We start from the raw sequence: 57,671 nt of genomic DNA, 5'->3' as shown, positions 1-57,671 counted from the left end.
CTCAACCTCTCTGAGAGGGCTACCCACCTGCCTTCTGAAATGTCGGGAGGAGAACAGCAACGGGTGGCTGTGGCCAGGGCCCTGATCAATTCACCCAGGTACGTTTTTGCGGATGAGCCCAGCGGCAACCTGGATTCCAAAAATGCTGATGAACTTCACCGTTTGTTCTTTGACTTACGTGACAGGTTTAATTGTTCTTTTGTGATTGTAACTCACAACCCTGATCTGGCGGGAATGTCAGACAGAACTATTAAATTAGAGGATGGAAAAATAATCTAAACATATGAGCCTGACTAAAAAACAAACCCTTTACCTAATCCTTTGCGGAATTTTCCTGACCAGTGCCATCATTGCCGAAATCATCGGGGCAAAAATTTTTTCAGCTGAAGCGACATTCGGATTCAAACCGGCCCAGCTGAATATTTTCGGGTACATGCTCGATTTTAACATGACGGCAGGTGTACTTAACTGGCCGGTCGTTTTTGTTACTTCTGATATCATCAATGAGTACTTCGGCACCAAGGGGGTCAAAAGAATTTCATACCTCACTGCAGCTCTCATCGCTTACAGCTTTATCCTGATTTACGTCGCTACGTCTCTTGTGCCGGCGGCGTTCTGGCTGGATGTCAACAGTGTAGACTCCAACGGAAAAGCACTGGACATCAACGAAGCTTTCAAAATGATTTTCAGACAAGGGCTCGGCATCATCACCGGTAGTTTAACTGCCTTCCTGATCGGGCAGGTACTGGACGCGTACATTTTTCACAGGTTGAGAAACATCACCAAAAATAAATACATCTGGTTAAGGGCAACTGGCTCGACCCTGGTCTCCCAGATGATCGATAGCTTTGTCGTGATCTTCATTGCCTTCTTTGTATTCGGCAACTGGAAACTTGATCAGGTGTTTGCGGTGGGCACTGTCAACTACATTTACAAATTTTTCGTAGCCATTCTGATGACTCCGGTCATTTACCTGGCTCATTACCTGATCGACAAATATTTGGGCAAGGAGCATTCTCATAAAATGATTGAAGATGCCACATTTACGCCATTTTAAACCCATTTAAGGATTTTACGAATGTTTTATCATTTTTCAGGTAAAAAATATAAGAATTTCTATTTCGCCTGAGAATTGAATATTCTGCACCAATGTCAGGACGGGTTAAAAATATCGAATTCTCAGAGGCTTGGAATTCAGCCCGTTAGAGCTAAGATCGGGGTCAATAAAAAAGGCGGTTGAGAATTTCCCAACCGCCTTTTTAAATATATTTTTTTCTCAGATGACGAATCCGACGCCTACAGTGTTGTTCGAAAATTCATCAATGATGATGAACGCCCCGTTGGCAGGGTTTACTTCATATTTATCAGGATACACAAATCCTGCGAAACGGAAATCAACTATTCCGATCTGGTTCAATTTCAAATCCTGGCTGTCACTGCTCTCTTCCATGATCTCAACGTTCATAACCGCACCGATGCCCGATACCTTAGTCTTCTGCCTGTTGGTGCCATGCTGAATAAGATAGTTCTTTCCGGCCACTAACGGATTGCTGTCCATCCAGCAAACCTGTGCAGAAAACGACTTGACGATTTCAGGACCTTCACCTACTTTCACGATCATGTCACCGCGGCTGATATCAATATCATCTTCAAGCGTCAGAACTACAGATTCACCAGGGTTGGCAATTTCAAGGGAAGTTTCTGCTTTAAGAATACTCTTGATCTTGCTGATCTGTTTGCTTGGCAAAGCCTCAATCAGATCACCGGGTTTGATAAATCCTGAAGATACTTTTCCGGCATAACCTCTGAAGTCGTGGAACTCATCCGTTTTAGGACGGATTACAAACTGCACCGGGAATCTGAAGGCATGCGACTGTCCGTCAAGGGCCTCGATTTTAACCGTTTCAAGCAAAGTCAGCAAAGGTTCTCCTTTATACCAGTCCATTTTTTCTGACTTTGTAACGATATTTTCACCATAAAGCGAAGAAATCGGTATAAAGTTTACTTCCTGTCCTTCAAATCTCACTTTCTCTTCCAGTTCGAAAAAGTCCTTTCTGATTTCTTCAAAACGGCTTTCTTCATAATTGGCCAGGTCCATTTTGTTGACAGCCACAATCACATTTTTGATTCTCAGCAAAGAAGAAATATAAAAGTGTCTTTTGGTCTGCTCACTCACACCATGTCTGGCATCGATCAGGATAATAGAAACAGAAGCGTTGGAAGCTCCGGTAACCATGTTTCTGGTATATTCGAAGTGACCCGGAGTATCGGCAATGATATATTTGCGGTTCGGCGTGTTGAAATAGATGTGGGCAACATCAATGGTAATACCCTGCTCACGTTCTGCAATCAAACCGTCTGTCAGAAGAGATAAATCTACAAAATCAAGACCTTTTCTTTGCGAAGCGGTTTTAAGTGCTTCAATTTTATCTTTTGTAATTGAATTGGTTTCAAACAATAATCGTCCAATCAATGTACTTTTTCCATCATCTACAGACCCGGCTGTAGCAATTCTCAATATATCCATCTTTAAAAGTATCCTTGTTGTTTACGTTTTTCCATTGCGGCCTCTGATCTTTTGTCGTCAATTCTTGCCCCACGTTCAGAAATCTCAGCTCCAAGAATCTCCTCAATAATCTGGTCAATGGTGTTGGCATCAGAAGATACCGCAGCAGTACAGGTCATGTCGCCGACAGTTCTGAATCTGACGATTGATTTGTAAGGTATTTCATCCGCACTTTTGTTGATGAATTCCGAATCAGACCAGATCATACCGTCACGGTCAAAAACATCTCTTTCATGAGAATAGTAAATAGAAGGAATCTCAAGTTCCTCTTCTTTGATGTAATTCCAGACATCCAGCTCCGTCCAGTTCGAAATAGGGAAGACCCTTACGTTTTCGCCGATTTCGATCTTACCGTTAAGCATGTCAAAAATTTCAGGACGTTGTTTTTTGGAATCCCACTGGCCAAAGTCATTTCTCACCGAGAAAATCCTTTCTTTTGCCCTGGCTTTTTCCTCATCCCTTCTGGCTCCTCCGATACAGGCGTCAAATTTATGTTCTTCGATCGCATCCAGGAGCGTAACCGTCTGAAGGGCATTACGGCTGGCGTATTTACCGGTTTCTTCCTTTACTTTTCCCTGTTTGATCGAATCTTCAACGTTCCTTACGATCAGTTCAACACCCAGTTCTTTTACCAGTGCGTCTCTGAATTCAATGGTTTCAGGGAAGTTATGTCCCGTATCCACATGCAACAAAGGGAAAGGTATTTTACCAGGGTAAAACGCTTTCTGAGCCAATCTGACAATGGTAATTGAATCTTTTCCACCTGAAAAAAGGATGGCTGGTTTCTCAAACTGAGCGGCCACTTCTCTCAGGATATAAATCGCCTCATCTTCCAGTTGTCTGGGAAAACTCTTATTGGTCTTGAAATTTACTTTTTCTTTAGCTTCTGCCACCATTTAAAACATTTAAATAAAAAAATCCTTAAGCGTGTAATCCACACTCTTTTTTCGACTCTTCCCACCACCATCTCCCAGCTCGCGGATGTTCGCCCGGTTCGATAGCCCTTGTACAAGGCTGACAACCAATGCTTATAAATCCTTTGGCATGTAATCTGTTTTGGGGTACTCTATTTTCTTTAAGATATTCCAGGACCTCTTCGATGGTCCAATGAATGAGGGGGTTGAATTTGAAAACCTGGTTGCTTTCGTCCCATTCCCATATTTCCATCCCGCTTCTGTTATCCGATTGTTCTGCTCTTAAGCCGGTAATCCACACTTTTGCCCCCGCCAATGCCTTTTTCAAAGGCTGTATCTTCCTGATAGAACAGCATTCCTTGCGGTTCTCTACAGACTCATAAAAACTGTTGAATCCTTTTTCTTCAACCAGCTTTTCAACGGCTTCCTGATCAGGGAAATAGGTCTTGAATTTCTTTTTATACTTGGCTTTGGTGATGTCCATCAACTCATAAGTATCCTGAAACAACCTGCCGGTATCTAATGTGAAAATAGAAATGGCAAGATCGTTTTTCCATATAGCGTCACTAATCACCTGATCTTCCTGCCCGAATGAGGAAGAAAAAACCACCCCTCCGGGATAAGTTCCGGCAATCAGCCTCAATGAATCAACCAAATTTAAACCTTCTAACTGATCTTTCATTCTGCTCTCAGAATTTTAAAAATGTGTTTACTGATCTATTATCCAACCGCTGTAAAGTGCAAAATTAATTATTATTTTCTGACCAAACAGACTTTTATTTTATATTCTTAAAGACTTGTAAGACAGATAATTAAAAAAGTTTGGCATTTCGATACCGTTTAATAAATAGTTCTGTCATCCTTGGTTAATCCTTATTACATTTGTTCAGCTTAACCCACAATGAAAACCTTTACTAAATCTGCAACGCACCAAAGCCTTGTACTTCCATCAGTATGAGGCTATTTTTTTACTGCTCCAGCAACTCTTTAGAGAGTCTTCCCAGGTGTTTTTTATGAAAATTGACCACTTCTCCGATAATGATAACGGCGGGATTTGACAGCATATTTTCAGCGGCCATTTTAACCATATTTCCAATAGTTCCCACGCCGATTTTTTCTTCAGGGGTCGTGGCATTCTGAATGATAGCCACAGGAATTTCCATTTTGTTGTTCTCCTTATATATTTCAGCAATAACCGCCAGCTTTGACATGCCCATCAGCACCACTACGGTGGCGTTGGTCTGAGCGGCTATTCTTAAGTCTTCTGATAAAGATCCGTCTGATTTATGTCCTGTAATGACCCAGAAACCATCCGAAAACCGCCTGTCTGTCAACGGGATATTACTGAATCCCCCCGACATTACACTTGATATTCCCGGAATATAGTCTGTTTCTATCTCATTTTCAGCCGCATACTCCATCTCTTCGATGCCTCTTCCGAAAATGAAAGGATCACCACCTTTCAACCTCACCACATGTCCCGCAGAATGGGCTTTTTCGACAATCAGATGATTGATATCATCCTGCGTTATTCCTTTTTGGTGACCGATCTTTCCTACAAAAACCTTCTCACAAAACGGATGGCAGTAATCAAGTAAAACCGGGTTAGCCAGGGCATCATACAGCACCACATCAGCCTTTCTTAAAGCATTTACAGCTTTAAGGGTAATGAGTTCAGGGTCACCCGGACCCGCACCCACCACGGTAAGTCTCGGTCTTTTAGCTGTAAAAGCCTCCATGATCAGGCAAAAACTTCTTTTTGATTTCTTTCTCTTACCAGGCTCGCTTTTTTGTGGAAATCAATGGCCTGTGCAATAAATGCCTGAGCAAATTCCTGGGAAGGCTCATTTTTATTGATCTGAAGCACATCTTCACTGAATTTACCGTTAAAATCGTCCGCGTAGTTCTTATCAAATTCTGATATCACTTTCATCTGAGTGCTGCAATTCACATTCTTATCCAAAAGAAGTCCTTTGGCAGCGTTGATCTGAGCCGAATAGGCATGATAAATCGCATCTGCCCATTGTTGGTTATCAAAACACTCTTTTGCCAGGTCTATTTTTTCCTCGGCTTCAAACAGGAGCGTAGCCACAAGGTCAATCATCACCGCAGCACATTCACCCACTCCGATGGCGGTACTGAACAATTCTTCGTGTCCCCAGTCCACAAAATCATTTTCCTGCACTGTACCCAAATCAGCCAGCGGCTTCAGAAGGTCGTAGAAATATATCTTACCCTGACGGTCGAAATAATCATTGAAATATTCGCCTTCAAGTTTATTATCAGTATAATCTGCAAACAAATACCTTAAAACTTCAGGTCCTCTTTTGCTTGGTACTTTGATTATTTTTTCAGAAACCCTTCCCAGTCCGTCACCTAAGGTGCCGCCACCTAAAAGTACCTGCAAAGCTGGTAAAACCCTCTTATCAAGCGACTTAAGTGAGCTGCCATGGAACCCGATGTGGGCCATTCCGTGCTGACCGCAAGAGTTCATACAGCCGGATATCTTGATTTTGATATCGTTATTTTTGATCAGATCCGGAAACTCCTCATTGATCACTTTTTCAAACACTTTCGTGATAAATGTACTATCGGAAATCGCCAGGTTACAGGTATCGGTACCAGGACAAGCCGTAATGTTGGCCAGGCTGTTGGCACCTGCAGCTGCAACGTTTTCTTCAGTCAGTACATTAAATACATAAGGAAGGTTAGCAGCAGGGATGTTTTTCAAAAACAGCCCCTGGTTGATCGTCACACGGATGTCGTCACCAGTATAGCCTTCCAGTTTCGAGATCAGGTTTCTTGAGGCAGTACTGGAGATATCACCGAGGGTGATCCTTACAAAAACCCCGTAAAGTCCTTTTTGTTTTTGTTCAAAAACGTTGGTCGAATACCAGGTCTGATAAGCTTCTGTATCAGGAGCAGCAAGATCTGAGATTTTTTCAGGAACCTGAACCTCTTCTTCAGTGGCTTCTATCTCAAAAAACTTGTTTTTCAAGGCTTTGGCTTCTTCTTCAACCAACTGCATGAAGGCTTCAAACCCAATTTTCTGGATCAGGAATTTCATCCTGGCCTTGCTTCTTGAGTTTCTTTCGCCGTGTCTGTCGAATACCCTTAAAACCGACTCCACAAATGGGATAAGCTGGTCAGCAGCCAGGAATTCATAGGCTACATCTGCAAGACGGGGCTGTGAGCCCAATCCGCCACCTACTACCACTTTAAAGCCTCTCAAACCATCTTTGATGGCCGGTAAAAAGCCCATGTCATGGATATAAGCCAGGGCTGTATCTTCTGAAGTATTAGAAAAAGCTATTTTGATTTTACGACCCATTTCCTGGCATATAGGATTTCTCAGGAAATAGGAGAAGACCGCGTGAGCATAAGGAGTGACGTCGAAAAGTTCATTAGGATCAACACCGGCAGTAACAGATGCCGTTACATTTCTTACGGTATTGCCACAGGCTTCACGTAAAGTAACGCTGTCTTCCTCAAGTTTTGCCCACAATTCAGGCGTTCTGTCAAGACTCACAAAGTGAATCTGAATGTCCTGTCTGGTAGTTAAGTGCAGATTTCCGGTTGAATATTCATCCGAAATATCTGAAATTTTCTTCCATTGTTTAAAAGTCATTTTACCATACGGCAGCTTAATCCGTACCATCTGAACGCCCGACTGCCTCTGTCCGTAAACCCCTCTGGCCAATCTCAAACTTCTGAATTTGTCATCATGAATTGCACCTTCCCTGAATAATCTGATTTTTCTTTCCAAATCAATAATATCCTTCTCCACTAATGCATTCTCTAATTCTGTCCTGAAACTTTGCATATGATAATCTATTTTCTAAAATATTATTAAACAAAAGAGCCGTAAAGTTAATCTATATCCTACCAATCTCATAGGATTTATGGGTAAATTATCAAAAAAAATGTCAAACCTTCACCGTGAGACCCTCTTCTGCGAGTAAAGTTGCCTCAAAAATGCCTTTTGCCTCTGATAAATGCCCGTCCAATTCTTTATATCTTGATGAGTAATGTCCTATAACCAATTGTTTTACCTGTGCTTTTTTCGCGATCTGTGCCGCCTCACCTGCCGTCGAATGAAAAGTGCTTTTGGCCCTTTCTATGAGTTCATGGGTAAAAGTAGCCTCATGATAGAGCAGATCAGCCCCTTCAATAATCGGGATAATCTCTTCAAAATAAGCGGTGTCGGAACAATAAGCCACTTTTACTTCAGGATCACCTTCAGTGGTCAGCTCACTGTTTTTGTATGTTTTGCCGGAGAGTTCATCAAAAATATCCTCGCCGTCTTTAAGTTTCTTAAAATAGGGCAGGGGAAAGTCTTCCGGAATTCTCTCCTTAATAATCTTTCTCTCACTTCCTTTCCGGGTCACAAGGTAACCGTTGCAGGGAACGCGGTGAATCAGCGGAATGGTAGTCACAGAGAAGAGATCATTTTCATAAACAACTTCCGAAACAGTCGATTTGGTCTCAATAAAATCAACTTTAAAGCTCAGGATCGTTCCGGAGTATTTCAATTGGATACTGATGATTTCCAGCAAACCCGGAGGACCTATCAGGGTCAGCGGCTCAGTTCTTTTGTTAAGACTCCACGAAGAAATCAGGCCGATTAAACCAAAATAATGATCACCGTGAAGATGGCTGATCAAAATGGTCCTGATCCTTGTATGCTTAATCTTATACTTTAAGATCTGATGCTGGGTTCCCTCACCGCAATCAATCAAAATACATTCATTGTCAACAGAAAGAACAAATGCTGATGGAAAACGGGTCAACTGAAGCGTTGCGGAACCAGTACCTAATATTGTAAACTCCAATTTTTGTTATTTATTTCTCTAAACGTTCAATCCCTAAATCAGTAAAGTAACAGAATAAAAAAGGTTTTAGTTTAATAATCACTCTCATTATCAAAACCAAATTCGTCATCCTGTTCTTCTTTGAAGTCATTTTCAAGTTCATTCATGAAAATAGCATCAACACCCTCTTCATTCGTAGGCAAAACCAGGAGGCTTTCTTCGGTCTGGCTAAGGATATTATCAAGTAAATCGACACTTTTTGTAACAAGGACCAATAAACCGGATTCGTTTACACAGATCTTCTGAACTTTTGTAAACAAAAGGTGTCCTTTTTCAGAAATGTCTTTTACTTCGTCGAGGTTGATGATAAAGTTGATCTTACCTTCTCCTGAATACAAACCGGCTATATTTTTTTCAATCTGTGCCGCTAAATCCACATCTATGGCATTTTGCTTTACAGTCAGGAGGACGTATTGTTCACTTTTTTCAACGACTAAATTCATAATGAGTTAAATTGCTTTTTTTGAATAGTAAAATCAGTAGGAAACAAAGCCGACCATAGCGAGTCAACTTGTTTAAAATACTGCAAATTAAATAAAAAAGATTATTATTAACTAATTGAATATTTCAACAACATGCTCAAAACCACCGTGGGGGCCACAAACAGCCGGAAATTCAGATTTATTCCAAACAGGAGCGGGGGATTAATTAACGAAGACTTTTCTCCTGCATTTCGATTTTATCCATCACCGAAGGAACACTGCAGGCCCCGCCGCAATTTTTAGAACAGCCGGATTTAGCCTGAAACTGGGCATAAATTTTTCTGCCCAGGTAGAACGCCGCGGCCGCAAAAAGAAGAATGATGGCTATCGTTTCCATAATGTCAGTAATTCAGTGCCAGTTTAATGTGCTCCAGGTGGTGTTCGGAGTGCCATTGATATAACGGAATAACGGTCCTGAGCGTATAAGTAAAATCATATCCTGCATGAAAATAGCTTTTCTCCAGCAGGCTGTCGTCGTTGTTGTCCAGAAGTGCGGCCAGCCGCTGATGAATGCCGCTCAGCATCTTTAAAGAAGGGTCAATGGGCAATTTTGAATCCGGTAATTCAGCCCAATCACCTTCATTGTACCCTTTGATCGTCGGATTGTCTTCTGTCAGAGCACATTTGATCCTGATGTACATATTGGAATGAGAATCGGCCAGGTGATGTACCAGCTGACGGATATTCCAGCCACCTGGTCTGTAAATCTGTGCCAGAGCCTCATCACTGAGGTTTTTGACCGTGTCTTCCAGGATAGCAGGATAGTCCTTCAGATAGGAGATTCCATAAGTAATATCTGAGTCAGAATATGTCCTGGTCTTGTCAAATCTTCCGATAGGGTATTGTAAGTGCTCAATTTCCATTGATAAAGGGGTGTTTATTTCCAAAAACGCTGTATTTCGTCTAAAAGTTCTTGATGAACAGCCGATCCGGCTACAATATTACCTCCGAAGAGATAGTCCTGCCCGCCGTTAAAATCAGTCACTGTACCTCCGGCTTCCTGGATGAGCAAAACTCCTGCGGCCATGTCCCAGCTGTTAAGATTATATTCAAAAAAGCCGTCAAAATAGCCACAGGCTACATAGGCCAGATCAATGGCTGCTGAACCGAAACGCCTCAGACCGTGTGTTTTCTGCATCAGGGCCTCGAGAATCTGCAGGTATTTTTCCATGCTTTGAAACTTATAGTAAGGGAATCCTGTGGCAAAAAGGCTTTCTCCCAGTTTCTTTGCTTTCGAAACACTTATTTTTTCGCCGTTTCTGAACGCTCCCTGGCCTTTTACGGCATAAAATATGTCTTTGGTGCAAATGTGATAAACCACACCTACATAGACCTCTTTTCCTTTCGCCAGGGCAAGACTGACCGAATAATTGGGCAAACCATGGATAAAATTCGCTGTGCCGTCCAGAGGGTCAATGATCCAGTTATATCCTTCCATGTCCGAGGTATCGGCGGTACCTTCTTCTGTAATGAAGCCAGCCTCGGGAAGGACCAGTTTCAAGGCATCCACAATCAGTTTCTCGGCTTCTTTATCCACATAAGACACCACATTGTTGATGTCTTTGTATTCTACAGCATCGGTATTGAACTTCTTTGATTCCTGGTCTATAAAATTTCCGGCCAGGCGTGCTACGTCTGCGGTTTGCTCGCAAATATGCTTTAAATCCATTAATTTTTAAATTTGAATATTTTAGTGACGAAAATAACCCGGAGGATGATCGCCAGAATAAGAGGAATAAGGGGAGAAGGCAGCTCCTGCGGCCAGAATTTCCACCCGATAAGTAATATAGCCAGGGCAATGCCGTAAACCTTCATGAAGCCGGTTATCCAGTTCTTTTTTATAAAGAAGAAAAGCGGGAAAAGGAATGGAAAAGCCCATATTAAGTTAAAGTTCTGTCTTGTTACGCCATGATCGGTAAGAAACCACAGAAAGGCCAGAAACCAGCCAGACAGCCCGAGAACTGGGAATAACACTTTGTCAAACAGCATATTCTTGTTGCCGCTTCTGATCTGCCACCAGGTGAATCCGGCTACCAAAACAAGAAATAATGACAATACTACCATGGGCGACCAGAAAGACTGAGATATGGATGGTGCCCCCACCGAAGTATGTTGTATTTTCGTAAGCACAAACGGCTGTTTTACCTTATCATGATAGATTACAGCAGAATCAAACCCCATGGCGAGGTTGTCAGGAAGAAACATAGCCCCTGATTCTTTGGTCAGTTCATCCGACTGCAGTCCCAGCCCGAGCATCATCCCGAAATTGGTCCAGGGTTGTTTTTCCCTGGCATATTCGTCGATCCACTGCCTGTAAGAGGAGTCGGCATGTAAAGTCTGTGAAAACTGCAGGGAATCGCCACACACCTGCTGCAGAATGTCCCTGATCCTGCTGGCACAGTTGTAATAAAAGAAGCGGTATTTGTATTCCCTGTTTTCAGGCAGGTAATTTTTGATCAGAAACTGGTGCAGGTCTTCCTTCTGTTTCGGGGATAGATTAAGGATTTGCTCTGTTGCAGACCTGTTTTCCTTGTATTTATAGTGATCTATGAAGGTCCTGAAATCATAAACTGCCATTTTATAAGGCAAAGTACCCCTCATAAATTTGAGGATAAATCCCGGCTGGTCAAAAGTGAACGAGCCGTAATCATAACATTCGTTGATGCCGTTCACCGGGTCATTGAGATGCAGTACAGTATGGCCCCAGATCTGGTAAATGGCATCTTCGGAAGAACCTCTTGAAATCGTCACCAGCCCGAACTGAGCTTCTTTGGAAAGCTGCTGAGCCTGGCTGTTCAATGCCCCAAGGAGTAAAAAAGAGAATAGGTAGCGTAGTTTTTTCATAAAAAAAGCACGGGAATAGTCCCGTGCTTCAAATATCTAAAGAAAAAATTATTGTTCAATCGTTTCTTCGTTAGATTTCTTGTTAAAATTCAGATTTTCTCCTTCGCCTGAATAATCTACCAGGATGGTATCACCTTCAGTGAGGCCACCCTTGAGTATTTCTTCGGCAAGAGGATCCTCAACATACTTCTGGATGGCCCTGTTAAGAGGACGTGCCCCGTATTGCTGATCGTATCCTTTTTCTGATAAGAAATCTTTCGCTTTTTCTGTCAATTCAATTTTATATCCGATATTACTGATACGTTTGAATAATCTTCCTAGAGCAATATCAATAATGTTATGAATATCATTTCTATCCAGTGAATTGAAGATGATCACATCATCAAGACGGTTAAGGAATTCAGGAGAGAATGTTTTTCTCAAAGCGTTCTGAATGGTGGTTTTCACCATGTCATCCTGGGCTTCTACTCTTGACTTGGTCGCAAAACCAATTCCGGCTCCAAAATCTTTAAGGTCTCTGACACCGATGTTAGATGTCATGATGATAATGGTGTTTCTGAAATCGACTCTTCTTCCCAGACTGTCTGTCAGAATACCGTCATCCAGCACCTGCAGCAGGATATTGAATACATCCGGGTGAGCTTTTTCAATTTCATCCAGCAAGATCACTGAATAAGGCTTTCTTCTGACTTTTTCAGTCAACTGACCACCTTCTTCATAACCTACATAACCCGGAGGGGCTCCAACCAGACGCGAGATACTGAATTTCTCCATGTACTCACTCATATCTATCCTGATCAGGGCATCTTCTTTGTCAAACAGGTACTCAGTCAGTGTTTTTGCCAATTCGGTTTTTCCGACCCCGGTAGGACCAAGGAATATAAATGATCCGATCGGTTTTTTAGGGTCTTTCAAACCAACCCTGGTTCTCTGGATGGCTTTTACCAGTTTTTCAACGGCAGCATCCTGGCCAATGATACGTCCTCTGAGAGCATCACCCATTTTCAGGATTTTTTCTCCGTCGTTCATATTCACTTTTCTGACAGGAATACCGGTCATCATGGCGATTACTTCAGCTACGTTATCCTCAGTTACCGTGTGACGCAGTGATTTGCTTTCTTCTTCCCAGGTTTGTTTGGCTTTTTCAAGCTGATCTATCAGTTTCTTCTCACGATCTCTCAGTTGGGCCGCTTCTTCATATCTCTGACTCTTAACGACACGGTTTTTCTCCAGTTTGATCTCTTCAACAGCTTCTTCAAGGTCTAAGACATCCTGGGGAACGTTGATATTTTTGATGTGTACCCTGGCACCGACTTCGTCAATGACATCAATGGCTTTGTCCGGAAGATAACGGTCTGTAATGTATCTTTCAGAGTATTTTACCGCTGAAACGATCGCGTCTTCAGAATAAGTTACATTATGGTGATCTTCGTATTTTTCCTTGATGTTATTCAGGATTTCAATGGTTTCTTCCACAGAAGTGGCGTCTACCATCACCATCTGGAATCTTCTGGCCAATGCACCGTCTTTCTCAATATATTGTCTGTACTCATCCAGGGTAGTGGCACCAATACATTGGATATCGCCTCTGGCAAGGGCAGGTTTGAACATATTGGAGGCATCAAGCGAGCCACTGGCCCCACCCGCACCTACGATGGTATGGATCTCATCAATGAAAAGGATCACCTGCGGCGATTTTTCAAGCTCGGTCATCACAGCTTTCATTCTTTCTTCAAATTGTCCGCGGTATTTGGTACCGGCCACAAGAGAAGCGAGATCAAGGGTTACAACCCTTTTACCGAAAAGCACACGTGACACTTTTTTCTGAACGATTCTGAGGGCAAGACCTTCAGCGATGGCAGTTTTACCAACACCAGGCTCTCCGATCAGGATCGGGTTGTTTTTCTTACGACGGGAAAGGATCTGAGCCACACGCTCAATCTCTTTCTCACGGCCAATGATGGGGTCTAATTTACCTATTTCAGCCATTTTCGTTAAATCACGGCCAAAATTGTCCAAAACCGGGGTTTTAGATTTTTCGGTAGATTTCGGATCACGGGATTGACTTCCGTATGCACCGCTTCCGAACACTTTGTCATCCTCATCATCTGTATCAGGCCTTTCCATTGACGGCTCTTGTCCGTTCAGCTGATATTCTAGCATTTCCTTGATGAGTTTATAGTTGACTTTATATTTGTTCAATATCTGGCAACCGAGGTTGTCGTCGTCACGAAGTATAGCCAACAGAAGGTGCTCTGTTCCGATGATTTCAGATTTAAAAATTTTTGCTTCCAGGTGTGTTATTTTTAACACTTTTTCTGACTGACGGGTCAGCGGAATATTGGCGAGGTTTTTAATGGTATTGGTGGCAGTTCCTCTTGTCGAACTCTCAATGGTTTGTCTCAATTCATCAGGCCTGATGCCCGCTTTCTGAATCAATTCCAACCCCAGCCCATCTCCCTCTCGAATCATCCCCAAAATAAGGTGCTCGGTACCAATGTAATCATGCCCCAATCTAAGTGCCTCTTCTCTGGCAAGAGTGATCACTTCTTTTACTCTCTGTGAAAATTTGGGTTCCATTAATTCTCCTTTTTTGAGGTTAATAATTTTGAATAATAACGCAAAAAACAGCTATAGTGTTCAATTCCGTATGGAATTATTTAATATTTGAAGACTCTCGGGACCTTTGCAGAATATTAAATCTATAATGCTGAGGTTAGATACAAATCCGTTGCCAAAGTTTTGCAAATAAGGAACCGGTTCAAAGAAATCCGGATTTTCACCCCTTTTTTTTGCATTAAAGCTAAATATTTCGTTTTTATTTTCAAAATCAACTTTTTCTACAAGACAAATTGTCTTATTCACCTCCAGGCTTTTCAGACATTTTGACAGTGAGTCGTGGTTCAAATCGTACAAAAAGTCGTATTTCTTATGAAACAGGTCATAAAACAGATAATCGTAATGCTCAAAGAAAGGGCTTTTTTTATAAGCCGCCTCAATCGTTCTCCAGAATCTTCGCTGCCAAAGCTCGTGATTATCTATTTTAATGTCTTTTAATAAAGTTTTATTCGCAATTTTGTGGACCGGGATACTGAGTGTTTCCACTTTATTGGCTCCCAGCACATAAGCCCTGTTACGGTAGGTTTGTTTTTCATAATACTCATCATAAGTAACAGAGACGTCATCAAATTTTACAAAAGCACTCATGTAGGCAATACATGGCAAAAAATTTGAGGTGAATATCATAAAAATCCTTGTGGTTTGCTGATTAAATATATACGATAACCAATAATGACATTTGAAGGTCGTTTATTAATCAGACCCTTGAAATCTTTACAAAAATAACCCAAAAATTGGTTAAACAAGAACTATGTTATTCAAAAAATATAATATTTCTAAGTTCCTGCTTTTTTTCTCCCTCATCATTCTGACGGGCTTTTCCAGTTTTGCTGAAGACATTACAATTACGGTAAAGGTGGTTAACGAGCGGACTGGCACAGAAATGAGTGCTGTTCTTACTGCCGTTGATGTCAAAACAGGTAACCCGGTTAAAATCAAATCTTCTGCCAACGATTGGATTATGACGGCCGTGAAAGGGCAGAAGGTAAAAATCACCGCCAATGCCGAAGGCTTTTATCCTGAAGATAAAACCATCGATACCGAAGCTTTGGATGGCAATGAAGCCACTGTTGATATCAGGTTATCATCCCGCCCCATTGCTGTGCTGGTCCTAAAAACCCTCGATGATGAAAGCAAGAATCCTGTAGACGCGGAAATTGAGATCGTATTTAAAGGTAAAGTGGTAAAAACCACTTCTACCAGCAAAAAAGTAGCCGAATACAGGGTCCCATTTACAGAATCAGGGCAGTATAAGATTTCCGGAAAATCGGCCGGGTATGCAGACGAGGTTTCCGAAGTAGAATTCAATGTGACGGATCCTGCCAATATTTTCCTGATGAATGTGCTTTTCAAAAAAGCCAGCACGGTTTCGGAGATCAACTTTTATAATAAGAGCACCAACGAGAGGGTGAGTTCAGGAAACCTGATCATCAAACAGAAAAGTGACGGCAGACCTGTTTTCCAGGGAGATTTCAAGGACGGGAAACACAAGTTTGATGCTAAAAGAAATGAAATACTGATCGTTCAGACGAAGGCTAAAGGTTTTAACAACGGCGAATTTGAAGTAAAAAATACCGGAGCTCCTATTATTCTCAGCCTGGTTCCTGAAACGGTCATTGAAGTGGATGTTTTTGATAACCTGACAGACAAGAGACTTGCCGCTGAAGTTTCTGTGGAACTGCCGTCGAAGAAAGTTGTCAAATTCAAGGCTTCTGATAAGGAATCGGTCAGGTTTATGCCTACTGAAACAGGTACTTATCATTTTGAGGCTTCTTTTAAAGGTTACAATCACAAGCTGGGCACACTGGAAGTAAAAACCATCAGTGGAAACAATTCCCTGTTTGCGATGAGACTGGATAAGGTAGCGGAAGATTATGTGATCTCGGTTTTTGATGCTGCTACCAAAGTGCAGCTCAAAGCGGCTAAGATCAGGGTTTTTGATGAAAAACAGAACGAGGTCAATATGAACGAGAATTTCGGCAAGCCCATCATTGACCCGGACAAGAAATACTCATTTGAAGTGACAGCCGATGGATACGAAGATGTGAAGTCAGCCATCAGTGAGAACCGCAAGATTGAGGTGTATATGAAGAAGAAAGATCCTTTGGATTATAGTTTCATTGTGTACGACTCTCAGACCGGAAAACCGATGGAAGATTGCAGGTTCAGGATTTTTGATTCGAAGAATGTGCCTGTGCAATGTGCTTTTGACCCGGTTTCCAAAAAATATACAGCAAAAATCGGAACAGGCGGACCTTATTCTATGGAAGCTTCAGCCAAAGGTTACATGAATTTTAAGGGTTCACTGACCATAAACAGCAGCAGGCTTACTACTTTAACGCTGAGCCCTGTAGCTTCGGAGTCTTACACATTCCAGGTCTATGATGCCATCACGGGCCTGAACATTCCGGCCGACTTTAAACTGACTTCCAACGGTGTTAACGATAACCTGCTGAATACGTCGGGCATCAAATCGGTGACCGCCAAATTGTCACCGGTGAACAGTTACGAAATGGAAGCTTCGGCGAAGGGGTACGATCCGGTGAAAGTGAAGGTAGGTCCCCAAGGCGTTACCAATGGTATTTTCAGGATACTGGTAAAGAAGAGCTTTTATGAAGCGGGTATCCAGATTACCAATGAGCTTACTGCCGAACAACTGAAACAACTGGACGTAGCAGCTTCTTTGCCCAAAGTGATGAATGTACAGCTTACTTCAAAAGGCCAGGTTTATTACGGGCTTTTCAAACCGGATGTTATTTACAGCATTAAGGTAGCTCTGAAAGGTTTCAATACCGTTTCGGACAGTTTGCTTCTGGCTAAGCTGGGGCAGCAGAGTCCGGAAAGCCTTATTCTTCCCATTACACTGGTCTCTTCTAAAAAAGAAGTGAAAAAGGAACCTGAACCGGTTAAGGTAATGAGTAAAGAGATAGTTGACCTGCCTGATAATCTTAACTTTCTTGTCAGTGAATTTTCACGTCCTGAGGCGTTAGGTAAGACTTACAGGTTAAATAAAGTGAATTTTGAAAAGAGTAAACCGAAAATGCTGGACGGCTCCAATCTGCAGCTTGACCTGCTGGCTGCCGGATTAACACAGCATAAAAATTTCCAGATTGAGATTACCGGACATACCGACAGTGACGGTAACGATCAGCGTCTGAACCAGTATCTGTCAGAATTCAGGGCCAAGGTAATTGCCAATTATCTTTTCAATAAGGGGATCAACCATGAAAGAATCACCGTCAAAGGAAAGGGATCTTCGGAACCTTTGGTGCCGAATGATTCTGATGAAAATAAAGCCAAAAACCGTAGGGTGGAAGTGAGGATCATAGACCTTAATCCATAGCGGCGGCTCTTCTGAGGCGATCGTTGATGGCACGGCCCAGGTTTTCTTCAGGCACTAATTCTATCAGGATGGTATCAATATCCAGGCCATCCAGCCACCTGAGGCCATAAAAAAGCTTTCTGGCTGCTTCCGAATAATCTCCAGAAGCGGATAATATAAACTGGTTTTCAGCACGGACGCCGGCTATTGTTTCTTTAAAACCTAAAAAACCGGTCTTGGCTGAGTCTATCAACTCAAAGTGCATATTGGGAGAATACACCATCACTTTCTTATTGGGAGCATAATGGCTTTTGAGCATTCCGGGTGCCTCGGGATTGGAGGTGGAATGATCCAGCACATACACTTTTCCTATCTCTTTTTCTATCTGCTCAATCGAAAGCCCGCCCTTCCGGTAGATGACGGTTTTGTCGCCTTCAATACCAATAATAGTCGATTCAATGCCCACCTCTGAAGCCCCGCCATCAATGACATAGTCGAGCTGGTCACCCAACTGAGCCACCACGTGTTCAGGACGGGTAGGAGAGATGTAACCGAAGGGATTGGCACTCGGGGCAGCCAACGGGAAATCCAGTTGCCTGAGCAATTCCAGCGTCAAAGGATGATTGGGAATCCTGATGGCTACCCTTTCAAGGCCTGACGTGACGATATCAGGAATGATGTCTTTTTTGGGTAATAGCAAAGTCAATGGTCCCGGTCCTGTTTTTTCAGCCAGTTTCAGCAGATTGACCGGTATTTCCTTCACATAAAGCTGAAAATCTGCCAGTGATGCCACATGAATGATCAGAGGGTCAAAGCTCGGCCTGTTTTTGACTTTAAATATCCGGGTTACAGCTTTTTCATCCAGGGCATTGGCCGCGAGGCCGTAGACCGTTTCGGTGGGAATACCTACCAAACCGCCGTTTCTGAGCATCTCAGCTGCTTTTTCTATGTCTTTTCCTACCTGTGCGGTTTTCATAAGGCCAAACTAAAATAAAGAATGTCTTCTTCAGGGTTAAAATTATAAGGCTCTGTTTCGGTAAAGCCCAGGTTCCGGTACAGATTCACGGCCGGGCCCAGTCTTTCGAGAGTGTCCAGGTTCATTTGCCTGTAGCCTTTTTCCCTGGCTACTTCTATTAATTTCACTGTCAGTGCTTTTCCCAGGCCGTAACCCTTGAAGTTTTCACTGACAAAGAGCCTTTTCATTTCACAAATGCCTTCTCCGATTTTTTTCAGGGCCACTACCCCGGCAAAACCTTCTGCCGTCTGTGCTAGAAGAATTGTTCCCTCCGGATCGGCATATTTTCCGGGAAGGGTTTCCATTTCTTCTGTAAAGCCCTGGAAACAGAGGTCGACGCCCAGGTTTTCGGCATAGGTTTCAAACAACTGCCTGACCACAGGCATGTGGGCCTCTTCAGCAGTGATAACATCGTATTTCAGTACTTTTGGTATGTTCATGTCTTCAAAATAACCGGCCGGGTATTCTACTTCTTCGAGTGTAAGTCCTTCTGCAGGAGCACTTTTTCCGGCCTTTTGCCTGTTTTTTGATAAAATAATGTCCTCAAACTCCTTTATGCTCAATTTGCCTGATCCGACTTCCATCAGCGTCCCGACAATGGCCCTGACCATCCCCCTCAGAAAACGGTTGGATTTAATATGAAACATGATCAGGCCGTCTTTAGATTCCCACCAGGCGTACTGAATCGTACAAAGAAACGAGGTGACGTCGGTTTTTACCTTGCTGAAGCATTGGAAATCAGTATGTTTCAGTAATACCTCTGAAGCCTCGTTCATTTTATCAAGATCAAGCTTACCATAATACTCAGAAGATAAGCCACGGTTGAAAGGATCTTTCCGGGTCGAGATTCTGTAAGTATATTTCCTGGCGATGGCATCAAACCTGCTGTGGCTGTTGTAATGTACCGGGATGATTTTCCTGATGACCACGTCCTTGTCCAGTATCCCGTTTAGCCGGTAATACATACGCGGCTCAAAATCAATGCGGTGTGGTGTTTCAAAATGAGCATATTGTTGCGTAGCATGTACTCCGGTATCTGTTCTGCTGCTGCCGTTGATGGTGACGGGCATTCTTAAATACAAACTCAGGGCCCTTTCAATTTCCTGCTGAACAGTGGGGGCATTGGGTTGTCGCTGCCATCCGTTAAAGCAGGTGCCTTTGTAAGCCAGTTCAATAAAATATCTCATGCCGCAAAATTAATGATTTATATCCGAAAACCTGTTTGTTTAATCCTGTGAGTGGCAAAATGATCTCAAAATGAGCCCAAAACAGGATTTTTTAAAAATATTAATAAATCATTCCTATATTTGGTTTCTGAATATAACCAATTAAACAAATCATTCCTATATGAAATTAACCGTACGAATTCAGCTGATGTTTATGATGTTTCTCATGTTTGTGACCTGGGGTTCCTGGTACGGACAGATGAGTAAATACATGCTTAACCAATTAAATGCTACAGGAGACCAGGTTGGAAACGCCTATACTGCCTTTTCAATTGCCACTTTGATTGCCCCGTTTTTTGTGGGTATGATCGCCGACCGTTTTTTCTCTGCTCAGAAAGTAATGGGGATTATCAACCTTCTCGGAGCGGTTGTTCTTTATTTCCTGATCAAAATCACTGATCCTGCTGAATTCTTCTGGTATATCCTGGCTTATACCATCACTTTTACTCCTAACCTTGCTCTTTCGACATCCATCGCGATGAACCAGATGAAAGAACCGGGTAAAGAATTTCCTTTTATCCGTGTTTTCGGAACAATCGCCTGGATCGTGGTGACCAACATTGTAGGCTTTTTGGATATCGGAGGTTCTGTGGAGATTTTCCAGATCTCTATGTTCAGTTCACTTGCTTTGGGTATTTTCGCTTTCTTTTTGCCTGATACCCCGCCTAAAACTACTGAAAAACCTACTTTCGGCCAGATATTGGGTACAGACGCTTTCGTTTTGTTTAAAGACAGGTCATTCCTGATCTTCTTTATTTCTTCTATCCTGATCTGTATTCCGTTGTCATTCTACTATGCCCTGGCCAATCCTTCCCTGTCGGCTTCACACATGACCAACGTTGAAAATAAAATGTCTCTGGGACAGGTTTCTGAAGTGTTGTTCATGCTTTTGCTGCCGTTCGCTTTTGCCAAGTTCGGTGTGAAGAAAATCCTTATCATAGGACTTGTGGCGTGGATCGTAAGGTTTATCTGCTTCGGTTACGGTGACGGTATTTCTTCAGAGTGGATACTTTATATCGCCATTGTTTTACACGGGGTTTGTTATGACTTCTTCTTCGTTACAGGCCAGATCTACACTGACAACAAAGCCGGAGAAAAGATCAAGAGTTCGGCCCAGGGTCTGATCACGCTTGCTACTTATGGTATCGGGATGGGTATCGGTTCCAAGCTTTCCGGTATTGTCCTTGATCATTACAAAATTTCTGAAGGTATGTTTGACTACCGTGCGGTGTGGATGGTTCCTGCAACTATTGCAGCCGTAGTACTGGTATTATTCGTTCTGTTCTTTAAAGATAACCAAAAGGATATCAAAGTTGCTTAATTCTGATTTCAGATATTTCATTATCAATAAACCATTCGGGGTGCTCTCACAGTTTACAGCTGAAGGAGGGCATCCCGGTTTGTTATCACTGGGTTTTGATTTACCCAAAGACATTTATCCGGTAGGCCGGCTTGATCATGACAGCGAGGGACTGCTGATCCTGACCAATGATAATTTACTGAAAACCCGTCTGCTTGACCCGAAGCGTGAACACGGCAAAAAATACTGGGTACAGGTAGAAGGGGAAGCGACGGAAGCATCAATGGCCCGGCTGAGATCAGGAGTCCAGATCAGTATCAACGGCAAGTCCATTCAGACCCGCCCGGCTGTAGCTGAGATCATAGAAACGCCCCCGGTCTGGGAAAGAAATCCACCGATCAGGGTCAGGAAAAGCATTCCGGATTCCTGGATCATTATGGGCATCCATGAAGGGAAAAACCGGCAGATACGACGCATGACGGCTTCTGTGGGACTGCCTACGCTCAGACTGGTGCGTTATTCCATTGAAAATCTTACGCTCGGAACATTGCAGCCCGGAGAAATACTCGAGCTTTCAAAAAATGACATTTACCAAAAAACTTTGTATTCAAACAGATAAATTTTGATTCTGAATACTTTCAACTCTATTTTTGCAACTCATACTTATCAATCAATTGATTCAATCATGGAATATAGAATAGAAAAGGATACGATGGGAGAGGTACAGGTACCTGCCCATGTGTATTGGGGAGCCCAAACCCAGCGTTCGATCGAAAACTTCAAAATCGCTGAAGATATCAACAAAATGCCCAAGGAAATCATCAGGGCGTTTGCGTATCTAAAAAAGGCAGCAGCACTGGCCAATTTCGATGCTGGTGTGCTGGATGAAGAAAAAGCAAAATTAATCGGTGTGGTTTGTGATGAAATCCTTGAAGGTAAGCTGGCAGATCAGTTTCCTTTGGTGGTATGGCAGACCGGTTCAGGTACACAATCCAACATGAACAGCAATGAGGTGATTGCTTACAGGGGGCACGTATTAAAAGGCGGTGAACTGAGCGACAAACAGAAATTCCTTCATCCTAATGATGACGTGAATAAGTCGCAGTCATCCAATGACACTTTCCCAACGGCGATGCACATTGCCGCTTACCAGATATTGATTGAAAAGACCATTCCCGGTATCGAGAAATTAAGAGATACCCTGGATCAGAAAGCCAAGGCTTTTATGAAAGTGGTGAAAATAGGCAGGACCCACTTTATGGATGCCACTCCGCTTACCTTAGGTCAGGAGTTTTCAGGATATGTTTCCCAGCTGAACCACGGTCTGAAAGCCATCAAAAACACACTGGAACACCTTTCTGAGTTGGCCTTGGGCGGAACAGCCGTAGGAACAGGTATCAATACACCCAAAGGATATGCCGTAAACGTAGCCAAACACATTGCTGACCTGACAGGTTTGCCGTTTGTTACGGCTGAAAATAAATTTGAGGCCCTGGCGGCCCACGATGCTATCGTTGAAGCCCACGGAGCATTGAAAACAGTGGCTGTCAGCCTGATGAAGATCGGGAATGACATCAGAATGCTGTCTTCAGGACCAAGATCGGGTATCGGTGAGATATTTATTCCGGATAATGAGCCGGGTTCATCCATCATGCCGGGAAAAGTAAACCCTACACAATGTGAGGCCATGACCATGGCGGCAGCACAGGTTTTGGGTAATGATGTGGCCATCAACATCGGCGGTGCCAACGGTCATTTTGAACTGAACGTCTTTAAACCGATGATGATTTACAACTTCCTTCATTCAGCCCGTCTGATCGGAGACGTTTGTGTGTCGTTTAATGACAAATGTGCGGTTGGGATTGAGCCTTTGCATGAAAATATCAAAGTGCACCTGAACAACTCACTGATGCTTGTAACAGCTCTAAATACTAAAATAGGATATTATAAATCAGCAGAAATAGCTCAGACTGCTCACAAAAACGGATCGACGCTGAAAGAAACCGCCATTCAGTTGGGTTATCTTACGGCTGAAGAGTTCGATGCCTGGGTAAAACCTGAGGAGATGGTAGGGGATATCTGATCAAACTTCCGAAATTCCTGTTAAAAACCTGCAGATGAGTACGGCCGTATTTACCTGCAGGTTTTTTGTATTTATCTGCCTGTCAGTCATTTCTGTAACTCCTGGTCACCTGGGATCAAGTAAATATAATTTGGAAACTTCGCGTTCGCTTCCTATCTTTATGGTCTAAATTATTTTTTATGAAAAAATTATTTATTATTTCAGGTATTCTTTTCACATTTTTCTTCTCTTCCGGATTCGGAATTGGTGAAAATAACAATGTGGCAAAGAAAGAAATTAGTCAAAGACAGACTTTACGTCAAACACAAACAGCTGAATCACAAGCTTTTATTTCAGAGAAGCTAAATGAGGCAGCCCAATCCGAAGAGAAAGCCATTGACCAAAAGAGTATTGCTCAGTCAGTAGGTACCTTTTTCAAAGAGATTACGATTACTATCACCAAAACTGTTTTTCAAGTCATCAGAAGTTTGTTTTTTTAAGATTAATAAATACGACATTCAGAACGTTATCTTTACTAAAAGGTAACGTTTTTTATTTTAATCCCTTCTCATTATGTTTTCCAGGCTTTCATTTATCTTACCGTTCGTTTTACTTTCTGTATCCTGTAAAACCAAATCGCCTTCCAGATCTTCTTCAATTGAACCCAATTCTGCCGTGATCATCAACGGGGGGGATAATAATATAGATGTACTGGATCTGAACAGCCTGAAAATAAAAGATAAAATATGGTTAAAAACAGATGGAAACACTTTCTCACATCACATATACTTCTCCAAATCCCGCAAATATGTGTCTATTGCCTTGCCCTACTTTGATTTTTCGAAAGGGCATGACGGCATGCACCACATGAGTGTACCCGGGAAAGTCATCGTTCTGAATACCTCTGACGGAAAAGTGAAAGTAGAAATAGAAGTTCCTCAGGCCAATCATAATGCGATCATTTCGCCGGACGAAAAGGAAATCTGGACAGCGGGCATGAGCCATTCAGGCAGGGTGTATGTGTATGATATTGAAACCGGCAGCCTGAAAAATCAGATTGTAGTGGATGCCGACCCTTCTGAGATTATTTTTTCCAAAGACGAAAAGTATGCGGTGGTGTCTTGCGGAGAAAGCAGTTTTGTGACCGTTATCGATATTGCAGCCAAAACCATCATCAAAGAAATTAAGGTAGATCCCAATCCGGGTAATGTATGGCCGGGACTCGATAACAGCATCTTTGTGGAGAATTCTATTCGCAAAACACTGAATATTGTAGATTTAAACGCACTGAAGGCCGTTGATTTTATTGATTTTGATTTTACACCGGGTTTTATGGTCTATAATCCCAAAACCCTGGAAATATGGGTTTGCTCAAAATCCGACGACAATGTTTATATCTTTAAGAAAGGGGCAGACAAATGGGAGAAAACGGCCACTTTTGCTTCTTCAAACGGCCCTCACATGATTGCTTTCAGTGATCAGTTTTCAAAAGCGATTCTGATCAATCAGTTTGGGAATACGGCGATTGTCATCAACGCAGAAACTAAAAAAGAGATCAAACGGATAGCGACGGGGAATAAACCCAACGGCATCGCAGTCTGGGAGTAATACCGGTTATTTTGATTTCGGACTTAATTTTTGAATACTTGCTTCGATGATTTCCTTGTAGAATTGATATACAGGATCAAGATCGCCCATGTCTTTTGCCTTGATCAGCAGTTTCAACGCCTCTTCCTTTTTGCCTGTTTTTTCAAGAATTCTTGATTTCACCCAGTTGTTTCTGAATGTTTCCTTAAGCAGAATCGATTTGTCGATCAGTTCCAGGGCATAGTTCAGGTCTATGTCTTTATTCACCAGGTATTCCGCTCCCTGCTGGAAAACGGCAGCTGCTTCATCATTTCTTGATTCCACTTCCAGGGCCAGGGCTGAGCGGTTGTTGACGGCGATATCGACCGAAACCCTTGTTTTCTCCCAGCTAAAATTCATCCTGGCTTTGTCTTCTGAAATATCCGAGAAATCTATAGAAAACGATTCAGTTTGTTCGGCAGGAATAACTTTGGACACCACCCTCAACACATCGTAATCTTCCGTATAATTTTCTTCATTGATATTGAGCTCTTTCGAAAAGATCAGGGTCCAGGATTGAGACTCTGGAATACTCATGATGGCATATTTACCTGCTTTGAGGGGCATACCATTTACGGTGATGTCGTTGCTGATGCTTATTTTGGTCGCTGCATTGGCCCCGGTTCTCCAGACTTTCCCGAATTTGACCAGGTCTCCGAACACCTTTCTGCCTTTGACACCAGGGCGTGAGTATTCCACGTTAATTTTGGTAATTCCGACCGTTTGTGAGATATTCGCACCCGGACTTGGCTGTGGAATAACCTGGGCAAAAAGTGAGCCCGACAAACCCATTAAAATCAGGACAAGGCTGAATTTTCTCATACATTATATTTTTAAGTCAACAGACACCATGGAATTATTGAAGAAGCTGCAAAGTTACCACCCAACTGAGGGAAATGAAACAAAGATGCACACTGATTTCCTGTCATTTATTTCAACGTACGAAAACTGCTTTGAACGGTCGCTGCTGACAGGTCATGTGACGGCTTCGGCCCTGGTGGTTGACCCTGTTCACCAGAAAGTGCTTCTTCTTCATCATAAAAAGCTCGGCAGGTGGCTCCAACCCGGCGGGCATTGTGATGGTAATCCGGATACGCTGGAAGTGGCCCTGACAGAAGTGCAGGAAGAAACCGGCCTGGCAATATCGGTTAATGAAGCCCCGGTTTTTGATGTGGATATTCACCGTATCCCGGAACATAAAGGCGTGCCGGAACACCTTCATTACGACGTCAGGTATTTGTTTGAAGCCAGCTCAGACCAGTCTCCGGAGCAAAATCATGAAACCAATGCTGTCCGCTGGATCAACGTCCGGGATATCGAAAATTATACGACCGAAGAATCCATTCTGAGGATGATCAGGAAGCTTACTTTTTGAAAGGGTACTTTTCGAAAGTGACATTGCCCATGCTTTCTTTTTCATAAACCCCTATGCAGAATTCTTCAAAACCTTTACCGAAATTGGGGGCCTCAGGCAGAATAGTGGTTGGAAAAGGCTGGGTATTCCTGAAAAAATAGACTTTTGTGTTGCCATATTTGGTATGCGGCATAAAATCTCCGTATTTCTCCATCTGGTCCCAGAGGGTGTCTGAGAGGGTCACCGCATAAATTCTTCTGATGGGCCCGGTATTGTTTTCGTTGCGGTAAAAAGCCGTTTCTTTGAAATCGCCCTTCAGGTCTTCAATACCCCCGATAGAGAAAGTATTCCATATGATTAAGATTCCTGCAACAACAATGACGAGAATAATTATCGATTTCCTTTTTATTTTCATTTTAAGCTTTCAATTTGTTTGACTACTTTTGCACCCCGTTTAGAAAACCCACATCCCGGGATAATGATTCAGAGTGATCGATTAAAAAGAAAGTAATTTTATGAGCAAATATATCTACGGTATTGATTTCGGAACCACTAACTCAGCTTTGGCCATATTTGATCAGGAAAGCAACAAAGTCATCAAACTGTTTTCAACCCCTTCTCTTTTGTTTTTTCCTGAAATTCAGAACCGCAGTGTCTTTGAGACCTTTTTTGTAGGCGAACAGGCCATACAGGAATATGTACAAAGCAGGATGAAAGGGCGTTTTCTTAAATCCATCAAAAAAGTACTTCCGAACAAGAGTTTCATAGACACAAAAATAGGCAATAAAAGATACAAAGCTGAGGACCTTGTGGCATTAATCCTCCTTCATCTGAAAAAGCAGGCGGATGAGTTTCTGGGAGAGACCATCGACAGGGCTATTTTCGGCCGTCCTGTTGTTTTTGATGTGGTCGAAGAAAAGGATAAGCTGGCCCAGGAAAGACTCTCCAAAGCCGCCAGACTGGCCGGTTTTGAAACTTTCTACTTCCAGATGGAGCCGGTAGGAGCGGCTTTTGCCTATGAAAGACAGATTGCTAAAGAAGAAATCGTATTAGTGGCCGACTTTGGTGGCGGTACTTCTGATTTCTCCCTGATGAAACTCAATCCGGAAGCCGTTAATAATACCGACCGAAAAGGAGATATGATTGCCCAGGGAGGTATTTATATCGGTGGTGACAGCTTTGAGTCAGATATCATGTGGAGCAAAGGGACACCGCATTTCGGCAGGGGTGTCAAAGAACAATTCAGCATGGGAAAATGGCTGGATCTGCCTCTGACCTATTTCACCAGCATCTGTTCATGGGAAAAAATGAACTTCCTCGATTCTCTCAGGATGAAAACGAACATTGCCAAGTCATATTTTCTTTCGGGAAATGATGTGCGGGTGAAAAACCTCCAGACGCTGATTGCCGACAATCTGGGCTATGTCTTGTTTAAGGAAATTGAAAGGGTGAAGATTGAACTGACCGAAAAAGATTCGTCACTTTTCGAGTTTAACAGGAATGAAATTGAATTGTCAGAAAAAATAGACCTGGCTGATTTTGAAACGGAAATTATACATAAAAACCTGGGCAGCATAGAAGCCTACCTGGAAACATTTCTGCAGGAAAACAATATTGACAAAAACCAGGTAGATGTGGTCTTTATGACAGGGGGTACCTCGCAGGTAAGACCGCTTAAAAATATGTTTATCAGACACTTCGGACAGGAAAAAATAAAGTCCGGCGACAACTTTTACAGTGTGGCCACCGGACTCGCATACAGTTCGCTGGTATTCATGAAACCTGAAACGGCTTAAATAAGGGCTGCAGCAGCCTCGTCAGCCCAGATGCGGCCGTCAGCGTGCAACTGAAATATCGTAGATGGTAACTCCGGATCAGGTTTTTCTTCAACAGTACGTTTTAGTATCCCGGCTTTTCTGGCTCCTGAAGCTATAATAACGGCCGTTTTGGCTTCCATCAGGTGCTTTAAACCTACCGTGATGCCCTGGGTCAGAGCGGTATTTTCTTTAAAGTATTTCTGTCCCACAGAAACCGTAATATCGGCCAGCTGAGATACATGACAATACAAATCAAAGGGTGTTCCGGGTTCATTCAAGCCAATATGGCCGTTCAGACCGATACCCACGATCATAAAATCAGCACCGCCTTTGTCCAGCAATATTTTATCAATCCGTTTACACTCCGACTGCAGATCATCCGACAAACCGTCAAAGAAGGTATAAACCTCAGGGTTGACGTTCAGCGGTTTTAAAAGGTTTTCTTCTACAATATACCGGCAACTGCCCTCACTGGTGGGAGGAATACCCACCCATTCGTCAAGCCCCACAATGGTAGTCTTGTCAAATAAACCAGGCTCCGCCATCTGCGTGATCAGTTTGTAAGTATGTACCGGGGTGTCTCCTGAAGTCAGGATAAGTGTTGCGTCCGGTTTGTTTCTCACCAGGTCTATGATGTATTGAGCGGTGTGGAGAGCCAGGGCTTCCGGATTTTCGAAAGTTTCGATCTGCATAGGTAATTCGGTTATAATTTTAAGGAATTTGTATTACGGTTAACATTCGGCCACATTCACAGGAACATTGACGGCCAGGCCTCCTTCAGAGGTTTCTTTGTATTTATTATTCATGTCGAGGGCCGTTTCCCACATGCTTTTGATCACCGCATCCAGCGATACTTTGGCGTCTGAAGGGTCACTTTCTATGGCTATATTGGCCGCTGTTATCGCCTTGATAGCACCCATCGAATTCCTTTCTATACATGGAATCTGCACCAGACCACCGATAGGGTCACAGGTCAGACCTAAATGATGCTCCATGGCAATTTCTGCGGCCATCAGGACCTGCTCAGGCGTACCGCCGAGGATCTCAACCAAAGCCCCGGCCGACATCGCAGACGAAACACCCACTTCTGCCTGACAGCCGCCCATGGCGGCTGAAATTGTGGCGTTTTTCTTGAATAAAGTACCCAGCTCTCCGGCGGTAAGAATAAACCTGATGGCTTTTTCTTCCGTAAAATCTTCTGTAAAGAGGTACGCATACATCATCACCGCAGGCAAAACACCTGAGGCTCCGTTGGTAGGAGCGGTGATGATACGGCCGAAAGCAGCATTTTCCTCATTCACAGCAAGTGCAAAGCAGGAAACCCACTTATTGACATTGGAAAATGAGGGAGCAACTGATCTGACTTTGGCAATCCAGTCGTTCAGGTCGGTAAAAGTCTGCTCTCCCAGCAGTTTTTTGTTGAGTTCAGCGGATCTTCTTTTGACATTCAACCCGCCCGGTAAAATACCCGGCGTGTTGATTCCCCTGAAAATGGCCTCCTTAATTTCTCTGAAAATATTGAGGGCCGCCTGTTTTACTTCTTCTTCTGTACGCCAGGCTTTTTCATTCAGCATGATCAGCTCCGACACGCTCAGATTCATCTTTCTGCAATAATCGACGATCGTCAGGGCCGAATGACAAGGGTAGGGGCAGACAATCTTTTTGATCCTGGAGTCTGTCTCGCCTTCGGTAATGACAAAACCGCCGCCTACCGAAAAATACTCCCTGCTTATCTCTTCACCATTACTTAGCGTCCCGGTAAACCGGATGCCATTGGGATGAAAAGGAAGGGATTCTTTAAAGTGAAAAACAATATCCTTTTCAAAGTCAAAACCAATAGCCAGGCTTCCGCCGGCACTGATCACTTTGTCGTTTTTGATTTTAGCCAGCTTATCTGGGATGAGCCGGGTGTCGATTTTCCTGAAATTTTCCCCGGCCAGGCCCATCACCACAGCCAGATCCGTTCCATGGCCCATACCGGTTTTGGCCAGAGAACCGAACAAATGCACCTGAACAGCTTTTAACTGCCCAAATACCCCGTTTTCCTTCAGATAATCGATAAAATACTCTGCCGCATTCCAGGGGCCCATGGTATGGGAACTGGACGGGCCTATTCCCACCTTGATGATTTCAAATACGCTGATTGAATCCATGGCTTAAATATCTTTCATACTCAGGGCAATCCTTTTCCGTTTAGCGTCCACTTCTGTTACTTTTACCTGCACTTTCTGGTGTACTTTCACCACCTCATTCGGGTCTTTGATAAATCTGTTGGCCATCTGAGATACATGCACGAGGCCATCCTGGTGCACCCCAATGTCTACAAAACAGCCAAATGCGGTAATATTGGTCACAATACCCGGCAAGACCATTCCTTCACGAAGGTCCTGAATGTCGTGCACATTACCAAATTCGAAAACTTCGAGCTGGGCACGCGGGTCACGGCCCGGTTTGGCCAGCTCCTGGATAATATCCGTCAAAGTCGGCAATCCGATATCTGCAGAAACATACTTTTTAAGGTCAATAGATTTTCTTAATGATTCATTTTCAATCAATTGTGAAATGGTAACTCCAGCATCTTTAGCCATTTTGGTCACTATATGGTAGCTTTCCGGGTGCACGGCCGAATTGTCCAGCGGATTCTTAGCTCCGTGTATCCTGAGGAAGCCCGCGGCCTGCTCAAACGCTTTTCCACCCAGTCTCGGTACCTTTTTCAATTCATCCCTGGTCGAGAACTTACCGTTAGCGGTCCTGTAGTCCACAATATTCTGAGCCAGCGTGGGCCCTAATCCGGATACGTACCCCAGCAGGTGCTTGCTCGCAGTGTTAAGCTCAACGCCCACCTGGTTTACGCAGCTCTCCACCACGCCGTCAAGGCTTTCTTTCAGGAACTTGGGATTGACATCGTGCTGATATTGCCCTACACCGATTGATTTAGGATCAATTTTCACCAGTTCAGCCAGAGGATCTTTTAAACGCCTTCCGATAGAAATCGCTCCCCTGACGGTCACATCCTTATCCGGAAACTCTTCCCTGGCGACAGGTGAGGCAGAATAAATAGAAGCCCCCTGCTCAGAAACTGAGAATACCAGTACCTTGGAAATCGACGGCGTGTTTTTGATCAGTGCCTTGACAAAACTCTCGGTCTCTCTTCCGGCTGTGCCGTTACCGATGGCAACAGCCTCAATTTTATAATCTTCTATCAGTTTTCTGACCCTCGCTTCGGCTTCCACTTTCTTGTCCATCGGGTAAATGACGGTATCGTAAAGCAAATCTCCCAGTTCATTCAAAACGACGGTCTTGCAACCCGTTCTGAAACCGGGATCTATAGCCAGGATGCGTTTTTGTCCCAGCGGAGCGGAAAGGAGTAATTGTCTGAGGTTAGTTGAAAAGATCAAAACGGCCTCTTTATCCGCTTTTTCCTTCGATTTATTGTCGTATTCGGTTTCAATACTGGGCACCAGCAACCTTTTAAGTGAGTCCTGGATCGCCATTTCTACCTGAGCCTTCGGCTCTCCGAAACCTTTCAGATATTGCCTTTCAAGGGCATCAGCCGCCTTGTCGTTATCAATGTCAATGGAAACCTTTAAAAAACCTTCTTCTTCACCACGACGGATCGCCAACAGACGGTGAGAAGGAATCCTGGAGAGTTCCTGGGCAAAATCGTAATAATCCTTATACTTGATGCCTTCTTCCTCTTTTCCTTTTTTGAGTTTTGAAGTCAGCACCGATTCCCGGTCAAAAATCCTCCTGACCTTGTTTCTGGCGTCAATATCTTCGTTGATCCACTCGGCCATGATGTCACGGGCACCGGCAAGGGCGTCTTCAATGTCTTTGACCTGGTCGTTCAGGTATTTACCGGCCACTTGCTCTATATTTCTTTCAGCCTGGGCAAAAATGATCTTAGCCAGGGGTTCCAGGCCTTTTTCAATGGCGATAGAAGCTTTGGTTTTCCTTTTTTGTTTGTAAGGCAGGTACAAATCTTCCAATTCATTGATGTAAACGGCATCGTTGATCTTTTTCAACAATTCCGGTGTCATTTTACCCTGCTCTTCTATTGATTTAATGATGGCGTCACGTCTTTTGTCCGCCTCTGTAAACTTGTCGTATTGTAGCTTTATTTCTGCCACCTGGACCTCGTCCATGCTGCCTGTGGCTTCCTTTCTGTATCTTGAGATAAACGGAACTGTGGCCCCTTCTTCTATTAGTTTTATCGTGTTGATGACACTTCTTTCATGGACATTCAGTAATTGGCTGATTATTTGCAGCTGTTTTGTAGTCATATTCCAACTTTTTGAATTTAATTTGAATCCTATATGCAAAAATCAAAATAAATATGAAAAAAGTCACTTTATTCTTTGCATTATTTTCAACAATCCTCCTAAGCAATTGTGAATCAAGCTCTGATGAGGCCACCCCTGCCATTTTGAACGACATTACCCTGAAATCGGGTGAAAGTTTCGGTTTTTGTATAGGAAAGTGTTATAAAGAGATAACTATTAAAGGAAGTGCCGTAGAGCTGCTTGTGATAGAGCGTGTAGGCCGCACCGGAGTTGCCCACAAAGATCCGATCGAGACCAAATACACCGACAAATTATCAGCTTCTGATCTGCAGGCCATTGAAAAAGAAATTAATCTGAGTAAATTTACTGCCCTGAACGAAGTATACGGTTGCCCTGACTGTGCAGACGGTGGTGCTGAATGGATAGAAGTACTTCAGAAAGGTGATATTAAAGATAAAGTGACTTATGAATTCGGTAAAGATGTGGCCGGAATCGAAGGTCTGACCAAAATCCTCAGAGCGAAGAGAGAGGAAATGATTAAGAAATACGTAAAAAATGAATAAAAAATTCGATCTGTTAATTATAGGAGGCGGGGCTGCGGGCTTTTTTACAGCAATCAACACAGCGGTTAAAAATCCGGGGTTCAAAATAGCCATCATAGAAAAAAACAGGGAGGTTTTACAAAAAGTTAAAGTATCAGGAGGTGGGCGATGTAATGTCACCCACTCCTGTTTTGAGGTCAAAAAACTACTTGAAAATTACCCTCGCGGTAATTTTTTTTTACAGGAACCCTTTCAAAACTTCAATCCTAGGCACACGATAAGCTGGTTCCGCGAGCGTGGCGTAAAAATCAAGACTGAACAGGACGGCAGGATGTTTCCTGACACCGACTCTTCCCAAACCATCATCGATTGTTTTATTGCAGAAGTCAAAAGACTCAAAATTGAAGTGATCACCCAGAAGAGGGTTGAGAAATTCAGTCAGCAAAATGACCTTTGGAGACTCGATATGCAAGACAATGAGAGTTTATTCGCCCGAAATCTGGCAATTACCTCAGGTAGTGACAAGAGAATCTGGGATAGCCTGGCTGAATTAAACCTGGACATCGTTCCGCCGGTGCCTTCTTTGTTTACTTTCAATATTCCGCAGCATCCTGTCACGGCTTTACCGGGCATCAGCTTTCCGCATATGGCTGTTCAGCTTCAGGATTCAACGTTGCAGTCCGAAGGGCCCGGTTTGATCACCCATTGGGGCTTATCCGGGCCTGCCATACTTAAATTATCAGCCAAAGCCGCTATTGAACTGAACCAACGGGATTATAAATTCAAAATCAAGGTCAACTGGCTGGGTAAAATCTCAAAAGACAAGGTCATGGAAGAACTGAGGGCGATGATCAATAGCTTTCCGAAGAAAAACGTCAATGCCCATCCGCCCTTTGAGCTCACGCAACGGTTTTGGAAATTTATCTGTGACCAGGCTGAGATCAAGGAATTTCAGAAATTTGCAGAAACCGGAAAGAAGCACATAGCTGTTCTGGCGGGTCTTTTGACTGAAATGGAATTTGAAGTCAATGGTAAAAGCACTTTCAAGGAAGAATTCGTTACTGCAGGGGGCATTGACCTTGAACAGGTTGATAATAAGTCATTTGCGTCCAAAAAGCACACTGGACTGTACTTTGCCGGGGAAGTTCTGAACATAGATGCGGTAACGGGCGGTTTTAATTTCCAGGCAGCGTGGACCGGTGGCTGGCACATTGCCCAATCGGTTGTTTAATCTGCTTTACTGCGGGGTTTGAATATCATTTCCCTGAATGACGGGCTGTCTGCATTTTCGTTGATCATGATGGCTTTCTGCAGTATTTCCAGGAACAGCTCTTCTTTAGCCATAAAATCATTCAAATCCTCAAAAGTGATGCTTTTAACCAGCTTTCTACCCTTTGATTCCAGTATTCCGGACTCATCTTCAATCAGAATGCCTTTAGCAAACGCAAAATCAACCCCTTTTTTATCGATCTTACCAAAATAGGCCAGAAGGTCGAAACAATAGTAAAAGGGCGTATTGAATGAAATCCGAGACTTCATCTCAGTATGTGCCACAGCCACCACCTTGTCGATGGCTTTGAGCAATCCGATGTATTCACGGGATTGGGAAATGATGAACTCCTCAACCGACAGGTATTTTTTTGACATCTGCTTTAAAGATAAATGTTCCGAAAAGCATCCCTGATATGCTGGCAAAAAAGCCCCAAAGCATCGGGGAAATGGCGGTTTCTATCCATAAACAGGCAACCCACACCGAAGTGCCGAGCACCATGGACAAAACAGCCCCGATTGAGTTGCTTCTTTTCCAGTAGATGCCCGAAAACAAGGGAACAAACAAGGCTACCAGGCTCAGAGACGATGCTTCACCTACGAGCTCGTAGATATCCGACTTGTTAAAAGACAGGGCTACGGCCACAAGCGTCACTGCCACGGTAGAATAACGCATGATCTTCAACAATGTTTCGTCTTTTATCTTATCGCCATATAAGGGACGAATAATATTTTCTGCTGCTACGGTAGCAGGAGCTAAGATAGCCGCACTGCAGGTACTCAAAATAGCCGATAAAAGAGCCCCGAAAAACAAGATCTGCATCCAGATGCCGGTATGCATCAGGACAAGGTTGGGAATGGACATCTGGTTGTTGTGAGCCTTAACCGAAGGATACAGGATTGAGCCACATAAAACAATAATAAGCGGCAGCATGGCTACAGAAAGATACATAAAAGAGGAGATGATAGAACCCCTCACAGCCACCCTTTCAGACTTGGCAGACAAAACCCTCTGAAATACATCCTGCTGTGGAATAGACCCCAGGCCTATGGTGATCCAGGCCGCAAAATAAGCCAACCATTCCCGGCCGGTGTTCTGTTTGGGAACAAACCTGAAGAAATCATCAGGCACTTTCTGTTCTATGGTTGACCACCCGCCGGCATTGATGTAAAGATCAACCGCCAGCACACTCATCCCGACGATGATCATGAAGGTCTGGAGGGTATCGGTAATGGATATAGACCACATACCACCCACATAAGTATAAAAAAGTACGACTAGGGCACAGATTATGATGCCCCAGAAGAACGAGATGCCCGCAATGGCCTGAAGAATGATGGCCAGGGCCACCAGCTGGGCGGCAATCCAGCTGAAGTAGGAAGGGATCAGAAACATGGCAGAAACCAGCTCTACGCGTTTATCAAACCGCTGCCCGAAATAATCACTGAACGTATAAATGTTGAGTTTGTACAGCGGTCTGGCAAAAAACAAGCCGATCAGCAAGAGGCATAAAGCGGCCCCGAACGGGTCTTCTATGATGCCGAGCACACCGTGTTCTAAAAATTCAGAAGAGGCCCCCATGACCGTTTCTGAACCGAACCATGTGGCAAATAAGCCAGAAGCCACCACAAAAGTGGGCATTTTCCTTCCTGCAAGGACAAAATCCTGTGAATTTTTAACAAAACGCGATGCATACCACCCGATCAATATGGTAACGGCAAGATACAGGATTATAAAAAAAATTAACATGAATGGCTTTTTATGCTTAATTTTTGAGGAAAAATTGATATTTTTGAATTCCTATTAATAGATAAACTAACTATAAACTACCAAAAGAGTGACTCACCTGATCGAACGCTTTACTGAAATTCTTAAAAAGGGTAAGTATAATACCATGACAATTTCTGCGTATCGAAATGCAATTTTCGTTTTCTACAATCATTTTCGCGATTTACCACAAAGTAAAATAACAGATGAGTTAATTGCCAACTATTTAGTCGAATTATCTGAAAAGAAAGGCAATAAAAACGATGTTATCCAGGCTGGTAAAGCCATTAAGCTCTTCTACGAGGTCATTTTCAGCAGAAAACTTACTATCAAGGCCAGCGGCGAACTCAAAAAAGAGAAAAGCCCTGACATTCTGTCCCAGGATGAGATCAATGTCTTGTTTTCAAGCACAAAAAATCTCAAACATAAGGTTTTACTGATGCTGATCTATAACTCGGGCCTGAAAATCAGCGAAGTGATTCAGATGAAAATCAGCGACCTGGACATGAAAAATCATACGCTGAACATTGTCGATGAAGAAACACGTCAATTACGGATTTTGCGTCTTGCCCCCAACCTGATCGTATTTATTGATAAATACCTTCAAAAATACAAGCCTGAAACTATTCTCTTCCCCGGTGCCAACGGTAAAAATTACACGGCAAGAAATATTCAGTTGTTTTTCCAGAAAGCCCTCAACGAAGCGGGGATTCAGAAAGATGCCACCATTAACACGCTGAGACACAGTTTTGCCGTGCACAGCCTTGAAATGGGACTGGACATTCACTTGTTGCAGGAAATACTCGGACACCGGTTTTTACAAACCACCTCATTTTATAATCAGCTGACGAAAATTAAAGTGGAGAAGCTGAGAAGCCCGCTGGAAAATATAACCCTCGAACAGGATTAATTCTTTTCCTTTTTAAGGCTGTCAATATCTATTTTCTGATGTTTCAGAGACCTCTTGTCAAGCTCAATACTTTCTTTGCGGGTCTTTGCGATATCTATGGCCGTGTAAATGGCATGTAACATAGAAGTAGGGTCAGCAATGTTCTTTCCGGCAATGTCAAAAGCAGTGCCGTGATCAGGTGAAGTACGTACACCCGGTAGCCCGACTGTGAAGTTAACGCCTGTCTCAAAAGCCAGCATTTTAAAAGGTGTAAGTCCCTGGTCATGATACATGGCCAGGACTGCATCATATTGTTTCCACTGGTTGGTGGCAAAGAAACCATCGGTAGGGAACGGTCCGAAAACCAGGTTACCCTTCTTCTTCATCTCATTGATGGCCGGATTGATGATCTCGTTTTCTTCCTTGCCCAACAGGCCGTTTTCACCGGCGTGAGGATTAAGGCCAAGGATGGCTACCTTTGGTTTTTGTATCCAGAAGTCGTTTTTAAGCGAATCAATGATCATCATGGTCTTTCTGATGATGCCTTCCTTGCTCAGTTTCCTTTTGACTTCTTCCAGCGGAATGTGGCCGGTGACGACACCCATTTTGAGCTGTTCGCTGACCATAAACATCAGCACGTCTTTTTTCTCAAACACGTGGGCGAGGTATTCTGTATGACCCGGGAAGTTAAATTCAGGGCCTTGAGTATTGTCTTTTGACAGAGGGGCCGTTACCAAAGCATCGATTTCACCTTTTTTAAGGTCTTCTGCAGCCCTTTTAAGGGATTCAAAGGCCAGCTGACCAGCTTTCGGGTCTATTTTTCCCGGGTTCAGCTCGAAAAACTCGCCTTTAAGGCAGTTGATCAGGCTGACTTGTTTTGAATTGGCCTGTTTGGCGTGCGGGATGTTGACGTATTGCCAGTCACGCATATCTACCAGGTGTTTGTATTTACTGAGGTGCTTGCCGGAACCGTAAATAATCGGGTTACAGATCTTGTTTATCCTTCCGGTGTGCAATGCTTTTAATATAACCTCGGGTCCGATTCCGTTGATGTCACCTATACTAATACCTATATTTGGTAAATATTCGTTTTCCATAAGAGCTAATAATCGTATTTTTGTTCAAATTTAAGAAAATATTGTTAAATGAGAGTTTTGATTGTTGATGAAATGCACGAGTCCATTGTGCAAATGCCTAAGGAACTGGGACTTAGTGTGGATTATTTTCCTAATATTTTATTGGAAGAGGTTCTGAACAAGGTGGAAGACTATGACGGGCTGATTATCAGAAGTAAGTTTTTTATTGATGAAGACTTTCTACAGCGGGCCAAAAAACTGAAATTTATCGGAAGAGCAGGAGCAGGGCTTGATCTTATTGACCTCGACGGGTGTAAAAAGCGTGGTATCGAAGTTTTTGCAGCCAATGAGGCCAACCGTATTGCTGTAGCCGAACACCTCATCGGTATGTTGCTGACACTTTTCAATAAGATCAATACAGCTGATGTGGAAGTCAGGAATAAAATCTGGCTGAGAGAGGCTAACCGTGGAGAAGAACTTTTTGGAAAAACGGTGGGAATCATCGGATTCGGTAACAACGGACAAGCTACTGCAGACCGCCTTGTGGCTTTCGGTTGTAAAATCCTCGCTTATGACAAATACCGCTACGGCTTCGGCAACCACTTTATCCATGAAAGCTCCATGGACCAGATCTTCAGGGAGGCGGATATACTGAGTCTGCATATTCCTCTGACAAAAGAATCCCAGAATATGGTCGACGAGCAGTTTTTATCCCATTTCAAAAAAGACATCTACTTCTGCAATATTGCCCGTGGCGAAATTGTCGTGCTGAAAGACCTGATCAAAGCCCTGAAAACAGGAAAGGTTAAAGGAGCCTGTCTGGATGTGCTTGAAAACGAAAAACTGAAGAAGCTCACACCGGAACAGGAGGTCAATTTTGAGTACCTGGTCCAGGCCAAAAATGTGATCCTGACCCCGCATGTAGCAGGCTGGACCCATGAATCATACAAAAAGATCAATACCGTGCTGAAAGATAAAATTCAGCGTTTTCTGGGATTGAACTGAAAGAAATGAGAGCGTGCTCATTTCCGGTTTTATCGAAGTAATTACGGAATAGATCGTATAATCATCAGCAAAGCGAATATATTATTCTTATTCAAAGATTTATTTATACTATTCTGTGATTATTGATCATCGAGCAATAAGACCTGATCTTCCTTCGAAAAGACATTTTTATTTTCGAAATTTGTGGACTTTTTAAAGACATCTAATTAGCAATACCGAGTACAACATGGATTTTTCTCAGTTAATACGCAAACACATCCAAAGCCTTACCCCATATTCTTCAGCCAGAGATGAGTATACCGGAAAAGAGGGTATTTTCCTGGACGCCAATGAAAACCCTTACGGATCTGTGCTTGACGGTTCATATAACCGTTATCCTGACCCTTACCAGTGGGAAGTAAAAACCAAGCTGGCCCAGCTGAAAGGGGTAAAACCGGAAAACATTTTTCTGGGAAACGGATCTGACGAGCCGATTGACTTACTGATCAAAGCTGTCTGTGAGCCCAAAGAAGATCATATCATGATCATGCCGCCTACTTACGGTATGTATAAGGTATGTGCGGATATTCAGCAGGTGAGGATACAGCAAGCTCCGCTGACCGAAGATTTTCACATAGACCTGGACAGTGTTTTTGACGGGGTCAATGCTGCTACAAAGATCATCTGGGTGTGTTCTCCGAACAACCCGAGCGGAAATTTACTGAGCAAGCATGCCGTCGTCCAGATTCTGAAGGCTTTCCCGGATAAACTGGTGGTGGTAGATGAAGCTTATATTGATTTTGCGGATACGACTTCTTTTGTAGATGAGCTGAACCTTTATGAAAACCTGGTGGTGCTTCAGACCTTCTCCAAAGCCTGGGGAATGGCCGGACTGAGACTGGGTGTGGCTTATGCCCATCCGACGCTCATCAAGGTATTAAACAAGATCAAATACCCTTATAATATCAATATAGTTACACAGGGATTGTTGCTGGAAGCCCTGGATAAGTCGGAGCAAAAAAACGAGTATGTAAAAACCATCGTTCAGCAAAGGGAAATATTGGAAAGTCAGCTGAAAGAATTACCGAATGTACTCAGGATTTTCCCGTCAGACTGTAACCAGCTCCTGGTTAAGTTTAAAGAAGCCAAAAAGATATTCCTTTACCTGCTTGAGCAGAAAATCATTGTGAGAGACCGCAGCAATGTGGCTTTGTGTGAAGACTGCCTCAGGATTTCTGTCGGAACAGAACAGGAGAATTCAGCATTGCTGGATGCTCTTAAAAAATACTTAGCTTAATAAACCAGGCAGAGGTGTTTATTTCACCTCTGCCTTTTTTATACCTCCTGCTTTTCATTCTTCTGCAGTATCTGTCTCCAAAAATTCGTTTCCTGCTTCCTGTTTTAAGGTTAATTCTCCTTCAAAGTATTTTCAGGCTAAAAACTGAAAACCACCGCTGTAGCTTTATTAAACCGTTATTTCTTTCCCGTCTTATTTTACCTGAATGTTAAAGTATGCACATTTTCGTGAATTGAGGATTAAATAACGCATTTTGCGAATTTTATTTGCAGAAATTGCATATAAATTTACATAAATAAAAAAAGCTGTTTCAATTTCATCACATAGCAGTACGTCTGAAATTAAGAAATATAAGGATTTTATAACAGGAGTAAACAACGTTAAAATGAAACAAAAGCTGCGTGCTTCCCACGTGCTACTATACCGATTTAAGCTGTTTCGTTCCACCGTTTCTGTTTGAAGATCTCAGACTTTAGTTAACCCAAAGAGCATTTTTAATTTAAAATGATCAGGAATATCCATGTTTTCCTGTGTATGATCTGTGCTATGTATCTGTTCCGAAATATCAAAAACCAATTTAACTAACAAAAACATGATGAACAATTTTACTACTAACAGGAGGAATGCCTTTCCTGTGCTGCTGGGCTTACTCTGGTGGCTCATTACCTTACCGGTGTTTGCCCAGTCGCGGGCAGTGACCGGCACCATTCTGTCTGAAGACGACCAGGGCCTGCCTGGTGTCAATGTCGTGATCAAAGGAACGACCAAAGGAAGCATCAGTAATGTTTCAGGTCAGTATTCCATTGAAGTAAATAATGATAACGCTGTTCTGGTTTTTTCTTTCGTGGGCTATAAAAGCCAGGAGATCAATGCCGGGAACAAATCAGTCATCAATGTCACGCTTGAACCTGAAACAGGAAGCCTTCAGGAAGTGGTCGTGACGGCCCTGGGCATCAAAAGGGAAGAAAAATCACTTGGGTACTCAGTAGGTAAAGTCAACGGAAAAGACCTGAGCAGAACTGCCCAGGAAAACGTTCTGAACGGATTAGCCGGTAAAGTGCCGGGGGTAACGATCAGTTCAACTGGGGGCACAGGTTCTTCTGTGAGCATGGTTATCAGGGGAGCTACTTCGCTGAGCAGCGACAACCAGCCGCTTTTTGTGATTGACGGCGTGCCTGTTTCCAACTCCCTTAACAACATCAGCCAGATCGGCAGCGACAACCGTGTAGATTACGGTAATGCCATCGCCGATCTGAATGCGGAGAACATTGAAAGTGTCTCTATCCTGAAAGGTCCGAGTGCAGCGGCTTTGTACGGATCAAGAGCCGGAAACGGTGTGGTGCTGATCACCACTAAAAACGGGGCTAATGTGAAGAAAATGACGGTAAACGTTACTTCAAGTACTGTTTTTGACAGACCGTACCGCTTTTTGGACATGCACTCCAAGTTTGCCACAGGTATCCTGCCTTTTACGCCGACCAACAACCCTTATCCGGGTGGAGTCCTGATGATCGACGAAGGATCAGCCGGGGGAGTAGGACCTGAACTGGACAAAGGTTACAAAGCCATTCAATGGAACAGCCCGCTGGATGCCAACGGCAAGCCGGTAGCGACCGAACTGACGTCACATCCTGACAACATCAGGAATTTTGTAAGAACGGGAATCACCACCACCAATGGTGTATCAATTGCCAACAGCAATGATTTTATCTCCTACAGGGTATCTTATTCCAATATGGCCAACAGGGGGATCATTCCTAATTCTGACTTGTTCAAAAACACCCTGGAAGCTAGTACTTCTCTTAAATTGTCTAAAAAACTGACCCTGAGTTCAAACCTGAACTTCAGCAGGAACAACTCCAATAACCGCCCGGCCAACGAAAGAGGTACCAACCCTTTGCAGTGGGCTTATGCTGTTTCCCCTCATATTGACATCCGTGAACTGGAAAACTACTGGGTGCCGGGACGTGAGGGCCTGCAGCAGAAATCGCAGTCGATCAATAACTATAACAACCCGTATTTCATTGCCTATGAGGTCAATAACTCCTTTAACAGGGACCGTTTTTACGGCAATATGAAGGCCAATCTTCAGCTAACGCCGGAACTGAGCTTAATGGGACGTTACAGCCTTGACACGTATGGTGAAACAAGAGAGACCAAAATCGGAAACAGCTATACCGGCGAACCTCGCGGAGCCTATGGTGTTATTAACCTGCAACGATATGAAAGAAACGCTGACGTGCTGGCCACCTATACCAAAACTGTATCTGACCTGTATCTGTCGTTTTCAGCGGGTGGAAATGCGAGAACGAGCAGAGATCAGGACGTTTTCAACGCCAGTAAGAACGGTACCGGTCTGATCATTCCCGGTTTGTTTACTTTGGCCAATATTTCTCCTGCCAATATCAATTACGCCAGCAGTCACTCCAAGAAAGTGGTTTACAGTGCCTATGGCATTGCCAACCTGGGGTATAAGGACATGGTTTACCTGGATCTGACGGCCCGTAACGACTGGTCAAGTACCTTGCCGGTAGCCAACCGCTCTTATTTCTATCCTTCGGCTTCCCTGAGTGTGCTGTTGAATGAGATGTTTTTAACAAATTCCAATAAAATCAACTTGCTGAAAGTAAGAGGCGGTGTGGCACAGGTCGGAAATGACACCAAGCCTTACAGCCTGATGAACGTCCTGAACAATGAAGAGGCCTGGGGTAACATTACCCGTCTGTCAAAATCAGGAAGTATTTTATTGCCTGACCTTAAGCCGGAAATTGCTACTTCATATGAGTTGGGAGCAGACCTGGTCATGTACAAAAACAAGCTGAGGGCTGCTGCAACCTATTATATTGTCGAAAACCGCAACCAGATTATCCCGACCAAACTGCCTCCTTCAACAGGTTTTACGGCTAATAATATCAACGCCGGTTTGCTGGTGAGCAAGGGTATTGAATTATCATTAGGAGGAACACCATTTGAAAATAAAGACTGGAAAGTGGATGTGAACGCTAATTTGTCAAGAAACAGGACCACCATCAAAGAACTGGCTCCGGGACTTAATTTTTATACTTTGTGGACGGATGCCCGTGGCGGAGCCTGGACTTATGTGGGTGAGCAGATCGGTGACATTTATGACAGGGAACTGGTTACCGTAAAAGACAAGGCATCGCCCTATTACGGTTACCCGATCCTGAATGAAGACGGTTCATGGCAGTCCGTAAACGCCAACAATACCAAGACCAAGATCGGTAATTTCAATCCTGATTTTATCCTGGGTATGCAGACTTCGATCAAATACAAAAGTTTTACGCTGAACATGTCGTTTGACTGGAGAAAAGGCGGAGAATTCGTTTCCCAGACTTACAGATACGGCGAGTCAGATCTTAAAACGCAACGCTTCCTGGATAACCTGATCAATCCGAACGGTTTGACGGGTGATGCCCTGCGGAACTACCTGGTATCCAATGCTGACGAACTGATCAGGGTGAATGGCAACAGGTTTAACATCGTGGGTGGCCCTACAGCCGAATACGGCGGGTTCCCTTTTGAGTATGGCGGAAATACTTATGCTTACGGTGTGTTTAACCCAGGGGTAATCGCTCAATATGACGACAAAGGCAACATCATCGGTTATACTGAAAACCTTGGCGGTCCTGAAACCAAGATCATTCCTTATGGTGACAACTACCCGTGGGATTTTACCAAGGCTGCTACTTTTGATGCTTCTTTCATCAAATTGCGTGAGATATCACTTGGTTATGACCTTCCGGCAGGATTGGTTAAAAGAGCAGGTATCACCAACGCCAACATCTCGGTTTACAGCAGGAACATCATTTTGTGGACAGCTGCCAAAATCGGAATTGATCCTGAAAATGCGTTCCAGCCACAAACCAACGTTCAGGCAGGTTCACAATTCAAACAGGGTATTGAGCGGTATAACGTGACCCCGTGGGTATTGCCGATCGGTTTCAAATTGGGTTTAACTTTCTAAAATGACAGAATCATGAAAATTTTCAATAAAAAACTAACACTTATTGCCGTTTTTGTTTCGGTTTTCTTCTCTTGTGAGGACCTGACAAAAGTAAATATCAACCCCAACGGGGTGCAGCCTGAGGTGGTCAACCCCAACCTGGTCATGCCGACCGTACTGACAGAAGCCGCCAAATTGTACGTCAACCTGGGATACCAGGATATAGCGGGTGTGGTGCAACATACCCAGAAGGATGCGTGGTCGAGTGGTCATAATGACTATGACTGGGTAAATCAGAGCTGGAGTGCTTATTACGATGTGCTGAGAAACAACCAGTTGTTTTATGAAAGATCAGTAGCCCTTAACCTTGAATTCCACCAGGGTGTTTCACTGATCATGAAGTCGTTTATGTTTGGTCTGATTACCGACTTGTGGGGTGACGCTCCTTATTCACAGGCTCTTAAGGGTGAGCTGGGCGGTACGGAAAATATCCTTCCGGCCTTTGACAGCCAGGAAGCGATTTATACCGGAATCCTTGCCGATCTTGAAAAAGCCAATAAACTGCTTTCAAAACCGCAGTCTGAATACACCAACATAGTTAATGATGTGGACGTGTATTACGGAGGTAACGTGGCTAAATGGAGAAAAATGGCCAATGCACTCCAGTTGAGATATTATATGCGTATTTCTGCCAAAAAACCGGAGGTAGCTAAAGCCGGAATTGAGAAAATCGCCGGCAATGCCTCTGAGTACCCGCTTATTCTTGACAATGCTGACGACGCCACCATGGGGTTTGCCGGTACGACCAACAATACAGCCTGGCCTGCCAGCGTCACTTTTGATGCCAGCGGAAGCAACTACAGAAGGATCAAAATGGCCGCTACCCTGGTAGAATCACTTCAGAGCCTGAAAGATCCGAGACTGGCGATCTGGGCCAATAAGGTAGAAGTGCCCCTGGTTGTGGATAAAACCCTTCCTGCCGGAACAGACAAGATCGTGGATGGAAAAAGGTATCTTTCTCCGGACAAAGTGGGTAATACAGTAGTAGACACCGATCCGGAATACGTGGGTATACCAACCAGTTTCTCAGCCCTTCCGTCGGCCTACAACCTGAATCCGACACCAGGTCAGACTTCGTTTAACCCGCATGTGTCCTTCCTGAACAACATCTATAAAGCAGCTTCAGGTCCTTTGCTCAAGGCCAGGCTTATTTCAGCGGCTGAGGTTAATTTCATCCTGGCGGAGGCTTCATTGAAAGGATGGGCGGCCGGCGATGCGAAAAAGAGATACGAAGACGGCGTTAAAGCCTCTTTGAATACCTGGGGTGTTTCTTCATTTTATAACACCTACATCAGCAATCCGGGAGTAGCTTATCAGGGCACTATCAAGCAAGTGATTGAGCAAAAATGGATTGCCAGCTGGACAGCCGCCACTGAATCGTGGTTTGATTTCAGAAGAACAGGTATGCCTGAACTGAAAGCCGGACCGGCGGCCAAACGCAGTGCCCTGCCTCTGAGATTCTATTATATGCAGGATGAACTGGATATCAATAAATCAAACGCCACTAAGGCCCTTGAAAAACTGGAGACCACTAATTATTCCCAGGCGGATGGTAAAAACAGTGCCTGGTCAAAAACCTGGCTGAACCAGGGAACAGGCAAACCATGGTAAGATAAATTTTGAATGATCAGGATGCTGCCTCATAGCAATTGGGGCAGCATCTTTGTTTATATATAACAGGCCTCATTTTAAGAAATCGTTATCATTCGGATAAGCTCCTTCATTTTACTTATTACCAGATAGTTTTGTGAAAAAATCGTTGCCGATAGCCCGATCGGGGTAATTTTCAGTTATCACTAAGTATTCAATTACAAAAACTTATATTCATGAAATCAGTCATCAGATGGTCTGAAGCCATTTTTTCAACCCTCTTTATATTATCCTCCTTACAAATCTCGGCCCAGGTCAATTTTGTGGTCAGGCCATACCTGCAGTTTGCGTCGGAAACGGGCATCAGGGTGTTATGGGAGACCGATAAGCCCGCTACCAGCATTGTCCGCTACGGCATTCCGGGCTGGAACACCAAAATCCCTAACCTGGACCAGAAAACAGAGGTAACAGGATTCAAAGCCATGCATGAAGTGCACCTTTCGGGTTTGAAACCCGAAACCAAATATTTGTATCAGACCATCAGTGTGACAGAAGGCGGAGATACGCTCAAGGGCGAAGTAAAAACCTTCAGGACTTCACTGGGCAAGGACAAGCCTTTTGCTTTTACTATTTTCGGTGATTCGCAAAGCAATCCGGAGGTGTGGAAGAAAATCTCTACACTGGCCTGGAAAGAAAGACCTGATTTCGGTTTACTGGCCGGAGACCTGGTAGATCTGGGCTATAACAAATCCAACTGGGTGGATGAGTTTTTCAAGCCTTCACAGGAATTTATGAGCCGTCTGTCGATGTACACCGTGCTGGGTAACCACGAACATGACGCTGCCTATTATTATCAGTACATGTCGAATCCGGAGCCGGAATACTACTACACCTTTCCTTATGGCAATGCCCGCTACTTTATGCTGGACACCAACCGCCCCGTGACCAAAGGTTCTGAACAATACGTCTGGCTGGAAGAGCAACTGGCCAAGTCGGATGCCACCTGGAATTTTGCGGTGCACCATCATCCTCCCTACTCATCTGATGAAAATGACTTCGGAGATACTTATGTGGAACAGGCACAAACAGGAGACAGCGACCTGAAAGACCTGATCCATTTGTATGAAAAATACCAGGTAGACATCGTATTTTTTGGCCATATCCATACTTATGAAAGAACCTGGCCGATTTTTAAAGATAAAGTAAGCCAGGAGCAGGGCGTCATTTATATCAATACCGGCGGAGCAGGCGGCGGATTGGAAAACCCCGCGGTAACGAGAAGCTGGTTTACACAGAAACTGAGAACCACCCATCATTTCAGTTATGTGAGTATTTTTGAAAATGCCCTGGAGTTTCAGGCGATTGACGAAAACGGTTTCCTGTTTGACCAGTTTAGCCTGAAGAAGAGACAGGGACAGAAAAAAGTAACATCGCCTGAGCCCCCAAGCCCAAAAGTGATGAACAACGAGAGGGTATTTACGGATAAAGCAGAAATCACCTTAAGACCGGTTTTTGAAAAACAGGAAATAAGATACACCCTGGACGGCACAGAACCCGGCCTGAAATCACCGAAATATACTGCACCTATCAAAATTGACAAGACTACAACTCTGAAAGCCGCCACTTTTGCCGACTCATTTGTGAGCCCGGTTATCCAGGCTGATTTCTCGAAAGAAGTATTGCATAAAGGTATTAACGCTGAAGGCTTAAAACCGGGGCTGGATTTCACCTATTACACCTCTCAGGCTGTCAGGGGACTTCCAATCGACAAATATGAGAAAAACAAGGTCGCCACAGGCACAGCCACCATGATATCAACAGAAGTTGCTGCTCACAGAAAAGATTTCTGGGGCATAGATTTTACAGGATATATTACCGTCAATGAAACCGGGCTTTATACTTTCTCGGGACACGGTGAAGATAAACTGAGGGTGTCTGTTGAAGGGAAAGTGCTGTTCAATGAAGCAGGGGAGGAGTACAACAAAAGCGGACAGATCCTGCTGGAAGCCGGAGCCCACCCGATAAAAATTGAGTATTTCAATGAAAGAGACCGTGCTTTTATAGAACTGATGATTGAAGGTCCGGGATTGAGCAAGCAACCCGTTTCACCATTCATGTTGAAAAGAAAATGAAAAGAAATATAACGATTCTGCTTTTACTGGCCGGTGTTGTCGTCGCCTGCCAGACCGGATCAACCGGCAAAGTTGATTTCAAAAAGAATACTTCAGGAATCTGGGTGGCCGCTCACAGGGCTTTCCACACCCATGCCCCTGAAAACTCGCTGCTGGCGATTGAACATGCAATAACCAATGGAGTAGATATCATAGAAATAGATGTCCGGATCACTAAGGACGGGGTTCCTGTCATCATGCACGATCAGAAAGTAGACAGGACTACCAACGGCAAAGGCGACATTGAAAAATGGACGCTGGCTGATCTGAAAACGCTGTATCTCAAAAAAGGAGATTCATTGAGCAGCGAGAAAATCCCGACATTGCAGGAAGTACTCCAGTTCAGTAAAGGCCGGGCCGTTTTTGACCTGGACATGAAAACCGACGAGGTAGGCAAGGTGCTGGAAGTTGTTAAAAAATACGGGAGTTTTAAGGAAGTCATTTTCTTTGATTCGGATACGGCCGTGCTGAACGCTGTGGACCGGGATCATCAAAAATGGATGATCATGCCGCGGGTCCATAAAAAAGAAGATGTGCAGTGGGTACTGGACACCTATCAGCCGGAGATCGTGCACATAGATGAAAAGACCAATACACCGGAGATTTGTCAGCTGATCAGGAGTCGCGGAGCCAGGATCTGGATCAACGCCCTGGGAGTTACAGACCTCAAAGTATACCAGGGTGACGACAAGAACCTGAAGGAATTGATAAAGAACGGAGCCAATGTGATCCAGACCGATCACCCGGTTTTAATAAAGAATAAGCTTAAGAATGAAGTAAAGTGACGTCTGAGCATTCTTACGTCTAAAGAGTATAGTTTTTATCATAGGTTAAAACTGTTTTGTTAAACATGACGAAAGTCCTGCCCTGATTAGGGCAGGCTTTTTTGTTTAACCGATTCAGTAAAAAAATAACCGAAGATGTGACCTGCAGAAAAATTCCCGTCTAAATAGCATAGTTGATACTATTTGCATAAACTAATTTGTAAGAAAAGATTTTAAAACCTGTCCTTTTTAGGGGCAGGTTTTTTGTCGTTATAAAGCACCATTGAGGCAGAATTCAAAGCGTTTACGTGTTTGCAGAAAGGCCAAAGCGGCGAATTGTTTGACCCCGTTGGGGTCACACGTCTGTACGGTATTTCATGTTTCTATAACCATTTGAACTCTTTGAAGTCATTTTGAAGAATTGTTTATTCCCTTCAGGATTGCAACAATGACTGGATAATACCACTTAATTCTAAAACACACATCCTAAACCCATAAAAAACAAAAAACCACAACCATTGCTGATTGCGGTTTTACCTTGTGGAGAAGATGGGGCTCGAACCCACGACCTCTTGACTGCCAGTCAAGCACTCTAGCCAACTGAGCTACATCCCCGACTTTTGGTGTGCAAATATAACAGGAGAAATTTCACTTCCAAAATATTTTTACCAACCAGGCACCATAAAGTTTACACCGGTCACCGATGATTGCTTTTTGCCGTTGTAAAACGGTATCGCCACATAGGGTTCAACGATCAGATAACCCAGCACATTGATCCGTAAACTGACCCCTGTGCTGATCACAGGGTTGATTTTGAAATCAAGCGGACTGTTTCCAAAGGTATTGAACACGTAGGTTTCCCCGATCTTTTTACTTTCAGACCAGATCATCCCGGCGTCCACAAAAAAGTTAAGGTCGCTAGGCAGGTAGTTAAATTCTATCAGGGCCAGTTTTTTAGGCCCTGTAAATGGCAATCTCAATTCAATATTGGTCAATGCCAGCTGTTCTCCCTGCAGGGCATCCTGGGTGATGGTACCCATGTCGATCTGCTTCTGCATCGCCCTGCCAAAAAATCCGTGCATATACCACGGATACCCCAGGTACAGCGGGTTGATCTGATTCAGGAATTCCAGATTGGAAGGGTTAAGCCTGCCGTTGTACATCACCCTTCCGGCCAGCGTAAAAGGTTTGATAAACTGGTATTTTCTCAGGTCTATCGTCACCGAATTATAGCTGGAAGTACCGAAATACTTAGCTACTTCCAATCTGAAGCGGTATCCTTTCAAGGGAGCTACCGTACCGAAAGTAGCATTATCGCCCACATAAGCGGCATAAACCTGGTTGAGCCTGAAAGGGTTTAACCCATAGTCAGCCGGATTGAGTCTGATTGGTTTATAAGAAATCCTCGGCACAAAATCATAGACATAACCGTTGGGTCCCACACCAATATCGCCTTCCTGTGAGTATTCCCTGACACTGAATGAGTACCAGTTCAGGGAAGTACCGAACTCCACTCTTTTATAGGTACTGAAAGGTTTGAAGGCAAAGAGGGAGATTTCGTCAATAAACACCCGGTTGATTCTCTGTTTCACGAGGCCATTGAAATAAGTCAGGCCATTGGCTGATCCGAGCGAATCTTTCAGGTCATAACTGGTGCCGCCGTAAAACTGGTAAGGAATATGTGAAAACGACGCCCCCCACTGGAACGGTCGTTTCTGGTTCAGATAAAACACCTGTCCGCCGAAGTCCTGTAATTCACCGTTAAGGGCCACCGTACCGATCAGCTGGTGGTTGTTGAGCATATCACTGAATAAACCCGTGATACCGCCTCCCACGCCCGTTCCGAACCTGCTTGTGCTGACACCGAGGCCGGAGTTGGCCAGATAATCCAGTTTAAACCTCGCGTCATATTTCTGGTCTTTGTAGGCCGATGCATTATTTTTAATCACCAGGTTTTCACGATTCAGGTTGGCTTGCACAATGTCACGCCCGCCGGCCCACTGAGAGGGCGGGAGCAAGGCCCCGGTTTTATTGACTTCATCCTTTACTTTGACGGCATTAAAATCGCTTTCGGCTGCATTGACGATGTTGTAATCCCCGTTTTTAAAATAAGTGTACACAATGTCGCCTGACTTGGCCGAAACACTGATGGCCGGCGAATACATCGTAATGCCGCTGATCCCGGTAAAATAATCAGTCAGCTGAAAAATCACCTGCTCTTCAATATTGTATTTGTAGAGATTCCTGAATCCGTCCCTGTCCGACAAAAAGAAGATGGATTTGCCATCCGGACTCACGGCCGGGTTCATGTTGTCTGCCCCTTTAAAAAATCCGAAAGTCTGTGTTTCCGCAGATGCCGGGTTGATCCGGGAGATCGTAAAATCTGCTTTTTCAAGCCTTTGCTTATCGCTTCCACGGTCCGAAACAAAATATATCCATTGTCCGTCAGGCGACCAGGCCGGCTGAAAATCAGAATAATTGTCGCTGGTCAGGTTTTTTACTTCATCAGTCCTCAGGTTCAGCAGGTAAAGATCACTGGTGCCTTCCACGAGGCCGGAGACCACGATAGAGTTTCCGTCGGGCGACCAGGCCGGATTGGTAAATGCGGGTATGTCTTTGAGCGAATAACTCTTTCTTGAACCGCTTTCCACATCGATCACCATCAGCTTGTTGTGACCTTTGGTCTGCACCACAATCGCAAAATTGCGGCTGTCCGGCGACCAGGTCCCTGAAGTCTCAATAAAACTGTAGGAATCCACGTGGGCTCCGAACGAAGCACTTTCTATCTTCCTGATGATCTTACCTGATCTGGCATCTGCAATAAAAATATCGAGCGAAAGTACATTTTTGGAAGAAATATAAGCGATATAGTTGCCGTTCGGGCTGATGGCCGGAGAAACGTTCATTTCAGCCCCGGTTTTCTGCGAAGCGATCACTTTACCGATCCCTTCTGTTACCTTGCCGTTTTTGAGGGGATTATAGGTCTGGATCAGCTCATTTTTGAATTTTACCGAAAAACGGTCGATGTCCATTTTAAATGTCCTCACAAAAGCAGCTTCCAGACCGTAAATAGCTGTTTCTTTAAACAAAGGACGTATAACGTCATCACCATAAGTGGCTGTAACATAAGCCCAGAAGGCCTGTCCCCAGCGATAAGGGAAGTATTTGTATTCTTTGGTAACGAGTTCTTTGATCGTCGGGATATCATTGCTGAGCACCGCATCACGCATCCACATGGCTGTATGAGCATCCACACGCCCCAGGGACATGTATTCAGCCAGTCCTTCAACCATAAACAGGGGCAGGTTCTGAATGTTGGCCAGTGAAGTGGAATCGCTTCCGTTGATCATCGTCTGGTACTGAAACGCATGCACCAACTCATGACCCAGTACGTGGTCAGTCTGCCTTTTGGAGAACATCATGGGCATCACCACCCGGTTTCTGAGTCCTTCCGTCACCCCTCCGGTGCCTTCGCCGATCTGCCCGCCGATGGCTGTAGTTTCCTGGAAATCGGGGTGGGTTTTGTAAATAATCAGGGGGTTGGGCTTGATAAAGGCCAGTTTGAAAACCTCCTGGTGCAGGTTGTACCAGTTTTCGCTGTTGACCAGCAGGTGGTCGGCAACCTTGCGATCCTGAAAATAATTATATAATTCAAAATGAGGACTTTGCAACACTTTGAAATTAAAAGGTCTGTATCTGGGCTTATTCTGACCGAAATACTGTGATTGGGCGAAACCGTTAATGCTGAAAAGGGAAAAGAAAAAGGCTATCAAACAGATTCTTTTGTGCATAATATTAGTTTTGTCATTATCACTAACGAAAAAAATGATTAAAATTGTGGTCTTGTGGCCTTTACAAATTTACCTTCCCAAAATTTAGAAAACAAATTATCCTCTCTGACCCCTTTTGAAGTAGAAGAATGGATAAACATCACCTCTTCTTTTGAAACTATTTTAGTGATAACCCCCGTATGGTTAATCGTCTTTCCGGAAACCTTAAAATAGACCAAATCACCTTCCCTGATGTCTTTTCTGTCGATCTCTTCGAAATAATTGGCCTGCTGATGTGAAATCCTGGGGAGTTTGATGCCCATTTCTAAAAACGAAGCGTAAACCAGGCCGGAACAGTCCATTCCGCGTTTGTCTATCCCGCCGAATTTATAAGGAGTGCCGAGATACGTCCGGCAAGTCGAAATAAGGGCTTTCGAATAGTTGGAAGTGGTGGGGGTAGTTTTCTTTCTGCAGGCAGAAATAACGGCTATCAGAAGTATGATGTATAAATATCTGTGTTTCATTTAAGATATAAAATACGCTCTATTTGTTTGATTAAAGCCCTTCCTTCATCGGCAGACGGCTCTATGATAGACTCGGCAATAATTTTGCCCGATTTATCTATCAGGTAATATTTCGGAACACTTTCAGCGGCATAATCAGCCACTACTTTGGTATTGTTGCCTATATTAACGTTGATGCCTGTGATTTGCTGGTTTTTCACAAAATCATTGAAATCCTGGGGTGTATCCACAGAAACAGACAGGAAAACCAGGTCTTTCTGATCTTTAAAATAATTATTGACAATCGGCAGAAAGCTCATGTCGTTCAGACAAGGCCCGCACCACGAGGCATAAAAACTCAGGAAAACATTTTTGCCTTTGAAGTCTTTCAATTCGACTGTTTTGCCGTCGCCGTCGCTGAGGGCAAACGGTTGGGCATCGTTGCCGGGCTTCAGGGCCTTCAGTTTATTGAATTTGCTGACCACGTAGTTGTTATAAACCTTGTTTTTGCAGAATTCCTGGAAAGCCCCCACAATCAGCTCGTTTTCGTCATTATACCCTTCCAGATCAAGATAACTGACCACTTTTGAAGCCAGTATCCTTTCCACCACCGACTTGTCCACCAGGTCAAGGTCCAGGAAGAAGCTCTTGATCAGCACAAATTCCTGGTGATGAGTTTTAGGGTTATAATTTTTTGCCTCGGCATAATTTTCAAGGTAGGCTTCAATAAATAAACCATAATCCTGGGACTTATTCTGTAGCCTTGGATTCAGAATCCTCAGGTCAAAGTCGTTGGCCTGCTGTTGTTTTCCGAACAGGTTGTTGCTGACCAGGAACTCGAGGTTGTACATGTTGATTTTACCGATGATATCGGCTCTTTTCAAGGTATAAAACTCATCAGAAACACTGGCTTTGTATTTATTGAGGAGATTCATCTGCTCGTTGAGCAGGAAATTACTAAGTTCGTAGAATCCTTTTTTGGATATTTTATTCAGTTTCTGAACTTCCAGGTCCCAGTCTTTTTCGTCTTCAAAGACCCGCTTCTGTTCCAGCAGATAGACCCATTTCTGGCTGCCTTTGCCCACCGGCATAAAGGTTTTATCAAAATTACTGCGGTCGAATTTGAGGTAAATATCGTCATTAGGCTCAATAATCCAGGAATATAGTCCTACATCGCCATAGTGAATGTCGACATAACCGATTTCGTCAAGAATGATCTCGAAAGCGAATTTATTGCGGTCGTCGAGGGTCAGCGTAAAGTCCTGGGGATCTTCGACCCAGTTTCTGTACACCGTAACAATCAGGTTGCTGCCGTCGGGATGAGCTACTTCTCCTCTCAGTTTAAAGGTACTTTGCCCTGAAACACGGGCGGCGATAAATAACAGGATAAAGAATAATCTCAACGACTTCATGTATTATAGTGTTCAGTTATACCGGCCGCAGCCATTTTACATCTCTTTTTTGAGGTTCTGATAAACTTCAAGCATGATTCCGTCTTTAAGTCCCAGATCCGGCACAAACATCTCCCTGGCACCTGCCCATCTCATGGCCGACAAATAAATATCGCTGGCATGGACAATAACGTCGGCACGGTCAGGGTTCATTTTAAGCCTGTTGATCCTTTCTTCCACACTGAATTTGCCCAGGTAGTTAACAGCCCTTTCTATAGACCCTAAACTGGCCCTTCCGTCACTGGTCTGATCAATAAACTCGAAAATCTTGGAGATATTGCCTCCTGTGCCTATCGCAATGATGTCATCATGGCCGGTAATGTTCTCACTCATCCACTTCTGCATCTTTTTCCACATGTCTTTGTTGACCTTGCCTTCCATCAACCTGACAGAGCCGATCTTGAATGACTGAGAGCAGACTTTTCTTTTTCCTTTATAGATATTGAGTTCCGTGCTGCCACCGCCCACATCGATGTGAATGTAGGTTTTATTTTCTGCCAATTCATTGATAATGACATTATTAATCATCTCAGCCTCTTTTTCGCCGGAGATCAGATTGATCGTCATCCCCAGTTCCAGCTTTACTCTTTCGCAGATATTGAGACCGTTTTCGGCTTCACGCAGGGCTGAGGTGGCACAGATCAGGTAAGCATCCACTTCGTGCAGCTCCATCAGCAGTTTGTAAATGGTCAGCAGTTTTTTGAGACGGGCCTCACTTTCATAATTGATCTTGCCTACCGTAAAAACATCGTGTCCGAGCCTGAGGGCAAACCTGACGTACTCTACTTTCTTAAAACTTATCCTTCCTTCATCATCCAGCACTGAAGAAATCTGCATCCTCGCGGCGTTAGATCCTATATCAATTGCGGCTATCTTCATGTTAAATATATATTTTTGCAAAAATATACATAATTTTGAATTCCTTTAATTTAAAAAACGCATTTTGAGCAAACGACAATTATTAGCTACTATAATTTCTACAATCGGCAATCCAATGGTGATCGGCCTGTTTTTCGGTGGATATCTTTATTTCTTTAATCACGACGCCGACACCTACAAAGCCCTTCCGCTGACGTTCTCTGTTTTTGTCGTTTTCCCTATTTTTGCTTTTACCTCTTATAAAGTATACCGCAAGGAATTCGAGGATTATGATGTCTCGGATCAGATCAAAAGAAACCAGCTTTACCTTTTTGTACTCTTGGTTTTCCTGGTACTCAACGTGTTCATGTATTTTAAGGCTTACCCCTTAAAAGCCCTTTTGCTGGGTGCTTTCATCTTTTTGCATATCCTTGCTTCTTATCTGTTCAATACGCGGATCAAGGTCTCCATGCATACCAGTTTTGCCTTTTTGTTTGCTTTTTTCTTTTACCCGATCAATCCGGCCATAGGCATCGGTTTGTTTATTTTTGCCTTTATTAATGCCTGGTCAAGGCTTGTGCTTGGTCGCCACAGCAGCAGTGAGGTCCGGGTGGGCGGTATGATCGGTCTGATCAACGGCTCATTGTATTTGATTTTGTTCTATTATCTTCTTTCTAAAAACCTCTTATGATCAGTTTTCAGTCTCAAACCATCACATTTAAACCCAAAGATGTCAGAAAAACGAAAAAATGGCTTTCTGAACTGGTCAGCAGGGAAGGTTTTGAATTAGCAGCCCTCAACTATATTTTTATGACAGATGACGAGTTGCTGGAAATGAACAAGTCGTATCTCAATCATGATACCTACACCGACATCATCACTTTTGACACTTCCGATGTTGAAGAAGAGATAGAAGGCGACATTTTTATCAGCATCGACAGGGTTAAAGAGAATGCGAAGACCTTTTCAGTGGACTTTAATACAGAATTAAGAAGGGTTTTAGCCCATGGGGCCCTGCATTTATGTGGTTATCCGGATAAAAAACCGGAAGAAGCCAAAAAAATGAGAGCCAAGGAAGACGAATATCTTGAGCTATATCTGGCGGTTTAAATTTCGTTAATAATTGCCCTATTACCTAAATACGAACCTTTAACCAGATTTGGATTTTAGCATGAACAGCCATGCCTTCTTTTATTGAAAAATCTGATGTTTTTACATTAATCGGCTTAACCACCTTATCCACAAAAACCAAATCTTCTTTCTCCTGTCCCTTGCATTGAGACCTGAAAATTTGTCAGGGCGATTCATTTTGTTTTTTTAGCGGGTATAATCATTAAATTCGGTAAATTACATAGCCATATCATTCCACCCTTTTCTTGGTATATGCTTAATATATAACAAAACTAATTTTTGTCGCCAGAATACGGGTTTTAGTCCATATACCACAATAGGTGCTTAAACCTTATGAGCTATTTAATGTCAATAATCCAGAAATAAATCAAACTCAGATGAGATTAACAACCATTTTACTCATGATTTGTCTTTCAACGGGAGCCATGGCCCAGACCTTCCAGATCAAAGGAAGAGTGAAAGACAGCAATGACACCACCGGCATTATAGGAGCCAGCATCAGTGTCACTACCCCGAAAGACACCACTAAACGATTCGGAGCTTTTACAGACATTAACGGCAATTTTGCTGTTTTAAACCTTCAAAATGGTTTATATAATGTTAAAATCACTTCAATCGGCTACACTACACAACAAAAAGTCGTCACCATCACCGACCAGGATTTTGTGTTTGATGACATCATGCTCGTAAGCGACGCCAAACTCCTGAAGGAAGTGGTCGTGCAAAGCAAAGCCATCAGGGTAGAGCAGAAAGGGGATACCACGCAATACAATGCCGAGTCATTTAAAGTCAACCAGGACGCCAACGCAGAAGACCTGCTGAAGAAAATGCCCGGCGTATCAGTCGTAGACGGTAAAGTACAGGCCCAGGGTGAAGACATCAAAAGAGTGACTGTCGACGGCCGTGAGTTTTTCGGAGACGACGCAACAGCGGCCCTCAAAAACCTTCCGGCAGAGATTATAGATAAAGTACAAGTGTTCGACCGTCTGAGCGATCAGGCCCAGTTTTCGGGTTTTAATGACGGAAATACAGAGAAAACAGTCAATATTGTTACCAAGTCAGGTAAAAACAACGGCCAGTTTGGCAAACTCTATGGAGGTTACGGTTCTGACGACCGCTATTCGGCCGGGGGAAATGTCAATTACTTCAAAAAAGATACACGTCTTTCTATCATAGGTTTAAGCAATAATGTGAACCAGCAGAATTTCAGTAATGACGACCTTCTGGGTGTTTTAGGCACCAACAGCAGAGGCGGCGGCGGTAACTTTGGTGGTGGCGGAGGA

49 protein-coding genes and 1 tRNA gene (1 of these 50 running past the window's edge) are annotated in these 57,671 nt (G+C 43.6%); 22 read left to right on the top strand and 28 right to left on the bottom strand.

Going from position 1 to position 57,671, the window contains the following annotated elements; all coding sequences use genetic code 11:
- Both GVN16_RS00250 and GVN16_RS00245 read left to right on the top strand, forming a co-directional pair.
- A protein-coding gene (locus tag GVN16_RS00250; protein WP_166561826.1) for an ABC transporter ATP-binding protein crosses the window boundary here: on the top strand, window positions 1-279 show its 3' portion. It extends 372 nt beyond the left edge of the window; the window shows 279 of its 651 coding nt (coding positions 373-651); its start codon lies off the left edge, out of view; the stop codon is at window positions 277-279.
- 4 nt (window positions 280-283) lie between these two features.
- On the top strand, window positions 284-1,057 hold the full coding sequence (locus GVN16_RS00245; RefSeq protein ID WP_166561825.1) for a queuosine precursor transporter: 774 nt from the start codon (window positions 284-286) through the stop codon (window positions 1,055-1,057).
- Window positions 1,058-1,276: 219 nt separating this feature from the next.
- Here the strand turns inward: GVN16_RS00245 and GVN16_RS00240 are convergent, their stop codons facing one another.
- From GVN16_RS00240 to GVN16_RS00180, 13 genes are all read right to left on the bottom strand, one after another.
- On the bottom strand, window positions 1,277-2,527 hold the full coding sequence (locus GVN16_RS00240; RefSeq protein WP_166561824.1) for a sulfate adenylyltransferase subunit 1: 1,251 nt from the start codon (window positions 2,525-2,527) through the stop codon (window positions 1,277-1,279).
- A 2-nt stretch (window positions 2,528-2,529) separates the two neighbouring features.
- Window positions 2,530-3,462: a sulfate adenylyltransferase subunit CysD gene (cysD, locus tag GVN16_RS00235; RefSeq protein WP_166561823.1), complete on the bottom strand. Its 933-nt coding sequence runs from the start codon at window positions 3,460-3,462 to the stop codon at window positions 2,530-2,532.
- 25 nt (window positions 3,463-3,487) lie between these two features.
- Window positions 3,488-4,162, bottom strand: a complete 675-nt coding sequence (locus GVN16_RS00230; protein WP_166561822.1) for a phosphoadenylyl-sulfate reductase — start codon at window positions 4,160-4,162, stop codon at window positions 3,488-3,490.
- A 286-nt stretch (window positions 4,163-4,448) separates the two neighbouring features.
- A complete protein-coding gene (gene cobA, locus GVN16_RS00225; protein WP_166561821.1) occupies window positions 4,449-5,219 on the bottom strand; it encodes a uroporphyrinogen-III C-methyltransferase in 771 nt (256 codons plus the stop codon).
- 2 nt (window positions 5,220-5,221) lie between these two features.
- Window positions 5,222-7,303, bottom strand: a complete 2,082-nt coding sequence (locus GVN16_RS00220; protein ID WP_166561820.1) for a HEPN domain-containing protein — start codon at window positions 7,301-7,303, stop codon at window positions 5,222-5,224.
- A 103-nt stretch (window positions 7,304-7,406) separates the two neighbouring features.
- The gene (locus tag GVN16_RS00215; RefSeq protein ID WP_166561819.1) at window positions 7,407-8,312 is read right to left on the bottom strand and encodes a ribonuclease Z; all 906 of its coding nucleotides are present in this window, start codon (window positions 8,310-8,312) and stop codon (window positions 7,407-7,409) included.
- A 71-nt stretch (window positions 8,313-8,383) separates the two neighbouring features.
- On the bottom strand, window positions 8,384-8,794 hold the full coding sequence (locus GVN16_RS00210) for an anti-anti-sigma factor (protein WP_166561818.1): 411 nt from the start codon (window positions 8,792-8,794) through the stop codon (window positions 8,384-8,386).
- A 205-nt stretch (window positions 8,795-8,999) separates the two neighbouring features.
- Window positions 9,000-9,170, bottom strand: a complete 171-nt coding sequence (locus GVN16_RS00205) for a FeoB-associated Cys-rich membrane protein (RefSeq protein ID WP_166561817.1) — start codon at window positions 9,168-9,170, stop codon at window positions 9,000-9,002.
- A gap of 4 nt (window positions 9,171-9,174) precedes the next feature.
- Window positions 9,175-9,696: a YfiT family bacillithiol transferase gene (locus tag GVN16_RS00200; protein ID WP_166561816.1), complete on the bottom strand. Its 522-nt coding sequence runs from the start codon at window positions 9,694-9,696 to the stop codon at window positions 9,175-9,177.
- A gap of 14 nt (window positions 9,697-9,710) precedes the next feature.
- Window positions 9,711-10,502 (bottom strand): inositol monophosphatase family protein, encoded by a 792-nt coding sequence (locus GVN16_RS00195; protein WP_166561815.1) that lies wholly within the window; start codon window positions 10,500-10,502, stop codon window positions 9,711-9,713.
- On the bottom strand, window positions 10,502-11,677 hold the full coding sequence (locus tag GVN16_RS00190) for a DUF4105 domain-containing protein (RefSeq protein ID WP_166561814.1): 1,176 nt from the start codon (window positions 11,675-11,677) through the stop codon (window positions 10,502-10,504). Before GVN16_RS00190 ends, GVN16_RS00195 begins: the two co-directional genes overlap by 1 nt.
- A 48-nt stretch (window positions 11,678-11,725) precedes the next feature.
- A complete protein-coding gene (locus GVN16_RS00185) occupies window positions 11,726-14,257 on the bottom strand; it encodes an ATP-dependent Clp protease ATP-binding subunit (protein WP_166561813.1) in 2,532 nt (843 codons plus the stop codon).
- A 60-nt stretch (window positions 14,258-14,317) separates the two neighbouring features.
- On the bottom strand, window positions 14,318-14,923 hold the full coding sequence (locus GVN16_RS00180) for a WbqC family protein (RefSeq protein ID WP_166561812.1): 606 nt from the start codon (window positions 14,921-14,923) through the stop codon (window positions 14,318-14,320).
- Window positions 14,924-15,047: 124 nt separating this feature from the next.
- Between GVN16_RS00180 and GVN16_RS00175 the strand changes: the two genes are divergently transcribed.
- Complete coding sequence (locus tag GVN16_RS00175) at window positions 15,048-17,639, top strand: OmpA family protein (RefSeq protein WP_166561811.1); 2,592 nt, start codon at window positions 15,048-15,050, stop codon at window positions 17,637-17,639.
- On the opposite strand, the gene GVN16_RS00170 is transcribed toward GVN16_RS00175, so the two are convergent.
- Together GVN16_RS00170 and truA are read right to left on the bottom strand one after the other, a co-directional pair.
- The gene (locus GVN16_RS00170; protein WP_166561810.1) at window positions 17,629-18,594 is read right to left on the bottom strand and encodes an L-threonylcarbamoyladenylate synthase; all 966 of its coding nucleotides are present in this window, start codon (window positions 18,592-18,594) and stop codon (window positions 17,629-17,631) included. The genes GVN16_RS00175 and GVN16_RS00170 overlap by 11 nt on opposite strands.
- On the bottom strand, window positions 18,591-19,820 hold the full coding sequence (gene truA / locus GVN16_RS26260) for a tRNA pseudouridine(38-40) synthase TruA (RefSeq protein WP_166561809.1): 1,230 nt from the start codon (window positions 19,818-19,820) through the stop codon (window positions 18,591-18,593). Before truA ends, GVN16_RS00170 begins: the two co-directional genes overlap by 4 nt.
- A gap of 160 nt (window positions 19,821-19,980) precedes the next feature.
- Between truA and GVN16_RS00160 the strand changes: the two genes are divergently transcribed.
- The 5 genes from GVN16_RS00160 (at window position 19,981) to GVN16_RS00140 (ending at window position 24,829) form a co-directional block, all read left to right on the top strand.
- Window positions 19,981-21,180, top strand: a complete 1,200-nt coding sequence (locus tag GVN16_RS00160) for an MFS transporter (protein ID WP_166561808.1) — start codon at window positions 19,981-19,983, stop codon at window positions 21,178-21,180.
- On the top strand, window positions 21,173-21,778 hold the full coding sequence (locus tag GVN16_RS00155) for a pseudouridine synthase (protein ID WP_166561807.1): 606 nt from the start codon (window positions 21,173-21,175) through the stop codon (window positions 21,776-21,778). Before GVN16_RS00160 ends, GVN16_RS00155 begins: the two co-directional genes overlap by 8 nt.
- A 66-nt stretch (window positions 21,779-21,844) precedes the next feature.
- Complete coding sequence (gene fumC / locus GVN16_RS00150) at window positions 21,845-23,242, top strand: class II fumarate hydratase (protein WP_166561806.1); 1,398 nt, start codon at window positions 21,845-21,847, stop codon at window positions 23,240-23,242.
- A 179-nt stretch (window positions 23,243-23,421) separates the two neighbouring features.
- Window positions 23,422-23,721, top strand: a complete 300-nt coding sequence (locus GVN16_RS00145) for a hypothetical protein (protein ID WP_166561805.1) — start codon at window positions 23,422-23,424, stop codon at window positions 23,719-23,721.
- 73 nt (window positions 23,722-23,794) lie between these two features.
- The gene (locus GVN16_RS00140) at window positions 23,795-24,829 is read left to right on the top strand and encodes a hypothetical protein (RefSeq protein ID WP_166561804.1); all 1,035 of its coding nucleotides are present in this window, start codon (window positions 23,795-23,797) and stop codon (window positions 24,827-24,829) included.
- 6 nt (window positions 24,830-24,835) lie between these two features.
- Here the strand turns inward: GVN16_RS00140 and GVN16_RS00135 are convergent, their stop codons facing one another.
- Complete coding sequence (locus GVN16_RS00135; RefSeq protein WP_166561803.1) at window positions 24,836-25,669, bottom strand: DUF2911 domain-containing protein; 834 nt, start codon at window positions 25,667-25,669, stop codon at window positions 24,836-24,838.
- A gap of 28 nt (window positions 25,670-25,697) precedes the next feature.
- On the opposite strand from GVN16_RS00135, the gene GVN16_RS00130 reads away from it, so the two are divergent.
- Window positions 25,698-26,222: an NUDIX hydrolase gene (locus tag GVN16_RS00130; protein ID WP_166561802.1), complete on the top strand. Its 525-nt coding sequence runs from the start codon at window positions 25,698-25,700 to the stop codon at window positions 26,220-26,222.
- Here the strand turns inward: GVN16_RS00130 and GVN16_RS00125 are convergent.
- Window positions 26,212-26,616 (bottom strand): hypothetical protein, encoded by a 405-nt coding sequence (locus tag GVN16_RS00125; protein ID WP_166561801.1) that lies wholly within the window; start codon window positions 26,614-26,616, stop codon window positions 26,212-26,214. The two genes, GVN16_RS00130 and GVN16_RS00125, sit on opposite strands and share 11 nt — an antisense overlap.
- A 100-nt stretch (window positions 26,617-26,716) precedes the next feature.
- Here GVN16_RS00125 and GVN16_RS00120 point away from each other — a divergent pair, with 100 nt between their 5' ends.
- Entirely contained in the window at window positions 26,717-27,997 is a 1,281-nt protein-coding gene (locus GVN16_RS00120) for an Hsp70 family protein (protein ID WP_166561800.1), read from the top strand.
- Here the strand turns inward: GVN16_RS00120 and GVN16_RS00115 are convergent.
- From GVN16_RS00115 to GVN16_RS00105, 3 genes are read right to left on the bottom strand one after another with little or no spacing between them, the layout of a single operon-like run.
- Entirely contained in the window at window positions 27,994-28,710 is a 717-nt protein-coding gene (locus GVN16_RS00115) for a glucosamine-6-phosphate deaminase (protein ID WP_166561799.1), read from the bottom strand. The two genes, GVN16_RS00120 and GVN16_RS00115, sit on opposite strands and share 4 nt — an antisense overlap.
- 39 nt (window positions 28,711-28,749) lie before the next feature.
- Window positions 28,750-30,171 carry an L-serine ammonia-lyase gene (locus GVN16_RS00110; RefSeq protein ID WP_166561798.1) on the bottom strand — a complete coding sequence of 474 codons (1,422 nt, stop codon included), beginning with the start codon at window positions 30,169-30,171 and terminating at the stop codon, window positions 28,750-28,752.
- 3 nt (window positions 30,172-30,174) lie between these two features.
- The gene (locus tag GVN16_RS00105) at window positions 30,175-32,301 is read right to left on the bottom strand and encodes a Tex family protein (protein ID WP_166561797.1); all 2,127 of its coding nucleotides are present in this window, start codon (window positions 32,299-32,301) and stop codon (window positions 30,175-30,177) included.
- A gap of 53 nt (window positions 32,302-32,354) precedes the next feature.
- On the opposite strand from GVN16_RS00105, the gene GVN16_RS00100 reads away from it, so the two are divergent.
- Together GVN16_RS00100 and GVN16_RS00095 are read left to right on the top strand one after the other, a co-directional pair.
- Window positions 32,355-32,864, top strand: a complete 510-nt coding sequence (locus tag GVN16_RS00100) for a hypothetical protein (RefSeq protein WP_166561796.1) — start codon at window positions 32,355-32,357, stop codon at window positions 32,862-32,864.
- Window positions 32,857-34,074, top strand: a complete 1,218-nt coding sequence (locus GVN16_RS00095) for an NAD(P)/FAD-dependent oxidoreductase (RefSeq protein WP_166561795.1) — start codon at window positions 32,857-32,859, stop codon at window positions 34,072-34,074. Before GVN16_RS00100 ends, GVN16_RS00095 begins: the two co-directional genes overlap by 8 nt.
- On the opposite strand, the gene GVN16_RS00090 is transcribed toward GVN16_RS00095, so the two are convergent.
- A complete protein-coding gene (locus GVN16_RS00090) occupies window positions 34,071-34,490 on the bottom strand; it encodes a DUF1801 domain-containing protein (protein ID WP_166561794.1) in 420 nt (139 codons plus the stop codon). The genes GVN16_RS00095 and GVN16_RS00090 overlap by 4 nt on opposite strands.
- Complete coding sequence (locus GVN16_RS00085; protein ID WP_166561793.1) at window positions 34,465-35,862, bottom strand: sodium:solute symporter family protein; 1,398 nt, start codon at window positions 35,860-35,862, stop codon at window positions 34,465-34,467. The genes GVN16_RS00090 and GVN16_RS00085 overlap by 26 nt, the downstream gene beginning before the upstream one ends.
- Before the next feature lie 88 nt (window positions 35,863-35,950).
- Between GVN16_RS00085 and GVN16_RS00080 the strand changes: the two genes are divergently transcribed.
- Window positions 35,951-36,790 (top strand): tyrosine-type recombinase/integrase, encoded by an 840-nt coding sequence (locus tag GVN16_RS00080; protein ID WP_166561792.1) that lies wholly within the window; start codon window positions 35,951-35,953, stop codon window positions 36,788-36,790.
- Here GVN16_RS00080 and pdxA read toward each other — a convergent pair.
- Window positions 36,787-37,866: a 4-hydroxythreonine-4-phosphate dehydrogenase PdxA gene (gene pdxA, locus GVN16_RS00075; protein ID WP_166561791.1), complete on the bottom strand. Its 1,080-nt coding sequence runs from the start codon at window positions 37,864-37,866 to the stop codon at window positions 36,787-36,789. The genes GVN16_RS00080 and pdxA overlap by 4 nt on opposite strands.
- A gap of 48 nt (window positions 37,867-37,914) precedes the next feature.
- On the opposite strand from pdxA, the gene GVN16_RS00070 reads away from it, so the two are divergent.
- The 6 genes from GVN16_RS00070 to GVN16_RS00045 all read left to right on the top strand — a co-directional run bounded on the left by GVN16_RS00070 (window position 37,915) and on the right by GVN16_RS00045 (window position 48,696).
- Window positions 37,915-38,850, top strand: coding sequence for an NAD(P)-dependent oxidoreductase (locus GVN16_RS00070; RefSeq protein WP_166561790.1), 936 nt, complete (start codon window positions 37,915-37,917; stop codon window positions 38,848-38,850).
- A gap of 226 nt (window positions 38,851-39,076) precedes the next feature.
- A complete protein-coding gene (gene hisC, locus GVN16_RS00065) occupies window positions 39,077-40,126 on the top strand; it encodes a histidinol-phosphate transaminase (protein WP_166561789.1) in 1,050 nt (349 codons plus the stop codon).
- A gap of 592 nt (window positions 40,127-40,718) precedes the next feature.
- A complete protein-coding gene (locus tag GVN16_RS00060; protein ID WP_409013154.1) occupies window positions 40,719-44,111 on the top strand; it encodes a SusC/RagA family TonB-linked outer membrane protein in 3,393 nt (1,130 codons plus the stop codon).
- 12 nt (window positions 44,112-44,123) lie between these two features.
- Entirely contained in the window at window positions 44,124-45,761 is a 1,638-nt protein-coding gene (locus tag GVN16_RS00055) for a SusD/RagB family nutrient-binding outer membrane lipoprotein (RefSeq protein WP_166561788.1), read from the top strand.
- Window positions 45,762-45,976: 215 nt separating this feature from the next.
- Entirely contained in the window at window positions 45,977-47,872 is a 1,896-nt protein-coding gene (locus GVN16_RS00050; RefSeq protein WP_166561787.1) for a metallophosphoesterase, read from the top strand.
- A complete protein-coding gene (locus GVN16_RS00045; RefSeq protein WP_166561786.1) occupies window positions 47,869-48,696 on the top strand; it encodes a glycerophosphodiester phosphodiesterase family protein in 828 nt (275 codons plus the stop codon). The genes GVN16_RS00050 and GVN16_RS00045 overlap by 4 nt, the downstream gene beginning before the upstream one ends.
- A 520-nt stretch (window positions 48,697-49,216) precedes the next feature.
- Here the strand turns inward: GVN16_RS00045 and GVN16_RS00040 are convergent.
- The 5 genes from GVN16_RS00040 to GVN16_RS00020 all read right to left on the bottom strand — a co-directional run bounded on the left by GVN16_RS00040 (window position 49,217) and on the right by GVN16_RS00020 (window position 55,278).
- A tRNA-Ala gene (locus GVN16_RS00040) sits at window positions 49,217-49,290 on the bottom strand.
- Window positions 49,291-49,340: 50 nt separating this feature from the next.
- Window positions 49,341-52,466, bottom strand: a complete 3,126-nt coding sequence (locus GVN16_RS00035) for a PD40 domain-containing protein (protein ID WP_166561785.1) — start codon at window positions 52,464-52,466, stop codon at window positions 49,341-49,343.
- 38 nt (window positions 52,467-52,504) lie between these two features.
- Window positions 52,505-52,969, bottom strand: coding sequence for a C40 family peptidase (locus tag GVN16_RS00030; RefSeq protein ID WP_166561784.1), 465 nt, complete (start codon window positions 52,967-52,969; stop codon window positions 52,505-52,507).
- On the bottom strand, window positions 52,966-54,360 hold the full coding sequence (locus tag GVN16_RS00025; protein ID WP_166561783.1) for a redoxin domain-containing protein: 1,395 nt from the start codon (window positions 54,358-54,360) through the stop codon (window positions 52,966-52,968). Before GVN16_RS00025 ends, GVN16_RS00030 begins: the two co-directional genes overlap by 4 nt.
- A 36-nt stretch (window positions 54,361-54,396) precedes the next feature.
- Complete coding sequence (locus GVN16_RS00020; protein ID WP_166561782.1) at window positions 54,397-55,278, bottom strand: Ppx/GppA phosphatase family protein; 882 nt, start codon at window positions 55,276-55,278, stop codon at window positions 54,397-54,399.
- Window positions 55,279-55,342: 64 nt separating this feature from the next.
- Between GVN16_RS00020 and GVN16_RS00015 the strand changes: the two genes are divergently transcribed.
- From GVN16_RS00015 to GVN16_RS00005, 3 genes are all read left to right on the top strand, one after another.
- The gene (locus tag GVN16_RS00015; protein WP_166561781.1) at window positions 55,343-55,948 is read left to right on the top strand and encodes a hypothetical protein; all 606 of its coding nucleotides are present in this window, start codon (window positions 55,343-55,345) and stop codon (window positions 55,946-55,948) included.
- Window positions 55,945-56,367 (top strand): rRNA maturation RNase YbeY, encoded by a 423-nt coding sequence (gene ybeY, locus GVN16_RS00010; RefSeq protein ID WP_166561780.1) that lies wholly within the window; start codon window positions 55,945-55,947, stop codon window positions 56,365-56,367. The genes GVN16_RS00015 and ybeY overlap by 4 nt, the downstream gene beginning before the upstream one ends.
- Window positions 56,368-56,765: 398 nt before the next feature.
- On the top strand, window positions 56,766-57,671 hold a 906-nt coding region (locus GVN16_RS00005), incomplete at its 3' end, for a carboxypeptidase-like regulatory domain-containing protein (RefSeq protein WP_166561779.1).

This window comes from Emticicia sp. CRIBPO, assembly GCF_009905725.1.
Lineage (GTDB): Bacteria > Bacteroidota > Bacteroidia > Cytophagales > Spirosomataceae > Leadbetterella.
The sequence above is the reverse complement of the archived record's forward strand: the minus strand, read 5'-3'. Positions and strand labels throughout refer to the sequence as shown.

Excerpts from the sequence above, each read along its gene's own strand:
- GVN16_RS00245 (WP_166561825.1), top strand. The coding sequence starts at position 284 with ATGAGCCTGACTAAAAAACAAACCCTTTACCTAATCCTTTGCGGAATT.
- GVN16_RS00240 (WP_166561824.1), bottom strand. The coding sequence starts at position 2,527 with ATGGATATATTGAGAATTGCTACAGCCGGGTCTGTAGATGATGGAAAA.
- cysD (WP_166561823.1), bottom strand. The coding sequence starts at position 3,462 with ATGGTGGCAGAAGCTAAAGAAAAAGTAAATTTCAAGACCAATAAGAGT.
- GVN16_RS00230 (WP_166561822.1), bottom strand. The coding sequence starts at position 4,162 with ATGAAAGATCAGTTAGAAGGTTTAAATTTGGTTGATTCATTGAGGCTG.
- cobA (WP_166561821.1), bottom strand. The coding sequence starts at position 5,219 with ATGGAGGCTTTTACAGCTAAAAGACCGAGACTTACCGTGGTGGGTGCG.
- GVN16_RS00220 (WP_166561820.1), bottom strand. The coding sequence starts at position 7,303 with ATGCAAAGTTTCAGGACAGAATTAGAGAATGCATTAGTGGAGAAGGAT.
- GVN16_RS00210 (WP_166561818.1), bottom strand. The coding sequence starts at position 8,794 with ATGAATTTAGTCGTTGAAAAAAGTGAACAATACGTCCTCCTGACTGTA.
- GVN16_RS00205 (WP_166561817.1), bottom strand. The coding sequence starts at position 9,170 with ATGGAAACGATAGCCATCATTCTTCTTTTTGCGGCCGCGGCGTTCTAC.
- GVN16_RS00200 (WP_166561816.1), bottom strand. The coding sequence starts at position 9,696 with ATGGAAATTGAGCACTTACAATACCCTATCGGAAGATTTGACAAGACC.
- GVN16_RS00195 (WP_166561815.1), bottom strand. The coding sequence starts at position 10,502 with ATGGATTTAAAGCATATTTGCGAGCAAACCGCAGACGTAGCACGCCTG.
- GVN16_RS00190 (WP_166561814.1), bottom strand. The coding sequence starts at position 11,677 with ATGAAAAAACTACGCTACCTATTCTCTTTTTTACTCCTTGGGGCATTG.
- GVN16_RS00185 (WP_166561813.1), bottom strand. The coding sequence starts at position 14,257 with ATGGAACCCAAATTTTCACAGAGAGTAAAAGAAGTGATCACTCTTGCC.
- GVN16_RS00180 (WP_166561812.1), bottom strand. The coding sequence starts at position 14,923 with ATGATATTCACCTCAAATTTTTTGCCATGTATTGCCTACATGAGTGCT.
- GVN16_RS00175 (WP_166561811.1), top strand. The coding sequence starts at position 15,048 with ATGTTATTCAAAAAATATAATATTTCTAAGTTCCTGCTTTTTTTCTCC.
- GVN16_RS00170 (WP_166561810.1), bottom strand. The coding sequence starts at position 18,594 with ATGAAAACCGCACAGGTAGGAAAAGACATAGAAAAAGCAGCTGAGATG.
- truA (WP_166561809.1), bottom strand. The coding sequence starts at position 19,820 with ATGAGATATTTTATTGAACTGGCTTACAAAGGCACCTGCTTTAACGGA.
- GVN16_RS00160 (WP_166561808.1), top strand. The coding sequence starts at position 19,981 with ATGAAATTAACCGTACGAATTCAGCTGATGTTTATGATGTTTCTCATG.
- fumC (WP_166561806.1), top strand. The coding sequence starts at position 21,845 with ATGGAATATAGAATAGAAAAGGATACGATGGGAGAGGTACAGGTACCT.
- GVN16_RS00145 (WP_166561805.1), top strand. The coding sequence starts at position 23,422 with ATGAAAAAATTATTTATTATTTCAGGTATTCTTTTCACATTTTTCTTC.
- GVN16_RS00140 (WP_166561804.1), top strand. The coding sequence starts at position 23,795 with ATGTTTTCCAGGCTTTCATTTATCTTACCGTTCGTTTTACTTTCTGTA.
- GVN16_RS00135 (WP_166561803.1), bottom strand. The coding sequence starts at position 25,669 with ATGAGAAAATTCAGCCTTGTCCTGATTTTAATGGGTTTGTCGGGCTCA.
- GVN16_RS00130 (WP_166561802.1), top strand. The coding sequence starts at position 25,698 with ATGGAATTATTGAAGAAGCTGCAAAGTTACCACCCAACTGAGGGAAAT.
- GVN16_RS00125 (WP_166561801.1), bottom strand. The coding sequence starts at position 26,616 with ATGAAAATAAAAAGGAAATCGATAATTATTCTCGTCATTGTTGTTGCA.
- GVN16_RS00120 (WP_166561800.1), top strand. The coding sequence starts at position 26,717 with ATGAGCAAATATATCTACGGTATTGATTTCGGAACCACTAACTCAGCT.
- GVN16_RS00115 (WP_166561799.1), bottom strand. The coding sequence starts at position 28,710 with ATGCAGATCGAAACTTTCGAAAATCCGGAAGCCCTGGCTCTCCACACC.
- GVN16_RS00110 (WP_166561798.1), bottom strand. The coding sequence starts at position 30,171 with ATGGATTCAATCAGCGTATTTGAAATCATCAAGGTGGGAATAGGCCCG.
- GVN16_RS00105 (WP_166561797.1), bottom strand. The coding sequence starts at position 32,301 with ATGACTACAAAACAGCTGCAAATAATCAGCCAATTACTGAATGTCCAT.
- GVN16_RS00100 (WP_166561796.1), top strand. The coding sequence starts at position 32,355 with ATGAAAAAAGTCACTTTATTCTTTGCATTATTTTCAACAATCCTCCTA.
- GVN16_RS00095 (WP_166561795.1), top strand. The coding sequence starts at position 32,857 with ATGAATAAAAAATTCGATCTGTTAATTATAGGAGGCGGGGCTGCGGGC.
- GVN16_RS00090 (WP_166561794.1), bottom strand. The coding sequence starts at position 34,490 with ATGTCAAAAAAATACCTGTCGGTTGAGGAGTTCATCATTTCCCAATCC.
- GVN16_RS00085 (WP_166561793.1), bottom strand. The coding sequence starts at position 35,862 with ATGTTAATTTTTTTTATAATCCTGTATCTTGCCGTTACCATATTGATC.
- pdxA (WP_166561791.1), bottom strand. The coding sequence starts at position 37,866 with ATGGAAAACGAATATTTACCAAATATAGGTATTAGTATAGGTGACATC.
- GVN16_RS00070 (WP_166561790.1), top strand. The coding sequence starts at position 37,915 with ATGAGAGTTTTGATTGTTGATGAAATGCACGAGTCCATTGTGCAAATG.
- hisC (WP_166561789.1), top strand. The coding sequence starts at position 39,077 with ATGGATTTTTCTCAGTTAATACGCAAACACATCCAAAGCCTTACCCCA.
- GVN16_RS00060 (WP_409013154.1), top strand. The coding sequence starts at position 40,719 with ATGATGAACAATTTTACTACTAACAGGAGGAATGCCTTTCCTGTGCTG.
- GVN16_RS00055 (WP_166561788.1), top strand. The coding sequence starts at position 44,124 with ATGAAAATTTTCAATAAAAAACTAACACTTATTGCCGTTTTTGTTTCG.
- GVN16_RS00050 (WP_166561787.1), top strand. The coding sequence starts at position 45,977 with ATGAAATCAGTCATCAGATGGTCTGAAGCCATTTTTTCAACCCTCTTT.
- GVN16_RS00045 (WP_166561786.1), top strand. The coding sequence starts at position 47,869 with ATGAAAAGAAATATAACGATTCTGCTTTTACTGGCCGGTGTTGTCGTC.
- GVN16_RS00035 (WP_166561785.1), bottom strand. The coding sequence starts at position 52,466 with ATGCACAAAAGAATCTGTTTGATAGCCTTTTTCTTTTCCCTTTTCAGC.
- GVN16_RS00030 (WP_166561784.1), bottom strand. The coding sequence starts at position 52,969 with ATGAAACACAGATATTTATACATCATACTTCTGATAGCCGTTATTTCT.
- GVN16_RS00025 (WP_166561783.1), bottom strand. The coding sequence starts at position 54,360 with ATGAAGTCGTTGAGATTATTCTTTATCCTGTTATTTATCGCCGCCCGT.
- GVN16_RS00020 (WP_166561782.1), bottom strand. The coding sequence starts at position 55,278 with ATGAAGATAGCCGCAATTGATATAGGATCTAACGCCGCGAGGATGCAG.
- ybeY (WP_166561780.1), top strand. The coding sequence starts at position 55,945 with ATGATCAGTTTTCAGTCTCAAACCATCACATTTAAACCCAAAGATGTC.